At 69.1% G+C, this 56370-nt stretch carries 58 protein-coding genes and 1 riboswitch (1 of these 59 only partly in view); of the genes, 46 read left to right on the forward strand and 12 right to left on the reverse strand.

What is annotated here, in order from left to right; translation table 11 throughout:
• Positions 1-174: 174 nt before the first annotated feature.
• From FNM00_RS01185 to groL, 8 genes are all read left to right on the forward strand, one after another.
• Entirely contained in the window at positions 175-468 is a 294-nt protein-coding gene (locus tag FNM00_RS01185; RefSeq protein WP_143911185.1) for a DUF3263 domain-containing protein, read from the forward strand.
• A 38-nt stretch (positions 469-506) separates the two neighbouring features.
• Positions 507-1097 carry a LytR C-terminal domain-containing protein gene (locus FNM00_RS01190; protein ID WP_143911186.1) on the forward strand — a complete coding sequence of 197 codons (591 nt, stop codon included), beginning with the start codon at positions 507-509 and terminating at the stop codon, positions 1095-1097.
• Between the two features lie 101 nt (positions 1098-1198).
• Complete coding sequence (gene otsB / locus FNM00_RS01195; RefSeq protein ID WP_143911187.1) at positions 1199-2017, forward strand: trehalose-phosphatase; 819 nt, start codon at positions 1199-1201, stop codon at positions 2015-2017.
• A gap of 77 nt (positions 2018-2094) precedes the next feature.
• Positions 2095-2207, forward strand: a riboswitch (SAM riboswitch).
• Between the two features lie 8 nt (positions 2208-2215).
• The gene (gene thrC / locus FNM00_RS01200) at positions 2216-3478 is read left to right on the forward strand and encodes a threonine synthase (protein ID WP_425456786.1); all 1263 of its coding nucleotides are present in this window, start codon (positions 2216-2218) and stop codon (positions 3476-3478) included.
• 31 nt (positions 3479-3509) lie between these two features.
• Positions 3510-3788 carry a ubiquitin-like small modifier protein 1 gene (locus tag FNM00_RS01205; RefSeq protein WP_143911189.1) on the forward strand — a complete coding sequence of 93 codons (279 nt, stop codon included), beginning with the start codon at positions 3510-3512 and terminating at the stop codon, positions 3786-3788.
• A gap of 446 nt (positions 3789-4234) precedes the next feature.
• A complete protein-coding gene (locus FNM00_RS01210; RefSeq protein ID WP_143911190.1) occupies positions 4235-4438 on the forward strand; it encodes a cold-shock protein in 204 nt (67 codons plus the stop codon).
• Between the two features lie 48 nt (positions 4439-4486).
• Positions 4487-4672 carry a hypothetical protein gene (locus FNM00_RS01215; RefSeq protein ID WP_143911191.1) on the forward strand — a complete coding sequence of 62 codons (186 nt, stop codon included), beginning with the start codon at positions 4487-4489 and terminating at the stop codon, positions 4670-4672.
• 167 nt (positions 4673-4839) lie between these two features.
• The gene (gene groL, locus FNM00_RS01220; RefSeq protein WP_143911192.1) at positions 4840-6471 is read left to right on the forward strand and encodes a chaperonin GroEL; all 1632 of its coding nucleotides are present in this window, start codon (positions 4840-4842) and stop codon (positions 6469-6471) included.
• Positions 6472-6704: 233 nt separating this feature from the next.
• Here groL and FNM00_RS01225 read toward each other — a convergent pair whose 3' ends face one another.
• The gene (locus FNM00_RS01225; protein ID WP_342778528.1) at positions 6705-7271 is read right to left on the reverse strand and encodes an ROK family protein; all 567 of its coding nucleotides are present in this window, start codon (positions 7269-7271) and stop codon (positions 6705-6707) included.
• A 142-nt stretch (positions 7272-7413) separates the two neighbouring features.
• Between FNM00_RS01225 and FNM00_RS01230 the strand changes: the two genes are divergently transcribed.
• Together FNM00_RS01230 and FNM00_RS01235 are read left to right on the forward strand one after the other, a co-directional pair.
• Positions 7414-7854, forward strand: a complete 441-nt coding sequence (locus FNM00_RS01230) for a hypothetical protein (protein WP_143911194.1) — start codon at positions 7414-7416, stop codon at positions 7852-7854.
• A gap of 8 nt (positions 7855-7862) precedes the next feature.
• The gene (locus FNM00_RS01235) at positions 7863-8495 is read left to right on the forward strand and encodes a M23 family metallopeptidase (protein ID WP_143911195.1); all 633 of its coding nucleotides are present in this window, start codon (positions 7863-7865) and stop codon (positions 8493-8495) included.
• 15 nt (positions 8496-8510) lie between these two features.
• On the opposite strand, the gene FNM00_RS01240 is transcribed toward FNM00_RS01235, so the two are convergent.
• Both FNM00_RS01240 and FNM00_RS01245 read right to left on the reverse strand, forming a co-directional pair.
• The gene (locus FNM00_RS01240; RefSeq protein ID WP_143911196.1) at positions 8511-9386 is read right to left on the reverse strand and encodes a diacylglycerol/lipid kinase family protein; all 876 of its coding nucleotides are present in this window, start codon (positions 9384-9386) and stop codon (positions 8511-8513) included.
• Position 9387: 1 nt separating this feature from the next.
• On the reverse strand, positions 9388-11034 hold the full coding sequence (locus FNM00_RS01245) for an FAD-binding oxidoreductase (protein WP_143911197.1): 1647 nt from the start codon (positions 11032-11034) through the stop codon (positions 9388-9390).
• Between the two features lie 15 nt (positions 11035-11049).
• On the opposite strand from FNM00_RS01245, the gene FNM00_RS01250 reads away from it, so the two are divergent.
• From FNM00_RS01250 to FNM00_RS01305, 12 genes are all read left to right on the forward strand, one after another.
• Positions 11050-11703, forward strand: a complete 654-nt coding sequence (locus tag FNM00_RS01250) for a TetR/AcrR family transcriptional regulator (protein ID WP_143911198.1) — start codon at positions 11050-11052, stop codon at positions 11701-11703.
• Entirely contained in the window at positions 11700-13214 is a 1515-nt protein-coding gene (locus FNM00_RS01255) for a glycerol-3-phosphate dehydrogenase/oxidase (protein ID WP_143911199.1), read from the forward strand. The genes FNM00_RS01250 and FNM00_RS01255 overlap by 4 nt, the downstream gene beginning before the upstream one ends.
• Positions 13215-13226: 12 nt before the next feature.
• Positions 13227-13940, forward strand: coding sequence for an acyltransferase (locus tag FNM00_RS01260; protein WP_143911200.1), 714 nt, complete (start codon positions 13227-13229; stop codon positions 13938-13940).
• A 205-nt stretch (positions 13941-14145) separates the two neighbouring features.
• Entirely contained in the window at positions 14146-15057 is a 912-nt protein-coding gene (locus tag FNM00_RS01265; RefSeq protein WP_143911201.1) for a MetQ/NlpA family ABC transporter substrate-binding protein, read from the forward strand.
• Positions 15058-15066: 9 nt separating this feature from the next.
• Complete coding sequence (locus FNM00_RS01270) at positions 15067-16089, forward strand: methionine ABC transporter ATP-binding protein (RefSeq protein WP_143911202.1); 1023 nt, start codon at positions 15067-15069, stop codon at positions 16087-16089.
• The gene (locus tag FNM00_RS01275) at positions 16089-16748 is read left to right on the forward strand and encodes a methionine ABC transporter permease (RefSeq protein WP_143911203.1); all 660 of its coding nucleotides are present in this window, start codon (positions 16089-16091) and stop codon (positions 16746-16748) included. The genes FNM00_RS01270 and FNM00_RS01275 overlap by 1 nt, the downstream gene beginning before the upstream one ends.
• A 40-nt stretch (positions 16749-16788) precedes the next feature.
• Entirely contained in the window at positions 16789-17166 is a 378-nt protein-coding gene (locus FNM00_RS01280) for a hypothetical protein (RefSeq protein WP_143911204.1), read from the forward strand.
• Positions 17167-17232: 66 nt separating this feature from the next.
• Positions 17233-18825, forward strand: coding sequence for an AMP-binding protein (locus FNM00_RS01285; protein WP_143911205.1), 1593 nt, complete (start codon positions 17233-17235; stop codon positions 18823-18825).
• A gap of 53 nt (positions 18826-18878) precedes the next feature.
• Complete coding sequence (locus FNM00_RS01290) at positions 18879-19331, forward strand: type II toxin-antitoxin system PemK/MazF family toxin (protein WP_246065021.1); 453 nt, start codon at positions 18879-18881, stop codon at positions 19329-19331.
• Between the two features lie 45 nt (positions 19332-19376).
• The gene (locus FNM00_RS01295; RefSeq protein ID WP_143911207.1) at positions 19377-20387 is read left to right on the forward strand and encodes a YihY/virulence factor BrkB family protein; all 1011 of its coding nucleotides are present in this window, start codon (positions 19377-19379) and stop codon (positions 20385-20387) included.
• 42 nt (positions 20388-20429) lie between these two features.
• Positions 20430-20822: a cold-shock protein gene (locus tag FNM00_RS01300; RefSeq protein WP_143911208.1), complete on the forward strand. Its 393-nt coding sequence runs from the start codon at positions 20430-20432 to the stop codon at positions 20820-20822.
• Between the two features lie 42 nt (positions 20823-20864).
• The gene (locus FNM00_RS01305; protein WP_143911209.1) at positions 20865-21596 is read left to right on the forward strand and encodes a DUF3027 domain-containing protein; all 732 of its coding nucleotides are present in this window, start codon (positions 20865-20867) and stop codon (positions 21594-21596) included.
• A gap of 136 nt (positions 21597-21732) precedes the next feature.
• On the opposite strand, the gene FNM00_RS01310 is transcribed toward FNM00_RS01305, so the two are convergent.
• On the reverse strand, positions 21733-22095 hold the full coding sequence (locus tag FNM00_RS01310) for a DUF2530 domain-containing protein (protein WP_246065022.1): 363 nt from the start codon (positions 22093-22095) through the stop codon (positions 21733-21735).
• A 38-nt stretch (positions 22096-22133) separates the two neighbouring features.
• Between FNM00_RS01310 and FNM00_RS18955 the strand changes: the two genes are divergently transcribed.
• The 5 genes from FNM00_RS18955 to FNM00_RS01330 are packed head-to-tail and all read left to right on the forward strand — an operon-like array spanning position 22134 to position 27354.
• A complete protein-coding gene (locus tag FNM00_RS18955; RefSeq protein ID WP_221933535.1) occupies positions 22134-23030 on the forward strand; it encodes an esterase-like activity of phytase family protein in 897 nt (298 codons plus the stop codon).
• Complete coding sequence (locus FNM00_RS18960; RefSeq protein ID WP_221933536.1) at positions 23027-23935, forward strand: DMT family transporter; 909 nt, start codon at positions 23027-23029, stop codon at positions 23933-23935. Before FNM00_RS18955 ends, FNM00_RS18960 begins: the two co-directional genes overlap by 4 nt.
• 45 nt (positions 23936-23980) lie before the next feature.
• Positions 23981-25417, forward strand: coding sequence for an NCS2 family permease (locus FNM00_RS01320; protein ID WP_143911210.1), 1437 nt, complete (start codon positions 23981-23983; stop codon positions 25415-25417).
• A gap of 29 nt (positions 25418-25446) precedes the next feature.
• Positions 25447-25965 carry a gamma carbonic anhydrase family protein gene (locus FNM00_RS01325; RefSeq protein ID WP_143911211.1) on the forward strand — a complete coding sequence of 173 codons (519 nt, stop codon included), beginning with the start codon at positions 25447-25449 and terminating at the stop codon, positions 25963-25965.
• A 54-nt stretch (positions 25966-26019) separates the two neighbouring features.
• On the forward strand, positions 26020-27354 hold the full coding sequence (locus FNM00_RS01330; protein ID WP_143911212.1) for an APC family permease: 1335 nt from the start codon (positions 26020-26022) through the stop codon (positions 27352-27354).
• Here the strand turns inward: FNM00_RS01330 and serC are convergent.
• Positions 27338-28453: a phosphoserine transaminase gene (gene serC, locus FNM00_RS01335; protein ID WP_143911486.1), complete on the reverse strand. Its 1116-nt coding sequence runs from the start codon at positions 28451-28453 to the stop codon at positions 27338-27340. The two genes, FNM00_RS01330 and serC, sit on opposite strands and share 17 nt — an antisense overlap.
• A 103-nt stretch (positions 28454-28556) precedes the next feature.
• Between serC and FNM00_RS01340 the strand changes: the two genes are divergently transcribed.
• On the forward strand, positions 28557-30353 hold the full coding sequence (locus tag FNM00_RS01340; RefSeq protein ID WP_143911213.1) for a methylmalonyl-CoA mutase subunit beta: 1797 nt from the start codon (positions 28557-28559) through the stop codon (positions 30351-30353).
• A 50-nt stretch (positions 30354-30403) separates the two neighbouring features.
• Positions 30404-32533 carry a methylmalonyl-CoA mutase gene (gene scpA, locus FNM00_RS01345; protein ID WP_240190562.1) on the forward strand — a complete coding sequence of 710 codons (2130 nt, stop codon included), beginning with the start codon at positions 30404-30406 and terminating at the stop codon, positions 32531-32533.
• A 27-nt stretch (positions 32534-32560) separates the two neighbouring features.
• Here scpA and FNM00_RS01350 read toward each other — a convergent pair whose 3' ends face one another.
• Positions 32561-33319: a class I SAM-dependent methyltransferase gene (locus FNM00_RS01350; RefSeq protein ID WP_143911215.1), complete on the reverse strand. Its 759-nt coding sequence runs from the start codon at positions 33317-33319 to the stop codon at positions 32561-32563.
• A 43-nt stretch (positions 33320-33362) separates the two neighbouring features.
• A complete protein-coding gene (locus tag FNM00_RS01355) occupies positions 33363-33617 on the reverse strand; it encodes a hypothetical protein (protein WP_143911216.1) in 255 nt (84 codons plus the stop codon).
• Positions 33618-33733: 116 nt separating this feature from the next.
• Here FNM00_RS01355 and meaB point away from each other — a divergent pair, with 116 nt between their 5' ends.
• Both meaB and FNM00_RS01365 read left to right on the forward strand, forming a co-directional pair.
• On the forward strand, positions 33734-34705 hold the full coding sequence (gene meaB, locus FNM00_RS01360; RefSeq protein ID WP_221933537.1) for a methylmalonyl Co-A mutase-associated GTPase MeaB: 972 nt from the start codon (positions 33734-33736) through the stop codon (positions 34703-34705).
• Between the two features lie 17 nt (positions 34706-34722).
• Entirely contained in the window at positions 34723-35703 is a 981-nt protein-coding gene (locus tag FNM00_RS01365; RefSeq protein WP_143911218.1) for a M28 family metallopeptidase, read from the forward strand.
• Here the strand turns inward: FNM00_RS01365 and FNM00_RS01370 are convergent.
• Both FNM00_RS01370 and FNM00_RS01375 read right to left on the reverse strand, forming a co-directional pair.
• On the reverse strand, positions 35695-37107 hold the full coding sequence (locus FNM00_RS01370) for a CapA family protein (RefSeq protein WP_143911219.1): 1413 nt from the start codon (positions 37105-37107) through the stop codon (positions 35695-35697). The two genes, FNM00_RS01365 and FNM00_RS01370, sit on opposite strands and share 9 nt — an antisense overlap.
• Before the next feature lie 311 nt (positions 37108-37418).
• Positions 37419-38525 (reverse strand): citrate synthase 2, encoded by a 1107-nt coding sequence (locus FNM00_RS01375; RefSeq protein ID WP_143911220.1) that lies wholly within the window; start codon positions 38523-38525, stop codon positions 37419-37421.
• A 37-nt stretch (positions 38526-38562) separates the two neighbouring features.
• Between FNM00_RS01375 and pdxH the strand changes: the two genes are divergently transcribed.
• The 7 genes from pdxH to hemB all read left to right on the forward strand — a co-directional run bounded on the left by pdxH (position 38563) and on the right by hemB (position 46242).
• Entirely contained in the window at positions 38563-39201 is a 639-nt protein-coding gene (pdxH, locus tag FNM00_RS01380; protein WP_143911221.1) for a pyridoxamine 5'-phosphate oxidase, read from the forward strand.
• A 24-nt stretch (positions 39202-39225) separates the two neighbouring features.
• Positions 39226-40497, forward strand: a complete 1272-nt coding sequence (locus tag FNM00_RS01385) for an MFS transporter (protein ID WP_221933538.1) — start codon at positions 39226-39228, stop codon at positions 40495-40497.
• Positions 40498-40610: 113 nt separating this feature from the next.
• The gene (locus tag FNM00_RS01390) at positions 40611-41312 is read left to right on the forward strand and encodes a redox-sensing transcriptional repressor Rex (RefSeq protein WP_342778529.1); all 702 of its coding nucleotides are present in this window, start codon (positions 40611-40613) and stop codon (positions 41310-41312) included.
• A gap of 76 nt (positions 41313-41388) precedes the next feature.
• Positions 41389-42687, forward strand: a complete 1299-nt coding sequence (locus FNM00_RS01395) for a glutamyl-tRNA reductase (protein ID WP_143911223.1) — start codon at positions 41389-41391, stop codon at positions 42685-42687.
• Positions 42684-43610: a hydroxymethylbilane synthase gene (gene hemC / locus FNM00_RS01400; RefSeq protein ID WP_143911224.1), complete on the forward strand. Its 927-nt coding sequence runs from the start codon at positions 42684-42686 to the stop codon at positions 43608-43610. Before FNM00_RS01395 ends, hemC begins: the two co-directional genes overlap by 4 nt.
• 62 nt (positions 43611-43672) lie before the next feature.
• Entirely contained in the window at positions 43673-45268 is a 1596-nt protein-coding gene (locus FNM00_RS01405; RefSeq protein ID WP_143911488.1) for a bifunctional uroporphyrinogen-III C-methyltransferase/uroporphyrinogen-III synthase, read from the forward strand.
• Positions 45268-46242, forward strand: a complete 975-nt coding sequence (hemB, locus tag FNM00_RS01410; RefSeq protein WP_143911225.1) for a porphobilinogen synthase — start codon at positions 45268-45270, stop codon at positions 46240-46242. The genes FNM00_RS01405 and hemB overlap by 1 nt, the downstream gene beginning before the upstream one ends.
• Before the next feature lie 161 nt (positions 46243-46403).
• Here hemB and FNM00_RS01415 read toward each other — a convergent pair whose 3' ends face one another.
• Positions 46404-47693 (reverse strand): lytic transglycosylase domain-containing protein, encoded by a 1290-nt coding sequence (locus FNM00_RS01415; RefSeq protein WP_143911226.1) that lies wholly within the window; start codon positions 47691-47693, stop codon positions 46404-46406.
• Positions 47694-47862: 169 nt separating this feature from the next.
• On the opposite strand from FNM00_RS01415, the gene hemL reads away from it, so the two are divergent.
• The 6 genes from hemL to ccsB all read left to right on the forward strand — a co-directional run bounded on the left by hemL (position 47863) and on the right by ccsB (position 53774).
• The gene (hemL, locus tag FNM00_RS01420; protein ID WP_246065023.1) at positions 47863-49179 is read left to right on the forward strand and encodes a glutamate-1-semialdehyde 2,1-aminomutase; all 1317 of its coding nucleotides are present in this window, start codon (positions 47863-47865) and stop codon (positions 49177-49179) included.
• Positions 49180-49204: 25 nt separating this feature from the next.
• Positions 49205-49855 carry a histidine phosphatase family protein gene (locus FNM00_RS01425; protein WP_143911228.1) on the forward strand — a complete coding sequence of 217 codons (651 nt, stop codon included), beginning with the start codon at positions 49205-49207 and terminating at the stop codon, positions 49853-49855.
• Entirely contained in the window at positions 49855-50421 is a 567-nt protein-coding gene (locus FNM00_RS01430) for a TlpA family protein disulfide reductase (protein WP_143911229.1), read from the forward strand. Before FNM00_RS01425 ends, FNM00_RS01430 begins: the two co-directional genes overlap by 1 nt.
• Positions 50418-51164, forward strand: a complete 747-nt coding sequence (locus tag FNM00_RS01435) for a cytochrome c biogenesis CcdA family protein (RefSeq protein ID WP_143911230.1) — start codon at positions 50418-50420, stop codon at positions 51162-51164. Before FNM00_RS01430 ends, FNM00_RS01435 begins: the two co-directional genes overlap by 4 nt.
• A gap of 76 nt (positions 51165-51240) precedes the next feature.
• A complete protein-coding gene (gene resB / locus FNM00_RS01440; protein ID WP_143911231.1) occupies positions 51241-52845 on the forward strand; it encodes a cytochrome c biogenesis protein ResB in 1605 nt (534 codons plus the stop codon).
• Positions 52842-53774 (forward strand): c-type cytochrome biogenesis protein CcsB, encoded by a 933-nt coding sequence (ccsB, locus tag FNM00_RS01445; protein ID WP_143911232.1) that lies wholly within the window; start codon positions 52842-52844, stop codon positions 53772-53774. The genes resB and ccsB overlap by 4 nt, the downstream gene beginning before the upstream one ends.
• A 234-nt stretch (positions 53775-54008) precedes the next feature.
• Here the strand turns inward: ccsB and FNM00_RS01450 are convergent, their stop codons facing one another.
• Complete coding sequence (locus FNM00_RS01450; protein ID WP_143911233.1) at positions 54009-54272, reverse strand: PLD nuclease N-terminal domain-containing protein; 264 nt, start codon at positions 54270-54272, stop codon at positions 54009-54011.
• 38 nt (positions 54273-54310) lie between these two features.
• Between FNM00_RS01450 and FNM00_RS01455 the strand changes: the two genes are divergently transcribed.
• Complete coding sequence (locus tag FNM00_RS01455) at positions 54311-54577, forward strand: DUF4229 domain-containing protein (protein ID WP_143911234.1); 267 nt, start codon at positions 54311-54313, stop codon at positions 54575-54577.
• On the forward strand, positions 54558-55640 hold the full coding sequence (locus FNM00_RS01460) for a PLP-dependent cysteine synthase family protein (RefSeq protein ID WP_143911235.1): 1083 nt from the start codon (positions 54558-54560) through the stop codon (positions 55638-55640). Before FNM00_RS01455 ends, FNM00_RS01460 begins: the two co-directional genes overlap by 20 nt.
• Before the next feature lie 114 nt (positions 55641-55754).
• Here the strand turns inward: FNM00_RS01460 and FNM00_RS01465 are convergent, their stop codons facing one another.
• Positions 55755-56370, reverse strand: the 3' portion of a protein-coding gene (locus tag FNM00_RS01465) for a 1,4-dihydroxy-2-naphthoate polyprenyltransferase (RefSeq protein WP_143911236.1). Its footprint extends 275 nt past the window's final position; 616 of the gene's 891 nt are visible here — the last part of the coding sequence; the start codon falls outside the window, past its right edge; its stop codon occupies positions 55755-55757.

Raw genomic sequence — 56370 nt, forward strand, 5'->3', positions numbered from 1 at the left:
GGGGGGGTGGGGGTCGGACCCCCCCCCGGGGGCGCCCTCGGGTGGGGTCCCCCCCCCCGCCACCCGAGGGGCGTGCGGAACAACTCACCTCCCACGCGTCAGGATGATCTCCGTGCTTCGGCGAGGTTCCCGGGTATATGACATCGATGTGATTCATGTCGTAGGATCGATCTCATGAGCGCTGTGGAGAAGGTCCATCACCCGGGTGAGCCGGGCAGCTCCCTCACTGATCGCGACCGGGAGGTGCTCGAGCTCGAGCGTTACTGGTGGCAGTACGCGGGCGCCAAGGAACAGGCGATCCGCGAGAAGTTCGACATGTCGGCGACACGCTACTACCAGATGTTGAACGCGCTCATCGATACCGAGGAGGCGCTCGCCTTCGACCCGCTGCTGGTCAAGCGGTTGCGCCGGCTGCGCGCTGAGCGTCAGCGGCGGCGTTCGGCCCGGCGCCTCGGCTTCGACGTCTGACCGGTCGTGAGCCAGCGCTTCCGTCGGCCGGTCTCACGATGAGCGAATCGGAACCGGAAACCCCCGCGCCCTCGGGTCCTCAGCATCGTCATGCGGCGCGTTCACGGCTGCTGTCCATCGTCGCGATGACGGTCCTGGCCGTCGCCACCGGCGTGCTGGTCGCCTTCGCGCTGCAGGGCGGCGGAGGGGACGACGACCGTGTCCAGCCCCCGAATCTCGCTGATGCGGCGGCCTCGGAGCCCACGCCTGAACCCGAGCCGGAGCCGACCGAGGACGCCGAGCCGGAACCGGAACCGGAACCCGAGCCAGAACCGGAACCCGAGCCGGAACCCGAGCCGGATCCCGAGCCGGTACCGCCGGCGCGCACCCTGGGCGTCATGGTGCTCAATGCGACGAATGTCACCGGCCTTGCCGCTCGTACAACGGGCCAGGTCTCGGGTGCGGGATGGAACGTGGTCGGGTCGGGCAATGCCCGCGGCAGCTATCCCGCCGACACGATCTATTACCCCGCCGGCGGGTACGACCAGGCGCAGCTCCTCGCCGCCGACCTCGGTGTCGGGAGGCTCATGCCGAACCTCCCGGACATGCCGAGCAATCGACTGACGGTGGTCCTGAGCTCGGCTCGCTGACGTCCCGGCATACTTCTCGGCATGACCGAGCGAAGCGAGGGAGCAGTGGGGTTGTCATGCCGGTGCATGCCTATCGTTGTGGTTCTCTGGCAGGCGGCGGCATGACCGAGCGAAGCGAGGGGACGATGGGGCTGGATCTGCCCGCGGCAGTGACCGATGAGCCGGGTTCGGTCCTGCTCGGGCTCGACTTCGACGGCACGCTGGCGCCGATCGTCGACGATCCGACGAGAGCCGACATCCATCCTGAGTCGCTGACGGCCTTGCGCCGGCTCGGTCGGCTGCTCGGACAGGTGGCGATCATCACGGGCCGACCTCTGGACCAGGTGCGCCGACTCGGGCGGTTCGAGGACGGATCGGGTCTGGAGCACCTGGTGATCTGCGGCCAGTATGGAGCCGAGCGCTGGGACGCGTCGACGAACGAGATCACGCGTCCGCCGCGACCGGAGTCGATCGTGGAACTCGAGCGTCGGCTGCCCGGATGGCTGGCCGCGCACGCGGCGCAGGCTGTGCGGATCGAGGACAAGGGACTGGCCCTCGCTCTGCACACCCGAGGGGTGGCGCCGGGGCTCCTCGACGATCTCGCCCCGGATCTCGCCGAGCTGGCCTCCGAGCTGGGGCTCATGGTGGAGCCGGGACGCCAGGTGATCGAGCTGCGCACGCCGGGCACCGACAAGGGCGAAGCGCTCGCCGCCCTGGCTGCCGGAGGCTCGTTCGCGAGCGTGGTCTATATCGGCGACGATCTGGGCGATCTGCCGGCTTTCGATGCGGTGGACACGCTGCGTGCGGAGGGTCTCTTCGGTCTGCTGGCCGTCTCGGCGTCGACCGAGCAGCAGGCTCTCGTGCCGCGTGCGGATCTCGTCCTCGACGGTCCGGACGGGGTCGCCGAGTGGCTCACCGCATTGGCCGACGCGATCGATTGATCTCACGATATGGGCGCTCGTCTCTATATATGAGATTCGCGTTTCGCGTCGCCGGTCCCGCTCATTAGGCTGCTCACAACTCATCGAGAGGGGCAGAGGGATACGGCCCGACGAAGCCCCAGCAACCAGCCGATCATGCGGCCAGGTGCTACGTCCGTCCTCGCCGAGAGCCGGCCAGGAGAGATGAAGGAGTGCTTCGTGAGCCTGACCCTGGAATCCACCACCCTGCGTGCCGGCGCGTTCGGCAACGCCACCTGTCTGAAGTGCCGGGAATGCGGCACGACCCGGGAGCTGGGTCCGTACTACGCGTGCTTCGAGTGCTTCGGCCCGCTCGAGGTCGGTTACGAGTTCGGCACGGTGACGCGTGAGCAGATCGAGGACGGGCCCAGCAATATCTGGCGATACAAGGCGTTGCTGCCGGTGCCGGAGGACATCGAGTCCAGCCCCAATCTCGAGCCCGGTTTCACCCGGCTGCTCGATGCGCGCAATCTCGCTGGAGAGCTGGGGCTGACGAAGCTCTGGGTCAAGGACGACAGCACCAATCCCACCAACTCCTTCAAGGACCGGGTCGTGGCCTGCGCGCTGAGCGCCGCCCGTGAGCTCGGCAGCCGCGTCTTCGCCTGCCCGTCGACCGGCAACCTCGCCAATGCGGTCGCGGCCGCGGGCGCCCGGGCCGGTATCCCGACCGTCGTGTTCATCCCGAGCAACCTGGAGACCCCGAAGCAGGTCAACTCCGCGGTGTTCACGGAGAATCTCGTGGCGGTCGACGGCACCTACGACGATGTCAACAAGCTCGCCAGTGAGATCGCCGGCGAGGACCCGGGTTGGGCCTTCGTGAATGTCAATGTCCGGCCGTTCTATGCCGAGGGCTCCAAGACGCTGGGCTATGAGATCGCCGAGCAGCTCGGCTGGCGGCTCCCCGATCAGGTCGTGATCCCGGTCGCCTCAGGCTCGCAGCTGACCAAGGTGCACAAGGCCTTCACCGAGCTGATCGAGCTGGGTCTCGTCGAGGACAAGCCCTACACGATCTTCGGCGCGCAGGCGGAGGGCTGCTCGCCGGTGGCGACCGCCTTCGCCGACGGGGTGGACGCGATCCGCCCGGTCAAGCCCGACACGATCGCCAAGTCGCTCGCCATCGGCAATCCGGCCGACGGTATTTACGTGCTCGACATCGCCCGGCAGACCGGCGGCAGCGTCGAGCAGGTGAGCGACGATCAGATCCGTGAGGCGATCGTGCTGCTCGCGCGCACCGAGGGGATCTTCACCGAGACGGCCGGCGGCACCACCGTGGCGGTGCTGAAGAAGCTCGTGGAGACGGGGCAGTTGGACCCGGAGGCCGAGACCGTCGTCATCAACACCGGTCACGGGCTCAAGACGCTCGATGCCGTCAGCGATGCGGTGGGCCCGCGGGCCACGATCGCCCCGACCTACGACGCCTTCACCGCTGCCGGCATCGCCTGAGACCGCACACCCCGTATCCGAGGAGTTCCGCATGACCGTGTCCGTTCGTATCCCCACCATCCTGCGCACCTACACCGGTGACGAGTCCCAGGTGAACGCCGACGGCGCCACGCTCGCCGAGGTGCTGGAGTCGCTGGAGACGTCGTACCCGGGGATCAAGGCGCGCATCGTCGACGAGGACGGCAAGCTGCGTCGCTTCGTCAATGTGTACGTCGCCGAGGAGGATGTCCGCTTCGCGGACGGCCTCGACACCCCCACCCCCGACACCACCCAGATCTCCATCATCCCCGCTGTAGCCGGAGGCTGTTGAGCTGTCGTAAGGCGAACGAGGGGCGAAGCCCCGCTGTAGCGGGAGGCTGTTGAGCTGTCGTAAGGCGAATGAGGGGCGAAGTCCCGCTGTAGCGGGAGGCTGTTGAGCTGTCGCAAGGCGAATGAGGGGCGAAGCCCCGCTGTTGCCCGAGGCTGCGTTCTCGGTGGTTGAGTAGCACGAGGGGCGTAGCCGCGCTGGAGCGAAACCACCCACCCAAGCGTGGTCTCGATACGCTGCTCGTTCCTCCCCCGCAAGCGGGAGGTTCCTCGCCGCTACTCGGGAACCGGAACGGGGTGTAGCGAGCTGGTCTCGATGCGGTCAGCACCGCCCTGTGTCCGCCCAGCGAGAACGAACATATGGGGCATGGCGCGTGGCGAGGGCACGGCGTTACGCTGAATCGCACGGGGTCCAGACGGGGCCCAGAGCTACAGCAAGGTGGGAAGCTCATGGTGCAGGGCACCGTCAAGTGGTTCAATCCCGAGAAGGGATACGGCTTCATCGAGGTCGATGGACACGATGACGTGTTCGTCCACTGGTCGAAGATCGCCGTCGAGGGATTCAAGACTCTCGACGACGGCCAGTCCGTGGAGTTCGAGGTCATCGACGGGCCCAAGGGCCGTGAGGCCCAGGGCGTCTCGCCGACCGTCTGATTCTGCGGCGCACCGGACGTCGGGGCGACAGGCCACTAGGCTGTCCGCATGGACGACGAGTGGATCGGTATCGGCGCGATCGTCGGGCTGTTGCTCGGGTCGGTCGGATTCCTCGCCTTGGACAGCCCCTGGTGGCTGCTGATCGGTCCGGTGGTCGGATTGGCCATCGTCCTCATCTTCGGTCCTCGCCGTTCGGTCGATGACACGCAGGACCACGAACACGACTCTCGCTGACCTGCGTTGCGCCACGTTGATTAGCACTCGTATAGTGAGAGTGCTAGTTATGGATCGGTCCGATGAGGCCGGTTGTGGCGTCGAGAAGGGTTCGGCGTCGACGCCGGTCGTCCGTCGCGGGCATCGCCCGGTCTGCCCTATCAACCTGTGTGGGAGATACGCACACCATGGCTAAGTCCATTGCATTCAACGAGGAAGCGCGCCGCGGCCTCGAGCGGGGCATGAACCAGCTCGCCGACGCCGTCAAGGTGACGCTTGGCCCCAAGGGCCGCAACGTCGTGCTGGAGAAGAAGTGGGGCGCCCCCACGATCACCAACGACGGTGTGTCCATCGCCAAGGAGATCGAGCTCGAGGACGCGTACGAGAAGATCGGCGCCGAGCTCGTCAAGGAAGTTGCCAAGAAGACCGACGATGTCGCCGGTGACGGCACCACGACGGCCACCGTGCTCGCCCAGGCGCTCGTGCGCGAGGGTCTGCGCAATGTGGCCGCCGGTGCCAACCCGATGAGCCTCAAGAAGGGCATCGAGACCGCCGTCGAGGCCATCATCGAGCAGTTGCACGATATGGCCAAGGACATCGAGACGACCGAGCAGATCGCCTCGACCGCCTCGATCTCCGCCGCTGATTCCACTGTCGGCACGATCATCGCCGAGGCGATGGACAAGGTCGGCAAGGAAGGCGTCATCACCGTCGAGGAGAGCAACACCTTCGGCCTCGAGCTCGAGCTCACCGAGGGCATGCGCTTCGACAAGGGTCACCTGTCGGGCTACTTCGTCACCGATCCTGAGCGTCAGGAGACGGTGCTGGAGGATCCCTACATCCTCATCGTCAACAGCAAGATCAGCTCCGTGAAGGACATGGTTCCGGTCCTGGAGAAGGTTATGCAGTCGGGCAAGCCGCTCGCGATCATCGCCGAGGACGTCGAGGGCGAGGCCCTGGCCACCCTCGTGGTCAACAAGATGCGCGGCACGTTCAAGTCGGTCGCCATCAAGGCCCCCGGCTTCGGCGACCGCCGCAAGGCCATGCTCGCCGATATCGCCATCCTCACCGGTGGCGAGGTCATCAGCGAGGAGGTCGGTCTCAAGCTGGAGAACGCCGACCTGAGCCTGCTCGGCACCGCTCGCAAGATCGTCACCACCAAGGACGAGACCACCATCGTCGAGGGTGGCGGCGACCAGGAGCAGATCAACGGCCGGGTGGCCCAGATCAAGGCCGAGATCGAGAACAGCGACTCGGACTACGACCGTGAGAAGCTCCAGGAGCGTCTCGCCAAGCTGGCCGGCGGCGTGGCCGTCATCAAGGTCGGCGCGGCCACCGAGGTCGAGCTCAAGGAGCGCAAGCACCGCATCGAGGACGCCGTTCGCAATGCGAAGGCGGCCGTCGAGGAGGGCATCGTCGCCGGTGGCGGCGTGGCGCTCGTCCAGGCCACGGCCGCAGCATTCGAGAAGCTGTCGCTCGAGGGCGACGAGTCGACCGGTGCCGCGATCGTGCGCTCGGCTGCCTCGGCTCCGCTGAAGCAGATCGCGATCAACGCCGGCCTCGAAGGTGGCGTCGTGGCGGAGAAGGTGGCGGGCCTATCGGCCGGTCACGGTCTCAACGCGGCCACCGGCGAGTACGTCGACATGATCGCCGAGGGCATCCTCGACCCGGCCAAGGTCACGCGCTCGGCGCTGCAGAACGCGGCCAGCATCGCGGCCCTGTTCCTCACCACCGAGGCCGTCGTCGCCGACAAGCCGGAGCCCGTTCCGGCCGGCGGTGGCGCCCCGGACATGGGTGACATGGGCGGCATGGGCTTCTGATCCCGCCGTTCCACCACGAAGGCCCCCGGCATCGCCGGGGGCCTTCGTCGTTCCCGGCGTCTGGACTCCACACCGCCACCAGGCGGTAGCGGTAGCTGGTCAGCGTTACGCATCCGGTGGCGGTAGTCCAGCAACGTCATCGAGGCCGGATAGCGTTGCTGGGATACCTCCACCGGGGAGATAGCGTTGCTGAGATACCGCCACCGGGGAGGCGAGCCGGCTCCGGTGCGCCGTCAGACGTCGAGGGCGTCGAGCGCGGCGAGGACCGCTCCAGCCGCACACGACTGGTCGCCGAGCGTGGCGCGGGCGACGTGCGTGCGCTGAGCGATGGGTTCGAGCGCGTGTCGCCGCAGGCCGTCGCGCAGCCCATCGAGGAGCAGCTCACCCGCCTCGGCCAGGTCGCCGCCGACGACGATCAGCTCCGGGCCGACGATCTGCGCGAGCGTCGCGGCGGCCCGGCCGAGGTGACGGCCGGCGTCCTCGATGAGGCGGCGCGCGCCGAGGTCGCCGTCGAGGGCTCGTGACACGAACTCGTGGACGGTGAGATCGGTCGCGAAGGTGCTGAACTGCTCGACGAGCGAGGCGCCCCCGGCGTAGGCCTCGAGGCAGCCGCGGCTGCCGCACCGGCACAGCGGTCCGTCCTCGTCCATCGTCAGGTGGCCGAGCTCTCCGGCGGTGCCGAGGCCGCCGTGGAAGACCTGGCCGTCGAGTACGAGACCGGCGCCGATGCCCGAGGACACCTTGAGGTAGGCCATCGTCCGCACCTCGCCCCCCGCCGTGCGTGAACTCCGCGAGGGCACCGAGATCGGTCTGCGCCCGGAGCGCGTGAACCTTAGGCTGACGAAATGGCAGCACGTCGTCCGCCTCGTTGGGTGTCCTGGTTCGTGTTGGTCTTCTGGGTCTGGTTGGGTTTCGCTGGCATCGTCGCGGCAGTGCTGGGCGATGGACCGTTCGACGTCTCACTGGTTCTCGTGGTTGCCGTCGTGGCGATTCCTGCGAGGCCGGTCTGAGCAGGGGCCGCAGATCGCGATGATGTTCGCCCTGCTCGGCCAGGTGGCGATCCAGGGGGTCCTCATCGATCCTCCCCTCCGGCGGTGGCTCCTCGGCGGGATGTTCGTGCTGGTGATGTTCTCCCTGTTCTCGGAACTCCGCCGCCAAAGGGGTCGGCCCATCGCGATCGATCGATGGATCGATACGCATGTCTCGCCGCGTCAGCTGACCTATGCGACCTTCGCCTTCGTGGCGATCGGGACCGTCGCGATCGGGGTGTGGGCGTTCATCGCCTATGGTGCCGTCATGGCGTCCCCAACGGTCTTCATGCTGGCGATGCTCGCGATCGCCTTCTGGGTCGCGTTGCGTCAGCTGGCGCGCCAGGGCGACTAGTGGGTCGCATGTCCGAGTCCGTCGATCTGGCCTACCCCTTCACCGGGCGTTGGCTCGTCCAGAACAGCCCGGCGAACCGGTTTCCCAGCCACGGCACCCATCTCTTCGCCACGGCCTATGCCATCGATTTCGTGCCGATGACGGACGCCGACCGAACCGCACCGATCACGTTCGGCTCCCTCGTGAGGCCGGAGCCCGCCGAGGGCTTCCCTGGCTTCGGGCGACCGATCTTGTCTCCCCTGGAGGGCGTCGTCGTCGCCGCCCACGACAGCGAGCCCGACCATCGCGCCTACCGTGGACTGCCGTCGATCCGTTACGCCCTGACCCAGCGGAGGCGCGCAGGGACGGGGTGGGTGGCGCTCGCCGGGAATCATGTCTTGATCGAGGGTCGCGGCATCGTCGTCGCGCTGTGTCATCTGCAACAGGGCAGCAGCGAGGTGTCGGTCGGCCAACGGGTGCGGTCCGGCGATGTGCTCGGCCGCTGCGGAAACTCCGGCAACAGCACCGAACCCCATGTCCACGTCCAGGCTATCGACAGCCGCGATATCGATCGTGCGAAGGCCGTGCCTCTCACCTTCGACGGGGAGCTGCCGGCCAATGGCGAGATCGTCCACGTGAGCGTGCCCGACGAGCGAGGTTGAGAGACGACGGCCGGGTCAGGGGACGAGGATGCGCAGGGCGCCGGGGCGGCAGCGCAGGGTCACCTCGCGGTCGGCGAGCTCGTCGCCATCGGCGCCGAAGGGCACATCGCGCTCCGCCCGGATCAGCACCTCTCGGGCGGTCCGCACCGTGACCTCGGGCCGGTCGACGTGTGCGCCGTGCTTCGCCTCCCTCATGAACGATGCGAGGCGCAGCAGTGAGGCGCTGCCATCGACGGTCAGCAGATGGATCAGGCCGTCGTCCAGGGTCGCGCTCGGAACGATGTGCAGGCCATGCCCATAGCGCCCTGAGTTGCCGGCGACCACCATCATCAGGTGCTCCGCGGTCGTCACGCCGTCGAGTGTCAGCTCGAAGGAGGCCGGCCGCCAGCGCAGGGCTGCCAGCACGGGCGCGAGCCGGTACAGCAGCAGCGCCGGCACGCGACGATGACGGTTGATGATGCGGGTCGACAGGGCGTCGATGCCCGCGTACACATTGCCCGGCACGATCACGCCATCGGCATCGAGCACGTCGATCGCCCGGATGTGCCCGTCGAGCAGCACCCGCGCGAGCGCCTCCGGCGCGTGGGGGAGTCCGAGGCCGAGCGCAAGATCATTGCCACGTCCGGCCGGCACGATGCCGAGCACACCGTCGCCGGCCACCACCCCGCCGGCGACGTCACGGACCAGCCCGTCCCCGCCGACCGCCACCACGGTGCGTCCCTCCACGGACAACTGCTCGGCACGCTCCCTGGCCTGATCGGCGCTGCGTGTCGGCTCCATCGCGACGTCGGCGCCACCCGCCCGCAAGGCCACGGCGACAGGCTCCCACCGTTCCACGCTGGCGCCAGCGGACCCCGAGATCGGGTTCAGCAATGCGGTGAAGGCGGTCATCTCAGTGTCCGGCTCGCGGCAACAGGATCCCCGGGTTCACGACACCCGAGGGGTCGAGGGTCTGCTTGATCGCCTGGAGCGCCTCGACCGCGAGCGTCCCGAGCTGCTCGGTGTAGACGCCCTGATGATCCACGCCGATCCCGTGGTGATGGCTCGGCGCCGCCCCGATGCGCAGGAGCGTCTCGTTCACGGCGGTCTTGGCGACGGCCCACTGGGCCACCGGGTCCTCGGTCTGCGCCGCCGCCACCGTGAAGTAGAGCGAGGCCCCGGTCTCGTAGACGTGGGAGATGTGGCACATGGGGATGCAGGGCGTGCCCTGGTCGCCGAGCGCGGTGGTGAGTGCCGTGTTCACCGCATCGCGGACCTCGGTGAGGCGCGACCAGAAGGTCGCCGTCTCGAGGGTCTCGATCAGGACGCCGTTCTCCAACAGCGGATCGCGTAGATAGGGGGCATTGAAGCGACCCTCGCGCCACGCCTCACCCGGAGCGGTCCCGAGCTCTTCGCCGCCGAGATCGCGCAGGATCGTCGTGACGGCCTCTCGGCGTGCGGCGACATCGGCCGCCGTGCCCTCGAAGCCCACGATCGCCAGGCAGCCGCCGGGATTCTCCTCCAGCGACTCGTTCGGGTCGGCGAGATTGACCAGCGTCTCGATCTCATCGGAGAGCCGGAGCACCGTCGGGCGAGGCCCGTCCTGTGCGAGCCGCCGCAGCGCCGCGGCCCCGGCGCCGAAGTCCGCGAACCGCCAGCCCTCGAAGACTCGTGTCTCGGGCAGGGGCCGCACGCGCACCCGCACCCGCGTGATGACACCGAAGGCGCCTTCGGAGCCCAGGATGATCTGCCGCCAGTCCGGGCCCGCTGCGGACCGGGGAGCGTTGCCGATCTCGATGGTTCCGCGCGGTGTGACGAGGGTGAGCCCGACGACCATCTCGTCGAAGCGGCCGTAACCCGCCGACGACTGGCCGGCCGACCGCGCCGCCGCGTAGCCGCCGATGGTGGCCCCGGCGTAGGACTGTGGGAAGTGCCCGATCGTGAAGCCGTGCTCGGCCGCGAGCTCCTCGGCGCGCGGGCCGCGCGTGCCGGCCTCGAAGGTGAGGATCCGGGACTCCGCGTCGACATCGAGGAGTCGATCGAGAGCCGCGAGATCGAGGGCGATCACGCCGGCGAAGCCGCCACGCTCGGCGGTCAGCCCGCCTACCACGGACGTGCCGCCGCCGAAGGGGACGACGGCGACCCGCTGTTCGCCGCACCAGCGCAGTACCGACTCCACCCCGGCCTCGTCCGCGGGGCGAACGACGGCGTCGGGGGCATCGACGAGGGCATTGCCGCGCAGCCGTAGGAGATCCGGCGTCGACCAGCCGTTCGCGTGTGCCGTGCGATCGTCGTGCTCGGTGCTCACCGACCCGTCCCCGACGGCTTCGCGGAGGGTGTCGAGCAACTCTGCGGTGAGACCGGTGTCCGGGAGGACCAGTTCGCCGAGAGGCGTCGGAGGCCGCTCGGACGTGGTGATGCCCACCAGGCCGAGGGCTCCGGTGATCCGCTCGCTCAGCGTGACGAAGTGCGAGGGATCGCCCCACCGATACGGGTGGAAGTCCACGACGGGGAGGTCGGTCTCGTCGACGGGACGAGGTCCGGGGGTGACGTCGGTCATGCTAGTATTAAACACATGACCGCAGATCGTTTCAACTCCTCGGAGTCGGCCCTGCACCTGGTGCGGTCCCGTCCCGCTGCTGAGACGGCCGCCTCGATCGACTCGCACCGCATCCTCGACGCCGCGCTCGAGTTGATCGTCGAGGAGGGTCTCCCACGGACGACGATGACCGCCATCGCCCGACGGGCAGGGGTGGCCCGCGCAACCCTCTACCGGCGCTGGGAGAACGTCACGAGCATCGCGGCCGATGTGTCCACCCGTGAATGGAACCGGCTGACCGAGCGCGCCGCCGACCGGTCGGTGGGCTCCACGCGTGAGCGGGTGGTGGCGACCGTCGTCGGCATCGTCGGAGAGATGCGCTCCCACCCGCTGTTGCGCGCCATCGTGGAGGAATCGCCGGAGTTCCTCACGCCTTACCAGGTACGCCGCCCCGGCCAGGTGTCCGCCTTCCATCTCGCGATCATCGAGGACGCACTGCGCCAGGGCGCCGCCGACGGATCGGTGCGGTCCGGCGACCCGGCCGTGCAGGCTCAGGCGGTGCTGCTGATGAGCTGGTCCTTCGTCATCACCGCGCCCGCGATCCTCGAGGTGCCCGATGCGGTCGGCCCGCAGCTGGACGCCTTGGACGCTGAGCTCGCCCTCGCCCTCGACCGGTACCTCGCCCCATGACCACGGCCCGATCCTCATCGCTCAATGCGGCCCGGCGTTCGCGCGAGCTGGATGAGGTCGCCGGGGGAACGGTCGACCTCGTCGTCATCGGCGGCGGCGTGACCGGTGCGGGTGTGGCGCTCGACGCCGCCACGCGAGGGCTCTCGGTCGTGCTGCTCGAGGCCCACGACCTCGCCTTCGGCACCAGCCGCTGGAGCTCCAAGCTCGTGCACGGAGGCCTGCGCTATCTCGGCACCGGCAATGTCGATGTCGCCTATGAGAGCGCGATCGAACGGCATCACCTGATGACCACGATCGCCCCGCATCTCATCCGGCCGCTGCCGAATGTCTTCCCCGAGCTCCCGTCGATGGACCGGAAGCACGCGGCCCTGGTGCGGGCCGGGCACTGGGGAGGCGATGCGTTGCGTCGAGCGGCCCGGACCTCCGCCTCGCTGCTGCCACGACCCGATCGCATCGACGCGGAGGCGGTCGAGCGCTACGCGCCCTCCGTGCGTCGTGAGGGGCTGCGCGGTGGGCTGCGCTTCTGGGACGGCCAACTCGTCGACGACGCGCGCCTCGTCGTCGCGATCGCCCGCACCGCCGCGTACTACGGCGCCCGTGTGCTGACCCGGTGCCGTGTCCTCTCGGCGTCGGGCACGGGGGTACGGGTGCGCGACGAACTGAACGGATCGGAGTTCGATCTCTCGGCGCGGGCGGTCGTCAACGCCGCTGGGGTGTGGGCCGGCACCCTGGCCGACGACATCTCGCTGCGACCGAGCCGCGGCACCCACCTGGTGATGTCGCAGCGGACCTTCGGTGGACTCTCCGCCTCGCTCATGGTGCCGATCCCGGGATCGACGACGCGATTCGTCTTCGCGCTGCCGGCGCCCCTCGGCCGGGTCTACGTGGGGTTGACCGACGAGGACGCTCCGGGCCCGATCCCGGATGTGCCCCGCGCGTCCGACGACGAGATCGACTTCCTGCTCGACACCATCGGCTTGGCGCTGGAGCGTCCCGTGACCCGCGACGACCTGCTCGGCACGTTCTCGGGGCTGCGTCCGCTGCTCGACGCGGGAGAAGCGAGCAGCGCCGACGTCTCCCGGCGCCATGTCGTCCAGCGGGGCTCCGATGGCGTGACCACGGTCGTCGGCGGCAAGCTGACCACCTACCGCCGGATGGCCCAGGACGCGGTCGACCTCGCGGCCCGACCTGCCGGGCTCTCGGCAGGTCCGTGCGTCACTCGCCGCGTTCCCCTCGTCGGTGCGGGGCCGGAGCGCGATCCGCGTGCCTCGGATGAGCTCCTGCGTCGCTTCGGCAGCGAGGCCGGGGCCGTCCTCGACTCGTCTCCCGGTCTCGACGAGCCGATCGCCGAGGGTCTCGACGTGAGCCGGGCCGAGCTGCGCTTCGCGGTCCGTCACGAGGGAGCGTCGACCGTCGACGACCTACTCGACCGGCGCACCCGGATCGGGCTGGTGGCGGCCGATCGTGCCCGTGCGGAGGACGCGGCGCGCGAGGCGCTCGACGAGAGCTGAGATGATGCCGCGGTGGACGACTCGCTGACCGCCGACCACCGCGAGCGCCTCCGGGCGGCGGGCGTGGAGGCCTCCCGGGTGGACTCGCTCGTCGTGCGCCGGGTCGCCGACGGGCTGCCGCCGTGGTGGCACGATCTCGACAATGCGCTCTACCTCGCGCCTGGGGCCAGATTGCCCGAATCGGTGCTCAGCCAGCTCATGCTGATTCCGATGCGCCGGGCCCTGGTGGTGGTCGGCGGGCCGATGGACCATCTCGTCTCCCTGCTGCTCGGCGGGGACGACGCCACCGTCTTCCTCGACGAGCGCGTCGTCCTGACGGCGGGGGAGGTGTACTGCGGGGCGGGTTCGTCGATCGTGCTGCACGGACCGGTGCTCGCGACCCGCTGCGCGGTGATCGACGCGCGCAACGGCGGCAGCATCGTGGCCGCCGGTGACCAGCTGTGGGCCTCGAATGTCTACCTGGCGACGGATGACATGCACCGGCTGGCCGATCGTGCGACCGGCGAGCGGCTCAACCCCTTCGGAGCATCGATCCGTCTCGGCGAGCACGTGTGGCTGTGCCGCGACGCGGTGGTGAGTGGTCACGTCGAGATCGGCGAGGGCGCGTGCGTGGCGATGCGCGCGGTAGTGCGCAACCAGAAGGTGCCGGCGCACAGCGTCGTCGGCGGCGTCCCCGCGCGGGTGCTGCGCGATGACGTGCGCTGGGACTACGACGACGTACCCTGAGCGAGCCTGCCGCGGGCGGTGTGTGATCCCGCAGATGATCGCTTTGGGTGTGGGATAGCTCACCGCCGGCGGAGCGGCCGTCTCATTAGATGAGATCGGTAGGCCGACCCGGCGCGGCATTCGTACGGTCGATGTCTGGCCGCACCACGAGTGCGGCCATCTTCTCCACCCCCGCCGGCCACGAGCCGGGTACGAAAGGACGTCCATGTCGGACCAGAACCTCATCGAAGCGCCCAAGAAGCGCACCGGCCTCATCATCGCGATCGTCGTGGTGGTCCTCGCCCTCATCGCGGCCGGTGTCTTCGCCCTGACCCGCGGCGGTGACGAGGACACGGTGCGGATCGGCGTCGTTGGCGCGAGCGACCCGTACTGGGAGACCTACAAGGAGGCCGCCGCCGACGAGGGCATCGACGTCGAGATCGTCGACTTCGCCGAGTACACGCAGCCCAACCCCGCTCTGGCGGCCGGCGACCTGGATCTCAACCAGTTCCAGCACATCGTCTACCTCGCCGACTACAACGTGAACAACGACGAGGACCTCGTGCCGATCGGCACCACAGCGATCTACCCCCTCGGCCTGTACTCGCTGGAGTACGGCGACGTCGAGGAGATCCCCGACGGCGAGACCGTCGCCGTGCCCAATGACGCCACCAACCAGGCCCGCGCCCTGGTGCTCCTGCAGTCCGCCGGCCTCATCGAGCTGACCGACGGCGGCACGGCCTTCTCCGACCTCGCCGATGTCGACACCGCCGCCTCGCGGGTCGAGGTGACGGCGCTCAACGCCGAGATCACCGCAGCCTCGCTGCAGGACGTCGCCGCTGCCGTCATCAACAACGACTTCGTCGAGAACGCCGGCCTGAGCTTCGACGACGCGATCTACGAGGACAGCGCCGACGACCCGGACGCGCTCCCGTACGTCAACATCTTCGTCGCACGCGCCGAGGACGAGGACAACGAGACCTATGCCAAGCTCGTCGAGATCTACCAGGACAGCCAGGATGTGCTCGACGGCGTCCAGGACGTCTCGGGTGGCACCGCGGAGTTCGTCAAGACGCCGATCGACGAGCTCAAGTCGACGCTGGCCGATGCCGAGCAGGACGTCCGCGACAACCAGTAAGGTCGCCACGTGGCCCTCATCGAGTTGCGGGATGTCGCCAAGGCGTACCCGCCCAGGCGCCGAGGAGGTGACCCCGTCCATGCGGTGGACGGGGTCACCCTCGACGTGGCCGAAGGAGAGATCCTCGGCATCGTCGGATACTCCGGCGCCGGCAAGTCCACCCTCGCTCGGCTGATCAACGCCCTCGAGCCGGCCACCTCCGGCTCGGTGGTGGTCGCCGGACAGGACCTCACCACCCTCCGCGAGAGCGAGCTGCAGAAGGTCCGCCGCACGATCGGCATGATCTTCCAGCAGTTCAACCTGTTCCACTCGCGCACGGTCTGGGGCAATATCGCCTATCCGCTCAAGGTCGCGGGGATCTCGGCGACCGAACAGCAGGAGCGGATCTCCGAGCTGTTGCACTTCGTCGGCCTGGCCGACAAAGCGCACCAGTATCCCGAGCAGCTGTCCGGCGGCCAGAAGCAGCGTGTCGGCGTGGCCCGCGCGCTCGCCTCGTCCCCGCGCATCCTGCTGGCCGATGAGGCCACCAGCGCACTCGACCCGGAGACCACCCAAGGCGTCGTCGATCTGCTGCGCCGCGTCAATGCCGAGTTCGGCATCACGATCGTCGTCATCACGCACGAGATGGAGGTCGTCAAGAACCTCGCCGACCGGGTCGCGGTGATGGAGGACGGCAAGGTCGTCGAGTCCGGCACCACGTTCGACCTCTTCGCTCGCCCCGCGCACGAGGTCACCCGCCGCTTCGTCAACACGGTGGTCGACGACATGCCTCCGGCGAGTGTCGTGGAGGAACTGCGCAAGCGGCACCCCGGACGCCTCGTGACGCTCGGATTCCGCGAGGACTCGGCTTCCCAGTCGCAGGTCTTCGGGGCCTTCGGCGAGGCGGGCGTCGGTTTCGAGCTGGTCTACGGCGGGATGGAAGAGGTGCAGGGCAAGACCTTCGGCAACCTCACCGTCGAGCTCACCGGAGGCCGCGTCGATGAGGCCGTTCGTGTCGTGTCCGGGCTCGTCGAGGTCAGGGAGGTGCGCTGATGGATCGCGTGATCGAGCTGCGCGGGCTGATCGGCACCGCCACCATCGAGACGATCGTCCTCTCGGCGGTCGGCCTGACGATCGGCGGACTGCTGGGCCTCACGATCGGCACGGCACTGTATGTGACGCGCAGGGGCGGCCTGATGGCCAACACCCCGGTCAACGTCGTCCTGAACGTGCTGGTCAACTTCTTCCGCCCCATTCCCTTCATCCTGCTGGCGATCGGTCTGCAGGGCCTCGTCCGCGAGCTGTTCGGCACCGGCATCGGCAATACCGCCGCGATGCCGATCGTGGTCTTCGCGGCGACCTTCGGCATCGCCCGCATCGTCGAACAGAACCTCGTCTCGGTGTCCCCGGGCGTGTTGGAGGCGGCCCGTTCGATGGGGGCGAGTCGGTTGCGGGTGATCTTCACGGTCCTGCTGCCCGAGGCCTTCGGGCCGCTGATCCTCGGCTTCACCTTCGCCTTCATCGCGATCGTCGACATGATCGCGGTCGTCGGCGTGATCGGCGCCGGCGGCCTCGGCAACTTCGCCCTGCAGTACGGCTACCGGCAGTTCAACCCCTGGGTGACCTGGACGGCCATCCTCATCGTCATCGTGATCGTGCAGATCGGGCAGTTCGCGGGCAATGCCGCCGCCCGCAAGGTGCTGCGTCGCTGAGTGTCCCGGCGGGCCCGGTTGACGTGGTTCAATGGCGCACGTGAACGAGCCGATCCCTGCCCAGCCGGACATGCCGCAGATCTCCATCGGCGATATCGGTGTATCGCCACAGAGCGTCTTCCTGCCCACCGGCGCCTTCCCGATCGCGGGCACCACGTGGCAGATCGCCGACTACTCACGCAGCGAGGAGAGAATCCCGGCGTGGGCGATCGTCTGCGCCATCGTCTTCTTCCTGTTCTGCCTGCTGGGGCTGTTGTTCCTCCTCGTCAAGGAACGCACGACGACCGGCTATGTCCAGGTCACGGTCTCGGGGCCCGGGTTCGCGCACACCGCCACGATCCCGGCCGGCTCGCCGCAGACCGCGCCGATGGTGACCCAGCAGGTCAACTGGGCGAGAGGGCTGGCCGCGCGGACCTGATCGGTGCCATAGCGCGGAGTGACGACCCCCTCTACCCGGGGGTAACTTGTTGTTACACTCCCAGGCATGAACGATCTGGCCTACACGGCGAAGGTGGCTCACCGCATCGGCCTGCTGGGATTGGGTAATCCGCTGCGGCTCGCGAGGGCCGGCATGCATCTGGTCAAGTGGGGGCCGGCACTACCGTCCGGCCTGAACGCGGCCGCCGCCCGGTTCCCTGAGCAGACCGCGATCATCGACGACGCGGGGGAGATCACGTACCGCGACCTCGTCGCCGAGGTCAACCGCGTGACCGCCGCGCTCAAGGAGCGTGGCCTCCAGCCGGGCGACTCCATCGCGATCCTGTCGCGCAACCACCGGTGGATGGTCATCGCACTCGTGGCGATCATGCAGCTCGGTGGGCGCATCCTGTTGCTGAATACGATGGCCAGCCGCTCCCAGCTCACCGACCTCGCCGAGCGCGAGGGGGCCGAGCTGATGATCGTCGACCAGGAGTTCCTCGAGGTCCTCGCCGACGTGCCGCGCGAGAAGATCGTCCTCGGCTGGGCCGATGCCGACGCCCCCGAGGATCTCACCACGCTGAGCGACCTCGCCGACGGCCAGCCGGCCGACGGTCACCGCAAGCCCGCCAAGCACGGCCAGATCGTCATCTTCACCTCGGGCACCACTGGCCTGCCCAAGGGCGCCCGGCGCGAGGAGCCCAAGGACCTCAAGCCGCTGCTCGCCTTCTTCGGCTCCATCCCGTATCGCGCGAACTCCACTGTGGTGGTCGCGGCGCCGCTGTTCCACTCGTGGGGACTGTTGAACTTCAGCTTCGGGCTGACCACCGCGCCCACCTACGTCCTGCGACGCAAGTTCGTGCCTGAACGGGTCATCGAGGACATCGACCGTTACCGCGCGAAGGTGCTCGTCGTGGTCCCGCTCATGATGCAGCGGATGGTCGACGCCGACCCGGACGTCATCGCGCGCACCGACGTATCCAGCCTCGAGATCACCGCCACCAGCGGCAGTGCGCTCGCCGGCGACCTCGCCCTGCACTTCATGGACACCTTCACCGACTCGATCTACAACTTCTACGGCGCCACTGAGACCGGCTGGGTCACCATCGCCTCGCCGAAAGACCTGCGCACTGCCCCGGGAACCGCCGGCAGCATCCCGTGGCGCACCACCGTCAAGATCCTCGACTCCGACGGCCGCGAGGTGCCACAAGGGGAGACCGGGGTCATCCACGTCGGCAACGACATGCCCTTCGGCGGCTATACCGACGGGAACACCAAGACCTTCGCCGACGGGCTCATGAACACCGGCGACCTCGGCTACTTCGACGAGAACGAGCTGCTCTTCGTCGCCGGACGCGACGACGACATGATCATCTCCGGTGGCGAGAACGTCTTCCCCCGCGAGCTCGAGGACGCCCTCATCGAGCATGAGGCCGTGCGCGATGTCGTCGTCACCGGCGTCGACGACGAGAAGTGGGGTCAGCGGCTCGCCGCCTTCGTCGTCCTACACGACGGCTCGGAGGCCTCGGAGCCGGACCTGGTCGAGTACGCGCGGGCGCAGGTCGCCAAGTTCGCGGTGCCCAAGAACGTGGTCTTCCTCGACGAGCTGCCTCGCAACCCCACCGGCAAGGTCATGAAGCGCGAGCTGCCGAGGATCTAGCGTCACGGGTGAGCCTGCGTGCACGCGCCCGGGCGTGTCGATACGGTGTCTGCGTGGTGATCCGAGCGCTCGTCGACACGTTGCTCGCGCGCCGGCAACGCCGCACGCGCGCCGCCGGGGGGCTCCGTGTCGAGTACGCGCCGCGCCGCGACGGCCGCCCGGACCCGGGCGAGATCGTATGGACCTGGGTGCCCTATGAGGACGATCCCACCCAGGGCAAGGACCGTCCCGTGCTCATCATCGGCCGCGACGGGGCCGACCGGCTCTACGGCCTCCAGCTCACCTCCAAGGACCACGACCGCGATGCGGCCCAGGAGGCCCGCGCGGGACGGCTCTGGGTCGACATCGGAGCCGGGGACTGGGACCGGGAGCGCCGCCCCAGCGAGGTCCGGATCAATCGGCTCCTCGAGATCGATCCTCGTTCGGTCCGGCGCGAGGGCGCCGTCCTCGATCGGGCACGCTTCGACACCGTGATCGCCGCCGCGCGACCTTATCTGCGGACATGAGCGAGCGAGCATGAGCGAGCGCCAGCGAGTGAACGGTCGAGGTGTATGAGCGTCATCGACACCGTCGACCGGTTTCAACGCCGGCATCGCGTCCTCGGCTTCCCCCTGGCCGTGATCTACAAGTTCTTCGACGACCAGGGGCCGTATCTCGCGGCGATCATCACCTACTACGCCTTCATCGCGATCTTCCCGGTGCTGCTCATCGCCACCTCGGTCCTCGGATTCTTCCTGCAGAACGACCCGGATCTGCAGCAGCAGCTACTCGACACCGTGCTGGCGCAGTTCCCCATCGTCGGTGACCAGCTCGGCCGCCCGGACGGCTTCTCGGGGAGCACCTCGGCGATCGTGGTGGGTGTGCTCGCGGCCACCTACGGCGCCATGGGTCTCGGCCTGTCGGTGCAGAATGCCGGCAATGTCGCCTGGGCCGTGCCGCGCAACTCGCGCCCCAATCCGATCCTCCTGCGCCTGCGCTCCCTCATCATCATGGCGATCGCCGGCTTCGGGATCCTGATGGTCGCGATCGGGACGTCTCTTCTGCAGGATCCCTCCGCCATCGGGCTGAGCTCCGTACCGGACTTGGGGATCCTCATCCGCTTGATCGGCTTCATCATGACCGGGGCGATGTTCATCGCGCTGTTCCTGCTCATCAGCCTCGGCCGCGCGACCTTCGGATCCGTGTTGCCCGGGGCCGTCTTCTGCGCGCTGTCCTGGCAGGGGCTGCAATACGGCGGCGACGTCTATGTCCGGCACATCATCGTCCGGGCGAGCGCGATGAACCAGACCTTCGCGCTCGTGCTCGGGCTCATCGCCTTCCTGTTCATCGCCGCGCTGATCGTCATCATCGGGCTGGAGATCAACGTCGTCCTGCGCCGGCGGCTCTATCCGCGCGCCCTGTTGACGCCGTTCACGGACAATGTCCGGCTCGGGCCGGGCGACATCCGCGCCTATACGAGCTATGCGCGGATGCAGCGGCACAAGGGCTTCGAGACCATCAACGTGGAGTTCTCGCCAGAGGAGGAGCCCGCGCAGGGCTCGGAAGGGGAGTCCTCCCACTAGACTGGAGATTCCTGGCCCGACACGAACGAAGGACGAGAAGGTATGCCGACCGGCAAGGTGAAGTGGTACGACGCCGACAAGGGATTCGGCTTCCTCAGCCGCGACGGCGGCGAGGACGTCTACGTACGTGCCGACGCGCTTCCCGAGGGCGTGGAGTCGCTCAAGTCCGGCACGCGCGTCGAGTTCGGCATCGTCCAGGGCCGTCGCGGCGATCAGGCCCTCCAGGTGCGGCTGCTGGACCCGGTGACCTCGGTACGCCGGTCGCAGGCGCAGGCCCGGCGCAAGCCGCCGGAGGACATGGTCGTCATCGTCGAGGACCTCATCGGTCTGCTCGACAGCCTGGGCGAGGGGTACCGGCACAATCGCCACCCCGAGGGCAAGCAGGCCAAGGTCACCGCGCAGCTACTGCGACGCCTCGCCGACGAACTCGACTGACCCGCCCTGGAGTCTGAGCCCTCCATCAGGAAGAATTGAACGGTGAGCATCTCGACGAGCGATATCGCGCGCACCGCCCTGGACGAGTCGGTCGACGACGGCTCGGTAGGGGACCATCTCGGCGCGACCGACGAGGCGACCGGACTGCTCACGGAGCGCTTCGCGTGCACCCTCCCGGGCTACATCGGGTGGTACTGGGCCGTCAGCCTCTCGACGGTGCCGGACTCGTCCCCGACGGTCAACGACATCGTGCTGCTGCCCGGTGACGACGCGATAGTGGCCCCGGCCTGGACCCCTTACCGCGACCGGATCCAGCCCGGTGACCTGAGCCCCGGCGATGTCCTGCCCCCGGAGGAGGACGACATCCGTCTCGCCCCGGCCTGGTTCGTCGGCGATGGCGACGGCGAGGGCGTGGTCGATCGACACTTCGCCCGCGAGATCGGGCTGGGTCGCGAGTGGGTGCTGTCGTTGGAGGGCCGCGAGGAGGCCGCCGACCGCTGGTACGGCGGCGAGCACGGTCCGGACACCCCCATGGCCGAGCAGGCACCGGGTCGTTGCGGCAGCTGCGGCTTCCTCATCAGCCTGAGTGGCGACCTGGCCGATCGCTTCGGTGTCTGCGGCAATGGCACGGCCAATGCCGACGGGCGCGTCGTGGCGTTGACGCACGGCTGCGGTGCCCACTCCGGATCGCGACCCAAGCGATCGACGTCCGCGACCGCGCTGCCCGACCCGGTCGTCGACACCATCAAGGTCGACGAGCTCGAGGGCTTCTAAGCCACGCCCCCGGTGAGTGACGCACCTCTGCACGATTCGGGCGGTGGGCTACGCACCTCTCAGCTCGCCCGAGACGTGCGTAAGTCACCGCCCCTCGGTCGACCCGATGGCGACCCCGAGCACGTCTCCGCGGCGGTCACTTGCGGCGGCGGCCTCCGGCAGGCGGACGCTGACGAGCCGCGGCGAGCGCGTTGCGCCGACGGCGGCAGTACTCGATGCCGATCAGTCCGAGTCCGAATCCGGCGAGCGCCGCCCAGAGCCACCACTGCGTGCCATTCTCGCGCAGCGTGCCCCAGAACGGGATGAGGGCGACCGCCGCGACGGCCCACAGGATCGTGCCCACGGTCATCGTCCGGACACCGTCGACGTCCATCGGCTGCACCTCGGCCACCCGGTGCGTCGTCTTGCCGATCTCGATCTCGGTGATGTCCGGGTGCCCCAGGTTGTGGCGACGGGCGGCACGATCCGTGTCCGGCGCTGGATCACTCTCAGGGCTCACACCCCCACCCTACCCAGCGGTGGGGGATGATGGACGCGATGAACCCACGTCGTCGCCGGATGCTGATTCCGGGATTGCTGATCGCCCTGCTCGTGGTGGCGGCGATCGCCTCGTTCACCGGTCGCGCGGAAGGCGCGGAGGAGCGGCCTGTCAGCCGGATGAGCGATCCGCGGATCACGGAGTCCAGCGGACTGGCGGTGAGCCGCGCGCACGACGACCTCGCCTACACCATCAACGACTCGGGTCACGACCCCGTCGTCTACGCGGTGCGGATCAGCACCGGCGAGACCGTCGGCGTCACCCGTCTCGACGCGCACATGACCGACCCGGAGGCGCTCGCGCTCCACGACGGCACACTCTGGGTCGCCGATACCGGCGACAACGCCGCCGTACGCGACGAGATCGCGCTCCTGGCGCTGCCGGAGCCGGGACCAGGCGATCGGTCGGTGACTCCCGACCGCTATCGCGTCACACTCGACAGCCCCGCCGATATCGAGGCACTGCTGGTCGATGGCGCGGGAGTGCCGCACCTGGTCACCAAGGTCATCGGGTCAGGCGCCGTCTATCGACTCGACGATCTCTCCACGGAGAGCCCGGTGGCAGCCGCACGTCTCGACATCACAGCGCCGCCTCTGGTCACCGATGCCGCGTTCGCCCCCGACGGCTCTTCCGTCGTGCTGCTGACCTATCTGGGCGTGCACGTCCTCGACGCCGATTCCTGGCGGACGCGGGCGACCCTGCCGCTCCCTCCGCTCGAACAGGCCGAGACCATCGCCTACACCGACCCGTTCCATGTGCTGGTGGGCAGCGAGGGCGAGAACAGCCCGCTGTACCGGGTGGTTCTCCCCGCGGTCGCGTCCCGGGAACTGGCCGCCGTACCCGGACTCGGGCTCCTGGTCCTGCTGGTCGCGAGGCTCAGCGACCAGATGCGGTGAATCCCTACCTCGCCGTGCTGCTGGCGGCGGTGTGCTTCGGTACGACAGGAACCGCCTTGGCGCTCGGGCCCGACGATGCGACCTCCTTCTCCGCGGGTGTGGCCCGGGTGGTCCTCGGCGGTGGCGTACTCGGAATCGTGGCATGGGCGACCAGCCGCGGGACACGCCTTCCCCGGTCGCCGCGCTCGAGCGCGCTGATGGTGGTCGGTGCGGCCGGCGTCCTGGCCTACCAGCCGGCCTTCTTCCTCGGAACCACGAGCAACGGCGTCGCGATCGGCACGGTCGTCGCCCTCGGCAGCGCCCCGGTCATGACTGGAGCACTGGAGTGGCTCCTCACCGCCCGTCCGCCCTCGCCCGTCTGGTTCGCGGCCACGCTCATCGCCACCGTGGGAGTCGTGCTCCTGTCGGGAGTCCTCGACACCGCCGCCGGAGTCTCCGCGCTCGGGCTCGCGGGATCCCTCGGCGCGGGACTGAGCTACGCGGTCTACACCTTGTCGGGCAAGGCGCTCATCGACGGGGGTCTCACACCGCGAGCCTCGATGGGCACCATCTTCGGCGCGGCCGCCGTCCTCGGGCTGCCGCTGCTGGCCTTCGCCCACACGAGCTGGATCGCCACCGGCGGCGGCGTGGCGACGATCCTCTGGCTCGGGCTCGTGACCACGGTCGTCGCCTATCTGCTGTTCGGTCATGGTCTCCGGGCGCTGCGGGCGTCGACCGTCTCGACCCTCACACTCGCCGAGCCCCTGACCGCGACCGTGCTCGGCCTCCTGGTGCTCCGCGAGAAGATGAACCTCTCCGCCGCGCTCGGGCTTGCGGTGATCGCGGTGGGCATCGGCGTGCTCGGCTTCGGCGGACGCGCCGGGGGACGCGACGAGCCGACCCCACGGCGAGCCCCGCGCCGGTGACCGGGACAATGGTCCGGTTGTCATCCTTCGCACCATAGGAGAGCCATGACCGGCGTCCTGGACCGTTACTTCAAGATCTCCGAGCGCGGCTCGACCATCCCGCGCGAGCTGCGCGGCGGTCTCGTCACGTTCCTGACGATGGCCTACATCGTGGTCCTCAACCCGATCATCCTCGGCGGTGTCGCCGATGCGGAGGGCAACTACCTCGGCGGCGACTCCGAAGGCGCCAATATGGCCGCCATCGCAGCAGCCACCGCCCTCATCGCCGGCCTCATGTCGATCATCATGGGACTCGTCGCGAACTTCCCGCTCGCCCTCGCCGCCGGCCTCGGCCTCAACGCCTTCGTGGCCTACGCGGTCGCCACCGAGATGACCTGGGCCGATGCGATGGGCCTCGTCGTCATCGAAGGCATCATCATCCTGGTCCTGGTGCTCACTGGCTTCCGTAAGGCGGTCTTCGACGCCGTGCCACGGCAGATCAAGACGGCGATCGCCGTCGGCATCGGCCTGTTCATCACGCTCGTCGGCCTAGTGAACGCGGGCTTCGTCCGCACCACCGGACAGGGATCGCCGCCGGTCGGACTCGGCATCGACGGGGTGCTGCACGGCTGGCCCGTGCTCGTCTTCTGCATCGGCCTGATCGTCATGATCGGCCTCTACGCCAACGGTGTACGCGGCGCGATCCTCATCGGCATCATCGTCACCACAGTGCTCGCCGGCATCGTGCAGGCCGTCACCGACACCCCGGGCTCGAATGGGGATCCCTTCAGCACCGGCTGGAACCTGAACGTCCCGGGCATCCCCGACTCGATCGCGGCGGTCCCTGACCTTTCCCTGCTCGGCGAGTTCAACCTCCTGGGCTCGTTCGACAAGGTCGGTGTCGTCGCGGTCATCCTGCTGATCTTCAGCCTGCTGCTCGCCGACTTCTTCGACACCATGGGCACCATGACGGCGGTCGGCACCGAGGCCGGACTGAACGACGAGGACGGCGCGCCCATCAACACGCAGCGCATTCTGGTGATCGACTCCATCGCCGCGGCCGCCGGTGGCGCCGCGAGCGTCTCCAGCAACACCTCGTACGTCGAGTCGACCGCGGGTGTCGGCGACGGCGCGCGCACCGGGCTCGCCAGCGTCACCACGGGCGTGCTCTTCCTGTTCTCGATGATCTTCACGCCGCTGGTGGGCGCCATCCCCAATGAGGCGGCCGTCGCGGCACTCGTGCTGGTGGGCTTCCTGATGATGACCCAGGTCACCGGCATCGACTGGGACGACATCGAGATCGCCATCCCGGCCTTCCTCACGATCGTGCTCATGCCGTTCACCTACTCCATCACGGTCGGCATCGGCGCGGGCTTCCTCGCTTTCGTGTTCTTGAAGCTGGTGCGCGGCAAGTTCCGCGAGGTGCACGTGCTGATGTGGATCATCGCGATCCTGTTCCTCGCCTACTTCCTTCTCGGCCCGCTCGGCGATCTGCTCCTGTGATCGCCCGGGCGGCGCGATAGCGTGCTGCCATGTTGATCGCACTGGGAGACAAGAAGCCTCAGGTCGCCGATTCGGCCTTCGTCGCGCCGAACGCCACGCTGGCCGGGTCGGTCATGGTCGAGGAGGGGGCGAGCGTCTGGTACGGCGCGGTCCTGAGAGCCGACAACGAGCCGATCACGATCGGGAAGAACGCCAACGTGCAGGACAACTGCGCGTTCCACGTGGACGTCGACAAGCCCGTCACCCTGGGCGAGGGGGTCTCGGTCGGCCACGGTGCGATCATCCACGGCGCCACGGTCGGTGACTTCGTGCTGGTGGGCATGGGCTCGATCATCATGAACGGCGCGGTGATCGGCGAGGAGTCGCTCATCGCTGCGGGAGCCCTGGTGCCCGAGGGCATGGAGGTGCCGCCACGCTCCCTCGTGATCGGTGCCCCCGCGAAGGTCCGCCGCGAGCTGAGCGATGCGGAGGTCGAGCGGCTCCACCTCAACGCCGCGGTCTATGAGAACCACCGCGACCTGCATCGAGACGGCACCGTCCTCGACTGACTGGTCCGAACTCGCTGGGGTGCGGCGGCGTCATCGGCAGCGCAGCATGTCCATATGGCTTCCACCGACGACGCACCGGCGTCCTCCGGCGAACCGAAGACCCGACTGAGACGGGGCATCACACCGCTGTTGTTGTTCGTCTTCATCCTCGGGGACGTGCTCGGAGCCGGCGTCTATGCCCTGATGGGAGAACTGGCCGCCGATGCCGGCGGCGTCATCTGGTTGCCGATCCTGATCGCCCTGGTCATGGCGCTGCTGACGGCCGCCTCTTATGCGGAGCTGGTGACCAAGTACCCGAAGGCGGGCGGCGCGGCGATCTTCGCGCAGCGTGCCTTCGGCAACCGATTGGTCTCGTTCCTCGTCGGGTACTGCATGCTCGCGGCCGGGGTGGTCAGCGTGGCCGGTCTGGCCGTGGCCTTCGCCGGCGACTATCTCGGCACCTTCGTGTCCGTGCCGGTGGCGGTCGCGGCGCCGCTGTTCCTCGCCCTCGTCGCGCTGCTCAATGCTCGCGGCATCAAGGAATCGGTGCGCTCGAATCTGGCGATGACCGCCGTCGAGTTCGGCGGACTCGTCCTGGTCATCGTGCTCGTGGGCATCGCGGTCGGTCGCGGCGGGGGAGAGGTCTCGCGCGTTACCGAGTTTCCGGAGGGAGACGGGATGGTCGGTGCGGTCCTCGCAGCCGCCATCATCGCCTTCTACAGCTTCGTCGGCTTCGAGACCTCGGCCAATGTCGCCGAGGAGGTGCAGGACGTCTCGCGGGTGTATCCCAAGGCCCTCTTCGGCGCCCTCGCAGTGACCGGCGCCGTCTACGTGCTGGTTGCCCTCGCTTCCAGCACGATGCTGCCGTCCGACGAGCTGTCCGGATCGAGCGGGCCCCTGCTGGAGGTGGTGCGGGCGACGGGCATCGGACTCCCGGCGTGGGTCTTCAGCCTGATCGCCCTGGTCGCCGTCGCCAACGGCGCACTGCTGACGTCGATCATGAGCTCGCGACTGACCTATGGCATGGCGGAGGAGGGCCTGCTTCCGGCGGCGCTGGCGAGGGTACTGCCGCACCGGCGGACCCCCTGGGTGGCGATCGTGGTCACCACGGCGATGTCGATGGTCCTGGCGGCATTCGGCACCTTGGCCACGTTGGCGGAGACGGTGGTCCTGTTCCTGCTGTTCGTGTTCATCTCGACGAATCTCGCCGTACTCGTCCTACGCAAGGACTCGGTGCCGCACCGCCACTTTCACGTCCCCCGCGCGATCCCGGTGCTGGCACTGGTCAGCTGCGCGGTGCTGCTGACCCAGCAGACCTGGCACGTGTGGCTGCTGGGTCTCGTGCTCGTCCTCGTGGGCGTGTGCGCGTACGTGCTCCAGCGAGCGGTCTCCTCTACCGGTGCTCGATGACGTAGTCGATGCAGCGGGTCAGCGCGGTGACGTCGTCGGGATCGATCGCGGGGAACATCGCCACACGGAGCTGGTTACGGTTCAGCCCGCGATAGCCGGCCACATCGACGATGCCGTTCTCGCGGAGCGCTGCCACCACCTCGGCCGCCGGGATCTCCTCGGAGAGGTCGACGGTGCCGACGACGAGCGAGCGCTCCGCCGGGTCCGGTACGAAGGGCGCGGTGTGCTCGCCGGCCTCGGCCCAGGCGTAGAGGCGGCGGCTGGACTCCCGGGTGCGTGCGACGGCCGCGTCGAGGCCACCGAGGCCGTTCAGCCATCGCACCTGCTGGTCGAGCAGGAACAGCGTCGCGATGGCGGGGGTGTTGTAGGTCTGGTTCTTGCGCGAGTTGTCGATGGCGACGGGCAGATCGACGAAGCCCGGGATGTGGCGCCCCTCGGCCTTGATCCGCTCGGCTCGCTCGATCGCGGCGGGGCTCATGATCGCGATCCACAGGCCGCCATCGGAGGCGAAGGACTTCTGCGGGGCGAAGTAGTAGACATCGGTCTGCGCGATATCGACGGGCAGGCCCCCGGCGCCGGACGTCGCGTCGACGACGACGAGTGCCTCCGGGCCGGCTCCGTCAGGACGCAGGACCGGGACCATGACGCCCGTCGAGGTCTCATTGTGGGCCCAGGCGTAGACATCCACCCCGGTCTGAGCCGTGAGCGCCGGATGCGTGTACGGCTCGGACTCCGCGATCACCGGGTCCTCGAGGAAAGGCGCCCGGGCGACGGCGGTGGCGAACTTGCGGGTGAACTCCCCGTGGACGAGGTGCAGGCTCCGGCGCTCGATGAGGCCGAACATCGCCGCGTCGAAGAAGGCGTGTGAGCCGCCGACCCCGAGCACCACCTCGTATCCCTCGGGAAGGCCGAAGAGGGAGGCGAGTCCCTCGCGGACCCGGCCGACGAGGTCTTTGACGGGAGCGGCGCGATGGGAGGTCCCGAGCAGCGACGTGCCGGTGGCGGCGAGTGCCGCGAGGGCCTCCTCACGGACCTTGGAGGGACCGGAGCCGAAGCGTCCGTCGGCGGGCAGCAGTTCGGCGGGAAGGGGATCTGACATCGGCACGTCTCGGACTCTACCGCCGGTTCGCGGGACGGTCCTCGTACAGGGTGACCGGGACCTCACTGATCATCGCTCCCGCGCGGTTCCGTACGATGCCGCCATGGCACCCGACTCCACGATCCGCCTGGCCGAGGGCGTGCACCACGACCTCGCCGAGTGGGAGAAAGCCACCGCGGCTGTGCTGCGCAAGAAGGGCAAGCTCGCCGAGGAGGCCCCCGACTCCGATGTCTGGGATCTGCTCGCGACGCGCACGCTCGACGGCATCAGCGTCACGCCGCTCGGCACTCCTGCGCTCACCGATGACCTCCCCTATGCCGGTCTGCCCGGCCAGTCGCCGTTCACCCGCGGCGCGGCGGCCGCCCGCACCGAGCTCGACGGCTGGGACGTGCGGGGCTGGTTCATCGATCCGGACACCGATGCCGAGCGGGTGAGCGCCGAGCTGGAGAACGGCGCCAACTCGCTCTGGCTCGCGGTGGGCCCTGAGGGCATCGAGGTCGATCGCCTCGCCGCTCTCCTGGAGCCCGTGTTCGTCGACCTCGCCCCGGTGGTGCTGGACGCACCGACCGACCCGCGCGGTGCGGCGGCGGCGCTCCTGGAGGTCGTCGAGGACAAGGCGGTGCAAGCCCACGCCGGCACCAACCTGGGGGCGGACCCGTTGGGCGCTCTCGTGCGAGGACGCGGCGACACCGGCCTCGATGTCGTGGTCGATCTCGCCCGGCTGGCCAAGGAACGCGGTGTCCGCGGCGCCGTGGTGGATGCCACGGCGGTCCACGAGCTCGGCGCCTCCGATGTGCAGGAGCTCGCCTACGCGCTGTTCGCCGGGGTCACCTATCTGCGCGCTCTCACCGACGCCGGGTTGAGCGCCAACGAGTCCGCGGAGCAGCTGGAGTTCCGCCTCGCCGCGACCGACGAGCAGTTCGCCACCATCGCCAAGTTCCGCGCCGCCCGCCGACTGTGGGATCGGGTGGGCCAGCTCAGCGAGGTCACCGAGCCGGCCCGAGCCCAGCGTCAGCACGCCGTCACCTCGCGACCGATGATGTGCCGTTACGACTCGTACACCAATATGCTGCGCACCACCGTGGCCACCTTCGCGGCCGGTGTCGGCGGGGCAGATGCCGTGACGACCCTGCCCTTCGACGAGCCGCTCGGCCTGCCGACGCCGTTCAGCCGGCGCATCGCGCGCAACACCTCCGCTCTGCTCGTCAGCGAGTCCCATGTGGCGGCTGTGACGGATCCGGCCGGCGGTGCTCACGCGGTCGAGAAGCTGACCGACGACATCGCCCGCGCGGCGTGGGAGTTGTTCGGTGACCTGGACGCCGCTGACGGCGTGGACGCCGCTGTGGACCTCCTGCGTTCGCGGATCGACGAGACGGTGGCCGATCGGGCCCTCGCGATCGCCCGGCGCAAGCGTCCGATCACCGGGGTCAGCGAGTTCCCGAATCTCGCCGAGACGCTCCCGGACCGTGCTCCCTATCCCGTCGCCCCGGAGGTCTTCCGTTACGCCGGGGAGTACGAGGAGATGCGCGACGAGCCGTCCGAGCAGCCGGTCTTCCTCGCCACGATGGGTCCGATCGCCCAGCACACGGCCCGGGCGAGCTTCGTCATCAACCTGCTGGCCGCCGGTGGGATCCACCACGGCATCGCGGGCGCGACCGATGGTGTCGACACGGTCGTCGCGGCCTATCGCGAGGCGGGACAGCCCGCGGTCGTGTGCCTCGCCGGCACCGACAAGGCCTACGCTGAATGGGGCACCGATCTCGTGGCGGCGCTGCGTCAGAACGGTGCCCGTCATGTCATCGTGGCCGGCAAGAACGAGGTCGGTGCCGATGACGCAGCGGCGATGGGCGTCGATGCCCTCGCCTTCCTCCGCCGCACCCGGGAGGTGCTGTCCGCATGACCATCCCCTCCAGTTTCTCCGGTCTGCCGTTCGATCCCGAGCAGCCGTCGATGCCCGATGCCGGGGCCTACGCCCGGGCCACCGACGGCGCCGAGCCGTGGACCGCACCCGAGGGCATCGACGTCAAGCGCCTCTACACACCCGAGGACCTCGCCGGAGTCGACGCTCTCGACACGTACCCCGGTCTGACGCCCTTCCTGCGCGGCCCGTACCCGGCGATGTACACGACGCAGCCCTGGACGATCCGCCAGTACGCCGGCTTCTCGACCGCCGAGGAGTCGAACGCCTTCTACCGCCGCAACCTCGCGGCCGGCCAGAAGGGCCTGTCGGTCGCCTTCGACCTCGCGACCCACCGCGGCTACGACTCGGACAATCCACGGGTCGTCGGCGATGTCGGCATGGCGGGCGTCGCGATCGACTCGATCTACGACACGCGCAAGCTCTTCGAGGGCATCCCGCTGGACCAGATGAGCGTCTCGATGACGATGAACGGCGCGGTGCTGCCCGTCATGGCGCTCTACATCGTGGCCGCTGAGGAGCAGGGCGTCGCGCCTGAGCAGCTGGCCGGGACCATCCAGAACGACATCCTCAAAGAGTTCATGGTCCGCAACACCTACATCTACCCACCGGCGCCGTCGATGCGGATCATCTCGGACATCTTCGCCTATACGGCCGCCAAGATGCCGCGGTTCAACTCGATCTCGATCTCCGGGTACCACATCCAGGAGGCCGGGGCGACCAACGACCTGGAGCTCGCCTACACGCTGGCCGACGGCGTCGAGTACATCCGCGCCGGCCTCGATGTCGGCCTGGACATCGACGCCTTCGCGCCCCGGCTGAGCTTCTTCTGGGCGATCGGCATGAACTTCTACATGGAGATCGCCAAGATGCGCGCCGCGCGCGCGATCTGGGCGAAGCTCGTCGGTCAGTTCGATCCGAAGAACGCCAAGAGCCTCAGCCTGCGTACCCACTCGCAGACCTCCGGCTGGAGCCTCACGGCGCAGGATGTCTTCAACAACGTCCAGCGCACCGCGATCGAGGCGATGGCCGCGACGCAGGGGCATACGCAGAGCCTGCACACCAACGCCCTCGACGAGGCCATCGCGCTGCCGACCGATTTCAGCGCCCGCATCGCCCGTAACACCCAGCTGCTGCTGCAGCAGGAGTCGGGCACCACCGACATCATCGACCCGTGGGGCGGCTCGTACTACGTCGAGCGGCTCACGCACGACCTCGCCGCCCGCGCCTGGGCGCACATCGAGGAGGTCGAGGCCGCCGGCGGCATGGCCAAGGCGATCGAGGAGGGCATCCCCAAGATGCGCGTCGAGGAGGCCGCGGCGCGCACGCAGGCCCGCATCGACTCCGGCCAGCAGGCGGTCATCGGCGTCAACACCTATCGCGTGCCCGATGACGAGCCGGTCGAGGTGCTCAAGGTCGACAACAAGTCGGTGCTCCAGCAACAGCTCGCCAAGCTCGACCGGCTGCGCGCCGAGCGCAGCGAGGACGACGTGCGCCGCACGCTCGAGGCGCTCACCAACTCCGCCGAGCGCGGTGCGGGTCGCGACGGCTCGCTGGACGGCAACCTCCTGGCCCTCGCGGTCGATGCTGCACGCGCCAAGGCCACCGTCGGCGAGATCAGCGACGCGCTGGAGAAGGTCTACGGGCGCCACCAGGCGGTCATCCGTACCATCTCGGGTGTGTACCGCAGCGAGTCCGGAGGATCCGGTGACGTCCAGCGCGTGCTGGAGGCCACCGATGAGTTCGAACAGGCCGAGGGCCGCCGTCCGCGCATCCTGGTCGCCAAGATGGGCCAGGACGGCCACGACCGCGGCCAGAAGGTCATCGTCTCGGCCTTCGCCGACATGGGCTTCGATGTCGACGTGGGCCCGCTGTTCTCGACCCCCGAGGAGGTCGCGCAGCAGGCGGTCGACGCCGATGTGCACATCGTCGGGGTGTCCTCGCTGGCGGCCGGCCACCTGACCCTGCTTCCCGCGCTCAAGGCGGCGCTGGCGGAGCTGGGCCGCGAGGACATCATGGTGGTCATCGGCGGCGTCATCCCGCCCGATGACGTCCCGGCACTCCGCGAGATGGGTGCGGCCGAGGTGTTCCTGCCGGGCACGGTCATCGCCGAGTCGGCGTTGTCGCTGCTCGACAAGCTCCGCACCCAGCCGCAGAACTGATCGGGCGCGGCATCGCCCGGCGCCCGATCAGGGCGAACGGCGCCTGAATCGGTCGGCGGTGTCGGCGATCTTCTGGCGCAGCGCGTCCAGTCCCGTGAGAGGTTCGGCCGCGACGCGCTTGTTGGTGCCCTCGCGATTGTCGCCCTTCTCGAGGATCACCAGATTGTGGAAGCAGTGGAGGCCCTTGATCGTCAGATCGGTGGGCGTCGGCCGGTAGTGCTGGTCCAAGTACTCCTCGTAGTTGAGGCCGTCGACGAGATCCTTGACCAGTGCCATCGTGGTGGAGGGGTCGTGGCGATCCCGGCTGCCTCCCCAAGCGGGCCAGTAGGACGTCTGGGTGTCCTCGATCGCGTAGAGACCGTCGAGGGGGAGACGCTCGAACAGCAGCGCGAAGGTCTCGCGGATGTGCTCGGGACGATGGCTGCCGTCGTCGATGACGACCTTGATATCGGGGAAGTCGGCGAAGATCCGGTCGAGCACCTCGGGGTCGACCTGACTGCCCTGGTAGACGTGGACGCGGTCGCCGGTGACGAAGGACTTGTCCTCGATGTCGAGGCCGATGATCTGAGCCCGGGGGAAGAAGTCGCGCCACATGCGCAGGGAGGCGCCGCCCTCGCCGGACTGGGCGTACCCGCCGATGCCGATCTCGAGCAGCGTGAAGGTCTCCTCCCGCAGATGCTCCAGGAAGCGTTCGTAGTGCGGGGTGTAGCGATGCATACCCCATTTGTCCGTGCCGTGGGTGGTGGCCAGCTCGGTCAGACTCGGCCCCGGTTCGGAAGCGCGCATGTCGACACCCTAGACGGCCGGACCCGAACGTGCCGGGAGATCATCAGCCGGCATCGGGGAAGACGCGGCGGGCGATCGCCTGGACATCGCGGTCGAGGGCGTCGATCTTGGCGCTCAGCCGGGTCTCCATCGCTCCCATGTCGGCGCGTAGGCCGGTGGCCAGTCCGCTCATCTCGGCGCGCACGCCGCCGATTTCGGCGGGGATGAGGCGGGTCACCATCACGCCGAAGAGCGTGAGCGTGCCGAAGAACGCCGTGATGAAGGTGGCGATCAACGTCCAGGTCTGGGCTTCGGTCATGGCGTCCTCCTCGACTACCAGTGTGACTGACGTGCCGGAGTCTGCCAATGAGGTGGTGATCAGGGAAGCGGCATCGGTGGGCGCCTGTGGACAATCGGCAGCCTAGACTCGGGCGCGTGGTCGACATCGCTGCTCTCGCCGAAGGTGTCCGCTCCGGTCAGCGGGGGGCGGTGGCACGCGCGATCACCCTCGTCGAGTCGCGGCGGGCCGATCATCGAGCCGCCGCGCGGGAACTGCTGACCGAGATCGCCCCGGAGGCCGGGGGAGCCGTACGCGTCGGGATCTCCGGTGTCCCGGGGGTCGGCAAGTCCACCTTCATCGAGGCCCTCGGTCGCCACCTGACCGGACGCGACCTGAAGGTCGGAGTGCTGGCCGTCGATCCCTCCAGCGTCCGCACGGGCGGCTCGGTCCTGGGGGACAAGACGCGCATGGCCTCGCTCGCGACCGATCCGAAGGCCTATATCCGTCCCTCGCCGAGCGCGGGCACCCTGGGTGGCGTCGCGCGGGCCACGAGCCAGGCGATGACGATCCTGGAAGTCGCCGGTTACGACGTGGTCCTCGTCGAGACCGTCGGCGTCGGTCAGTCGGAGATCACCGTGGCGGGCATGGTCGACACCTTCCTCTTCCTGACGATCGCCCGCACCGGCGATCAGCTCCAGGGGATCAAGAAGGGAATCCTGGAGATCGCCGATGTCATCGCGGTCAACAAGGCCGACGGCGAGCGGGCGAAGGAGGCCGAGGTGACCGCCCGCGAACTCTCGGGAGCCCTGCGTCTCGTCTATGCGGGCACCCAGGGATGGGTGCCGCCCGTGCTGACCTGCTCGGCCCTCGAGATGACCGGTATCGACACGGTCTGGAGCCGGATCATCCGGCATCGCGAGTTCATGGGATCCAAGGGACTTGCCGAGAAGCGGGCTCAGCAGCAGCTGGACTTCACCTGGGCGCTCGTCCGTGACGAGATCGACCAGCGCCTGCGCACCGATGAGAATGTCGCGGCCGTCCGTGAGTCCCTGCGCGAGCGGGTCCTGGCGGGTGAGCTGCCCGCCGTTGCCGCGGCCGACGAGATCCTCCGCGCCTACGACAGCTGAGCATGATGGACTGAGGTATGGACCGCTCACCGCGACCGCTCCTCGTGAGGTCGCTGTCCTGTGTGCTGGTGCTCGGGCTCGTGCTGCTCGGTGCGTGCACCGGATCGGACACCGACGAGGCGCCCTCACCGAGCGAGCAGACCACCGCATCGCCTGAGCCCACGACGCCCGCCCCGCCTCCGGAGGCCGACGCGGAGCGCATCCTGGCCGATATCAGCCATCTCGCCGAGACGATCGGCCCTCGGCACGGCACATCAGAGGCCTATGGCGAGGCGGCGGACTGGGTGGAGGAGCGACTGACCGGGCTCGGCTATGAGGTGAGCCGCCAGCAGGTCGACGCCCCCGCGGGCACCACCTGGGGCGTCGACGTCCCCGCCGGGGACTCGCCCAATGTCATCGCCGATCGCCCGGGAGCATCCCCGACCGACCCCCACGTGGTGGTCGGAGCCCATCTCGACACCATCCCCGTCGCGCCGGGTGCTGAGGACAATGCCTCGGGGGTGGCGGTCATGCTGGAGCTGGCGCGAGTCGTGGCCGAGGCCGAGGTGCCGGTGCGCTTCGTGGCCTTCGGCGCCGAGGAGCCGCGCGGGCCGGGGGACGCCCTCCACCATTTCGGGTCGCAGCAGTATGTGGCGGCACTCGGTGACGACGAGCGAGCGGCGATCACGGCGATGGTCGCGCTCGACCGGGTCGGCGTGCCGGGGCCGGAGGTGCCGATCTGCTCCGGCGACTCCCCGAACGGCACCATCGAGGTCCGCGACCAGCTCGCGGCCGCGGCGACCGACGGCGGCGTGCCCCATACGGTGTGCGGGGGCAACACGACGAGCGATCACTGGTCCTTCGACAAGGCGGGGATCCCCGCCGCGCGGCTCGGATCGATCCCGTACGCGGGTTATCACTCGCCTCAGGACACCGTGGAGGTCGTGGACCCGGCGCAGGCCGGGCGGGTGGCGGCCATCATGCGCGGGTGGCTGCTGGAGAACGTGGCGTCACCGTAGGCCCGCATCGTAGGGAGGGGCGCTTGCCTGGCGGGCGAGCTCCAGGATCGCTGTGGCCCGTTCCCCGTCAACCAGCCGTGGCGTGAAGGCGTCGTCGATGACGTAGGGCAGCGGTCGCACATCCAGGACCTGTTCGGCGGTGGCGATGATCTCCACGAGGACGCCTGCCTGTGTCTCCTGCATGAAGTCCATGTCGAACACCAGGTTGCCGAGCGAGTGCACGACCGTGGCCTCCCCGTGCTGCTCCCAGCCCTGCACCCAGTGCGGGTGGCCGCCGACTACCACGTCGGCGCCTGCGTCGGTGAACGCACGGGCCATGTCGTGCTGACTCTGCTCGGGCACGTTGGTGTACTGCGTGCCCCAGTGCGGCACGACGACGACCAGGTCCACCTGACCGTCGAGGGCGGAGATGTCCGTCGTGGCTCGTTCGAGGGCGCTGCCGTCGATCTGTGGGCCGGTGCGAGGAGGGGCGTCGATCCGGTTCGTACCCGGAGCCGCCTCTGTCGCTGCTGGTGTCTCGCCGATCGAGTCTGTGGCGTAGAAGCCAACCCGTAGGCCGGCTGCGTCGACGATCGCCGGCTCGCGGGCACTGGTGAGATTCTCCCCGGCGCCGACGACGGAGAAACCCGCATCGCGCAAGAGCCGGAAAGTGGTCAGCATCGGCTCCGTGCCGTAGTCGCCGATGTGGTTGTTGGCGAGTCCGATCACATCCACCCCGGCGGATCGCAGCCCGTCCAGCACCCCCGGGTCGGCCCCGAAGGAGTCCGTCCCCTGCTGGGGCGGGCCGTCGGTCGAGAGCGTCGACTCGAGATTGACGAAGGTGGCATCGGCGGCCGCCAGCGAATCACCGACGCCCGTCCACACGGCCTCCAGGTCGCCCCGTTCGGAGATGGCCTCGCCGACGCGTCGTCCCAGCATCACATCGCCACCGACCATCACGCTGGCGCTCGGCCTCTGGTTCCGTTCGCCGTTCGCCACGATGGGGTAGTCGTCGTGGCGGAGCGGGTCGCGGCCGTCGACACGGGCGAGGTCGACGGTCGGCCGTACGCGGTCGGCGGGCACGAGGGCGACGACGGAGGGATCGGCGACGACCTCGTCGAGCGCCGCGTCGGCGGTCGCCATCTGCTCCCCGCCCACGGCGTCGACCTCGGCATGCAGGAGGCGAAGCGGTTGGTCGTCTCCTCCGATCTGCGACCAGGACATCACCTCACCGGCTGCCAGGCGTCGTGCGGTCTCCTCGTCGAGGTCGACGGCGGGCCGGGCCAGCGAGATCGCGATAGCCAGGTCGACCGAGGGACTCGGCGTCGGCTCCGGCGGCGAGTCGTCCTCCCTCGAGAGACATGCGGTAAGCACGCCGGCGAGCGCGAGGATGGTGACGGGCGCTGCTAGGAGCCGCGGTCTCATCCATCGAGGCTAAGAGATTCCGCCAGTAGGCACCACGTGCTGCGCCGCTCCGTGGCCGCGTCGCCGAGGTGGCGTCACCCGCAGGGCGACCCCGGGTGTGGTTTCGATGTGCTGTGGGGTACCTCGCCGGACGGAGTCCTTCGGGCGATGGCAGAGCGTTTCCACGGCACGGCAGCCGACGAGCCGCGTCTCGGTATGTGGTCACTTCGCGGAGGTACTAGTCATTAAGGACTAGTCCGGGCTACTGTAAGTCTCAGAACAGCAGAAAGGCCCGGCCATCTCGGGGGGATGGCCGGGCCTTTGCTGTGGGATCAGGCGGTCGCCCAGGCCGGGTTCCAGCCCGCCACCTCGTCGGCACGACGCTCGGCCGGCCCGGTGTAGATCGACGACGGACGGATCAGCCGGCCCGTGCGCTTCTGCTCGAGGATGTGCGCGCTCCAGCCGGCAGTGCGGGCCGAGGTGAACATCGCGGTGAACATGTGCGGCGGGATCTGGGCGAAGTCGAGGACGATCGCCGCCCAGAACTCGACATTGGTCTCCAGCACCCGGTCCGGACGTCGCTCGCGCAGCTCCGCCAGCGCGGCCTGCTCGAGAGCCTCGGCGACCTCGGCGCGCGGGGCGTTCAGCTCCTTGGCGGTACGGCGCAGTGTGCGGGCACGGGGATCCTCGGCCCGGTAGACGCGGTGGCCGAAGCCCATCAACCGCTCGCCGCCGTCCAGCAGCCGCTTGACGTAGGCGCGGGCGTCGCCGGTCCTCTCGACCTCCTCGATCATGCCGAGGACTCGCGAGGGGGCACCGCCGTGCAGCGGGCCGGACATCGCACCGACGGCGCCCGACAGGGCCGCCGCGGCATCCGCGCCGGTGGAGGCGATGACCCGCGCGGTGAAGGTCGAGGCGTTCATGCCGTGCTCGGCCGCCGACACCCAGTACGCATCGATCGCCTTGGCGTGGTCAGGGTTCACCTCGCCGCGCCAACGGGTCAGGAAGCGTTCGGTGATGGTGTCGCACTGATCGATCTGTGCCTGCGGCACCATCGGCTGGCCGACACCGCGCGCCGCCTGAGCGACATAGGAGAGCACCATCACCGCCGTGCGCGCGAGATCGGCCCGGGCCTGCTCGTCGCTGATGTCGTAGAGCTGTCCCATGCCCCACTGGGGCGCGGTCAGGGCGATCGCGCTCTGGACATCGGCGCGGATATCGCCGGAGTGGACCGGGATGGGGAAGGGCTCCGCGGGCGGGAGGCCGGGCTCGTAGGCGCCGTCGACCAGGAGTCCCCAGATCTTCTCGAAGGGTACGCGGCCGACGAGATCATCGATATCGACGCCGCGGTACCGAAGCGCCGATCCTTCCTTGTCGGGCTCCGCGATCTCGCTCTCGAACGCGATGACACCCTCTAGTCCGTGATGCACTTCAGTCATGTCTGCATTGTGCCTTGCATGTGCCTACGGTGTGGACATGGACTCCGCTGACTTCACCGCGCTGCGGCACGAGTACGAGGCCGCCGGGTTGAGCGAGCAGGACGCCGGCGACGACCCGGTCGCCCTCTTCGAACGCTGGCTCGCGGACGCGATCGGGGCCGGTCTCGATGAGCCGAATGCGATGGTGCTCGCCACCGCGACCCCGGAGGGCATGCCCTCGGTACGTACCGTTTTGCTCAAGCAGCTCGACGAGCGCGGGCTCGCGTTCTTCACGAGCTACACCTCGCGCAAGGGCCGCGAGCTCGCGGCCAATCCCCGAGCCGCCGTCGTCATGCCCTGGCACCCGCTGCAGCGGCAGATCCGTGTCGAGGGGGCGGTCGAGCGCATCGATCCGGCGGCGTCCGATGCCTACTTCGCCGCCCGGCCCCTCGGCAGTCGTCTCGCGGCGATCGCCTCGCCCCAGTCCGAGCCGGTCGGTGACCGCGACGAGCTCGAGCGCCGCTATGCGCAGGTGGAACGAGCCGGAGCGGAGGTCGAGCGTCCCGAGTCGTGGGGCGGCTATCGGATCGGCTGGGAGACGGTGGAGTTCTGGCAGGGTCGGCGCAATCGCTTCCACGACCGCGTGCGGTTCCGTCGTGAGGACGGACGGTGGTCCAGGGATCGCCTAGCGCCCTGACCGTCGCGTGGCAAGATCGATCGGGTGTCCGCTCGCTCGGTCCTGCCCGACCTCACCCCGCTTCGCGTGTCACCGGCGTACCGGCGGCTCTGGACGGGGCAGACCATCTCGGCGTTCGGTCAGCAGATGGCCCTCGTGGCGATCTCCTTCGAGGCGTACCACCTGACCGGCGAGTCCTTCGCGGTCGGGCTCATCGGCCTGTTCGGGCTCCTGCCCCTCGTCCTCGGTGGTCTCTACGGCGGAACGCTCGTCGATGCCTTCGACCGCCGGAAGGTGGCGCTCGTCTCGGCGCTCGGGCTCTGGGCCTGCTCGCTCGCGCTCGTGGCGCACGTCCTGGCCGGTTGGGAACGGGTCGAGGTGCTCTACGCGATCGTCGCGGTGCAGTCGGCGATGTTCGCGGTCAACAACCCGGCGCGCGCGGCGATGCTGCCGCGCCTCCTGCCGATGAAGGTCCTCCCCGCCGCCAACGCCCTCGGCATGGCCTCTTTCACGCTGAGTTTCACAGTGGGTTCGCTGCTGGGCGGCAGCCTGATCGCGGCCGGCGGCGTCCGCTCGGTCTACATCGTCGACGCGGTGCTGTTCACGGCGGCGATCTACTCGATCCTGCGGCTGCCCTCGCTGCCCCCGGGTGAGCGCGCACCCGTTCCCGGGTTCCGCTCGGTGATCGACGGTCTCGGGTTCCTGCGCCAGGCGCCGAACCTGCGGACCTCGTTCGTGCTCGACATGTGCGCGATGGTGCTCGCGCAGCCCCGCGCCGCCTTCCCGGCGCTCGCCGCGACGGTCTACCTCGCCGGAGGCAGAGGAGCGGACGGTGCCTGGGTGCTGGGCCTGCTCCAGGCGGCTCCCGCGATCGGGTCCTTCCTCGCCTTCTGCGTCTCGGGATGGATCAGCCGGGTGCATCGTCACGGAGTCGCCATCGTCGTCGCGGTCCTGGCGTACGGAGTCGCGGTGGCGCTCGCCGGTGTGACCGCCATCGGACTGCCGGGCGCGTTGTGGCTCGGGGTCACGCTGCTTGCGCTCTCCGGATCGGCCGACATGGTCAGCGCCGCGTATCGCTCGACGATGCTGCAGACGGCGGCGCCCGATGAGATGCGCGGACGGATGCAAGGCGTGTTCACGGTCGTGGTCGCGGGCGGGCCGCGTCTCGGCGACTTCCTGATGGGCTCGCTCGCGAGCATCTTCGGCGAAGGCCGGGCCATGGTGATCGGCGGTGTGCTCTGCGTGGCGGGCGTGGGACTCGCGGTGCTCAGCGCGCGTCGATTCCTCGCCTACGACGCTCGGCACCCCATGCCGTGATCAGCGCGGCATTCGCTCGATTTTGTGAACGCCTTCACCAACTCGTAGACTGTCGAAGCGCCTTCTGACCGGCCTTCCACTGGTCGCATCGAGTCGATCGGCGCAGGAGTACCGTGACCATTCTTCCGCGTAGATCCCGGCTGACGGGTGCCTCGAGCAGCGACCGAGGCCTCCCCAACGCTACCGTCGCTCGGCTGCCGCTGTACCTGCGGGCGCTGACCCAACTGCGATCCCAGGGGTCACAGACCTGTTCGTCCGATCAGCTCGCCGAGTCCACCGGCGTCTCCTCGGCGAATGTCCGCAAGGACCTCTCCCACCTGGGATCGCACGGCACCCGGGGAGTCGGCTACGACGTCGACCATCTGCGCGCCGAGATCGCTCAGGCCATCGGGCAGACCCAGGACTGGAATGTCGTCCTCGTCGGTGCCGGCAACCTGGGTACGGCCCTCGCGGCCTATCCCGGCTTCACCTCGCGTGGCAGCCGCATCGTCGCTGTCGTCGACGCCGACCCGGCACGGGTCGGCGAGCAGGTCGGGGATCTCTCCATCGAGTCGATCGACCAGCTCGAGACGATCATCACCGAGCGGTCGGTGTCCATCGCGATCGTCGCGACACCGGGCCAGGCCGCCCAGGATGTCGCCGACCAGCTCGTCGGCGCGGGCGTCACGAGCATCCTCAATCTCGCGCCCGTGGCCCTCAGGGTGCCCGAGGGCGTGGACGTCCGCCAGGTCGATGTCGCGGCCGAGCTGCAGATCCTCGCCTACCACGAGCAGCGCAAGGGCCACCCGCGCGAGGAAGCGGAGGTATCCCGATGAGCGAGCGCAGCGAGCGAACGATGAGGCTTCTCATGCCGGTATCGGCCTATCGTGTTCTTCTTCAGGCGGTGGCGGCATGAGCGTTCTGGTCGTGGGGATGTCCCACAAGTCGGCGCCGGTGGACCTGCTGGAGCGGGTAGCGCTGGACACCGACTCCTCGGTCAAACTGTCGCATCGGGTGCTCGAGAACGAGTATGTGAGCGAGTCCGCGATCATCTCGACCTGCAACCGGGTCGAGGTCTACGTCGAAGCTGAGCGCTTCCACGGCGCCGTCGACGAGGTCTCGCGTCTGCTGGCCGAGCACTCGGGGCTGACGCGCGAGGAGCTCGTCCGCCATGTCTACGTGCACTACGACGAGGCTGCCGTCGCGCACCTGTTCGGTGTGGCGTCCGGCATGGACTCGATGATCCTCGGCGAGAGCCAGATCCTCGGGCAGGTGCGCGACGCCCTCTCCTCGGGCCAGGCCGAGTCCACGGTCGGGTCGGCGCTCAACACGCTCTTCCAGCAGGCATTGCGGATCGGCAAGCGCGGTCACGCCGAGACCGGTATCGACCGGCTCGCGCCGTCGATCGTCACCGCCGGGTTCGACGCCGCGGGCGATATCGTCACCGCGCCGTCCTCGCGGATCCTCGTCGCGGGCGCCGGCACCATGGCGAGTCTCGCGGTGCGCACGCTCGTCGACCGCGGCGTGGAGCCGCAGCGCATCTGGGTCGCCAATCGCACCTTCCAGCGGGCCTTCGAGCTCGTCGCCGCCTACGGAGTCAGTGCGGTGCGCTGGGAGGCGCTCGATGTCGAGCTCTCCGCGGCCGATGTCCTCATCACCTGCACCGGTGCCGCCGGAACGGTCTTCGATCGCGAGCGCATCGGCGCGGCGGCGGGGGACCGCCCGATGAGCGTCATCGACCTCGCGCTGCCGCGCGATGTCGCCGGAGACGTGCGCACGCTGCCCTCCGTCGAGGTCGTCGACCTGGAGGTGCTGGCCGCCCAGGCGGCCAATGCCGAGCTCGCCGACGACGTCCGCCAGGTGCAGGGCATCGTCGCCGACGAGGTCCGCAGCTTCCTGGCCGCCAAGAACGCCTCGAAGGTGACCCCCACCGTCGTCGCTCTGCGGGGCATGGCGACGGAGGTCGTCGCGGCCGAGACCGAGCGCGTGCTGGCGAGGCTCGGCGACGATGTCGACGACGACACCCGTCGCGAGGTCGGCCAGGCGCTGCGCCGTGTGGCCGAGAAGCTCATCCACGCCCCCACGGTGCGCGTCAAGGAGCTGGTCGACGGCCCGGAGGGCCTGACCTACGCCGACGCGCTGGCCGATCTCTTCGCCCTCGACCAGACCACCGTCCGAGCGGTGACCGCGGTGGGAGGTGAGCCCTCGTGACGACCCTGCGGCTAGGGACCCGCGGCAGCCAGCTGGCCGTGACCCAGTCCTCGCACATCGCCGATCGGCTGCGCGCCGAGACCGGTGCCGATGTCGAGCTGGTGACGATCAGCACGCTGGGCGACCGCTCCAGCGCGCCGCTCAGCACCTTCGGCGGTCAAGGCGTCTTCGTCGCCGCCGTGCGCGACGCGCTGGCCTCGGGCGAGGTGGATCTCGCGGTGCACTCGCTCAAGGACCTCCCGACCTATGCCGATCCGCGACTCACGCTGGCGGCCATCCCGCAACGCGAGGATCCGCGCGATGCGCTCGTGGCGCGCGATGGCCTGACCCTCGCGGAGCTCCCGGCCGGCTCGCTCGTCGGCACGGGGTCACCGCGCCGTGTGAGTCAGCTCAACGCCCTCGGTCTCGGTCTGCGGATCACCGGCCTGCGCGGCAATGTCGACACGCGCATCGGCAAGATGACCTCCGGTGAGCTCGACGGCGTCGTGCTGGCCCGGGCGGGGCTCGCCCGCCTCGGCCGCACTGATGAGATCACCGAGGCCATCGACCCGATCCAGATGCTCCCGGCGCCCGGACAAGGGGCGCTCGCCTGCGAGTGCCGCGCCGACGATGCCGACACCCATCGCCTTCTCAGCGTTCTCGACGACCCGGACACCCGGGCCGCCGTCAGTGCTGAGCGCAGCCTCCTCGCCACCTTGGAGGCAGGCTGCAGCGCTCCGGTCGGAGCGCTCGCCGAGATCGTCAACGAGGGCGAGGAGCTGTGGCTCCGCGCCGTCGTCGGCGATATCTCGGGATCCCCATCCATCCGCCTGTCCGCCAGCGGACCTCCCTCCGAGGCCGTGGCGATCGGTGAACGTCTCGCTGCCGAGATGCTCGCTGAGGGCGCCGACCGACTGGTCCAGGCCAGTACCCCAGCCCCATGACCGCCCGGCAGACCACGACTCCACAGTCAAGAAAAGGGAAGACCTTGACCACCACCACCGCCATGGAAGCGCCCGTGACGCCCGTATCGACCGCCCCGGCCCTCGGCCAGGTGAGTTTCGTCGGAGCCGGACCGGGCGATGCCAGCCTCCTGACGGTGCGGGCCACCGAGCTGCTCGCGACGGCCGATGTCGTCATCACCGAGACGCCCGAGCAGGCCCTGCTCGTCACCACCGACGCCGAGACCATCGACGCGGGTCGCGACAACGACGGCAATGAGTTGACCGCCGCCGCCCGTTCGAAGCTCGTCGTCAAGCACGCCAAGGCTGGTAAGCACGTCGTCCGACTGATGGTGGGTGACCCGTTCACCTACGCCACCGGTCCGGAGGAGGCGCTCGCTTGCCACAAGGCGGGTATCGGCTTCGAGATCGTGCCGGGGGTCTCCTCGGTGTCGGCCGTCCCCGCCTACGCTGGCGTCCCGCTGACCAGCAAGCAGCACCGCGAGTACACCGTGGTGAGCGTCGGCGATGCCTCCATCGACTGGAGCGAGCATGCCGACGACGACACCCTGGTGCTCTTGTCGGCCGTGGCACGGATCGGAGAGGTCGCCAAGGCGCTCATCGCGGCCGGTCGCCCCGAGACCACGCCGGTAGCGATGACCCGCGTCGGCACCACCACCGAGCAGACCACGGTGGTGTCCACCCTCAAGACGATCGCCGCCGATGCCAAGGCCGCCAAGATGACCTCACCGGCGATCACGGTCGTGGGCGATATCGTCGGCATGCGCGAGGCGCTCTCGTGGTTCGAGACCAAGCCGCTGTACGGCTGGCGGATCCTCGTGCCCCGCACCAAGGAGCAGTCCGCCGGACTGGCGCAGCGTCTGCGCGGCTTCGGGGCGGTCTCCGAGGAGGTGCCGACCATCTCGGTCGAGCCGCCGCGCAACCCGCAGCAGATGGACAAGGCCGTGCGCGGTCTCGTCGAGGGGCGCTACGAGTGGATCGCGTTCACCAGCGTCAACGCGGTCAAGGCGGTGCGTGAGAAGTTCGACGAGTACGGACTCGACGCCCGGGCTTTCTCCGGTCTGAAGATCGCCGCGGTGGGGGAGAAGACCGCCGAGGCCATCGCCCAGTGGGGGATCCGCGCCGATCTCATCCCGAGCGGTGAGCAGTCCGCGCGCGGTCTGCTCGAGGACTGGCCGCCCTATGACGACCTCCTCGATCCGATCAACCGGGTCTTCCTGCCGCGGGCCGATATCGCGACCGAGACCCTCGTCGCCGGGCTCATCGACCTCGGCTGGGAGGTCGACGATGTGACGGCCTACCGCACCGTCCGGGCAGCGCCGCCGCCGGCGCCCACCCGCGAGGCGATCAAGTCGGGCAAGTTCGACGCCGTGATGTTCACGTCGAGCTCGACCGTCCGCAACCTCGTGGGCATCGCCGGCAAGCCGCATCAGTCGACGATCATCGCCTGCATCGGCCCGGCCACAGCGAAGACCGCCGAGGAGCATGGTCTGCGGGTCGATGTCCTCGCCGAGAAGCCTTCGGTCGAGGTGCTCGCCGACGCGCTCGCCGAGTTCGGTGCCCAGCGCCGGGACGCCTTCATCGAGGCCGGTGACCCGGTGACCAAGCCCTCGCAGCGCACCAAGCGTCGCAAGAGCTGATGTTCCCCGCGGATCGGCCGCGCCGGCTGCGCAGCACGCCCGCGATGCGGGCGCTGGTGCGCGAGACCCGAGTCGACACATCGCAGCTGGTGCTGCCGATGTTCGTCGCCGAGGGGCTCGACGCGCCGCGTTCCATCGCGAGCATGCCCGGAGTCGTGCAGCACACCCGCGACTCGGCCAAGGCGGCCTATGCCGAAGCCGCGGAACTCGGTCTCGGCGGCGTCATGCTGTTCGGAGTCCCCGAGCACAAGGACGCGGTCGGCTCGGGTGCGGTCGATCCGGCGGGCATCCTCAACCTCGCCATCGCCGATGCGCGGGCCGAGGTCGGCGATGCGACCCTCGTGATGGCCGATCTGTGTCTCGACGAGTTCACCGATCACGGCCACTGCGGCGTGCTGGACGCGCAGGGACGGGTCGACAACGACGCCACGCTCGAGATCTACGCGCACATGGGTGTCGTGCAGGCCGAGGCCGGCGCGCATGTCGTGGGTCCCAGCGGCATGATGGACGGTCAGGTCGCGGCGATCCGCGAAGCGCTCGATGCCGCGGGCCATCTCGACACCGTGATCCTGGCGTACGCGGCGAAGTACGCCTCGGCCTTCTACGGGCCGTTCCGGGAAGCGGTCGACTCCTCGCTGCAGGGAGACCGGCGCACGTACCAGCAGGATCCTGCCAACGCCCGCGAGGCGGTGCGCGAAGCGCTGCTCGACCTCGCCGAGGGCGCCGACATCGTCATGGTCAAGCCGGCGCTGTCCTATCTGGACCTGATCGCCGACGTGCGGCGCGAGGCCGATGTCCCGGTCGCCGCCTACAACGTCTCCGGCGAGTACTCGATGGTCGAGGCCGCCGCCGCCCAGGGGTGGATCGACCGGGAGCGCGCGATCGACGAATCGGTGCTCTCGATCCGGCGCGCGGGTGCCGATATCGTCCTCACCTACTGGGCCGCCGAGATCGCCCGCCGCCTGCGCGGCTGACCGTTCCGGCGGCGGTGGGTCAGCGTCCTTCCGCGGCCGGCGGTGACCTACGCACCTCTCGTCGCGGTGGGCGGTGACATACGCACGTCTCAACCGGATTGAGACGTGCGTATGTCACCGCTTCCGCTCACGCCTCGGCGCGATGGGCTAGCGGCCGAGGATCAGTAGGGCTCGTAGCCGCGGCTGGTCATGCACTGCTGGTAGCGGCCCTCGTTGCCACGGGGGTCGGTCAGGCGAACGCTCTTGGCACGGCAGTCGGTCGAGTTCAACACCCAGTCGACTCCGCCTGCCAGCTTGGAGATGAGCCGGGTGACGGGCTTGACGACATCCTCGACGACCGGAACACCGTCGACGGTGTTGTCGACGCCGTCGGTGATGGGATCCGTGACATCGCTGACGGGACCGCGAGGTGCGGAGCCGCTCCCACCGCCTCCGCCAGGAGCCGGATTGGTCTCGGGCAGTGTCTCGAACCGCGGCGGCTCGCTGCCACCGTCGCCTCCGCCGGTGCCACCACCTCCGCCGCCGCTACCGCCGCCGGACCGCCGCTGCTCCTCCTCGACGCGCTTCTGCTCCGCGGCCCGCTGGGCGCGCTCGGTCGCCTGCTGACGTTCGGCCGGGGTCATCGTCTGGTCGCGCTCGAAGCTGGTCAGGACCGAGGACTTGGAGCTCCCGGTGGGCACGGTCGAGAAATTGCCCTTGCTGTAGGCATCGGAGATCTTGAGGACGAGATCGACGTACTCGTCGGAGTTGTTGTACCGCTTGACGGCCGCCTTGAGGTCGTCGCGCGCGGAGAGGTCGCCGTCCCCGGCGCAGAGATAGATCGCCGAGGCCGTGGCCGCGTCGTGGATGTTCTGGGGATTCTTGGTGCCGTCCTGGTCGGCGTCGATGCCGACGGCATCCCAGGTGGTGGGGATGAACTGCATCGGACCGATGGCGCGATCGAACTCGGTGTCCTTGTCGAGCTTGCCGTCATCGGTGTCGCGAATCAGCGCGGTGCCGTTCTTGCCGTTGAGCGGGATGCCGTAGATGCCCGGCTGCGCGTTGCCGTCGGAATCGAGGTTGTTGCCGTTGACGCGGCCGTGATCGGACTCGACCCTGCCGATGGCGGCCACGAGATGCCACGGGAGATTACAGGACGCGTCGGCCTGCTTGAGCAGGCCGGCAGCGCGCCGGTAGGCGTTCGCCGCCACCTGCGGAATGCCGTCGGAGGCGAGTGAGTCCAGGGTTCCTTCGGCGCCCGCCTTGGGGTCGATGCCCGCGGGAGCTTTCTCGACGCTGGCCGGCGACTCGAAGGGCGTATCGGGCACCTCCGGGATCGCGCCGTACTCACTGTCGGCGGTCGCCAGGCCCGGGCCGGCCACGGCGACGGCTGTCGCTCCGACCAGCAGACCAGCGGGAACGACGGCTGCGATGCGCTGCCAGCGCGGCAGTGTGCGCCATGAACTACTCACCAGGACTCCCTCCCCGGGCGTATGAGACCCGTCTCACACGGTAACCCGAAGTTGCGTGACACTCCACCCAACGAGGATGTGGACGCGAGGTTACGGCTCGCTGTGGTGGTCGTCACGGCCGCTCCGGGCCTGCGGTATCCACGCTTGTGCCAATTGGCACAATGGCGAGGTGCCCACTGAACGTTCCGCCGATCTGTTCCAGCGCGCCCGCCGCGTCTCTCCGGGCGGGGTGAACTCGCCGGTCCGCGCCTTCAAGGCCGTCGGTGGCACCCCGCGCTTCATGACCTCCGGAGAGGGTGCCTGGCTCACCGATGTCGACGGCAACCGCTACGTCGACTTCGTCGGCTCGTGGGGGCCGATGCTGCTGGGCCATGCGCATCCGCAGGTCATCGCCGCGGTGCAGGAGGCCGTGGCACGCGGGACCTCGTTCGGCACGCCCGCCGAACCGGAGGTCGCCCTCGCCGAGGAGATCGTCGAGCGGACCAGCGTCGAGTCCGTCCGCCTGGTCACCTCTGGCACCGAGGCCACCATGTCGGCGATACGACTCGCTCGCGGCGTCACCGGACGAGACCGCGTCGTGAAGTTCGCCGGCTGCTATCACGGGCACGTCGATCCGCTGCTGGCCGAGGCCGGATCGGGGGTCGTCACGCTCGGCATCCCCGGCACGCCCGGCGTCCCGGCGCATGTCACCGCGGACACCATCGTGCTGCCGTACAACGATGTCGACGCCGTGCAAGCGGCGTTCGCCGAGTTCGGCGGCCAGATCGCCTGCATCATCACCGAGGCGGCGCCGGGCAACATGGGCCTCGTGCCGCCGGCACCGGGCTTCAACGCGGCGCTGGCGCGCATCGCGTCCGAGCACGGTGCCCTGTTCATCAGCGACGAGGTCATGACCGGCTTCCGCGCGGCGCGCGCGGGCCACTGGGAGCTCGACGGCCAGCGTGAGGGATGGGCGCCCGACCTGGTCACCTTCGGCAAGGTCATGGGCGGCGGCTTCCCCTCCGCCGCCTTCGGCGGTCGTCGCGACCTGATGGAGTATCTCGCCCCGGCCGGCCCGGTCTACCAGGCCGGCACACTGGCCGGCAATCCCGTCGCCACCACGGCCGGCGTGACGACCCTGCGCCTGGCCACCCCCGAGCTCTACACCGATCTCCTCGCCACCTCGCTGCGAGTCCGCGAGCTCGTCGGGGAGGCCCTCGTCGGCGCCGGGGTGCCGCACGTCATCCAAGCGGCCGGAACCATGTTCAGCGTGATGTGGGGGGTCACCGATCCGGTGACCGACTTCGCCGGCGCTCAGCGCCAGGACACCGCGGCCTTCGCCGCCTTCTTCTCCAGCATGCTCGACCAGGGCGTCTACCTCCCCCCGAGCGCCTTCGAGACCTGGTTCGTCTCGGCGGCTCACGACGACGCCGCCCTGACTACACTGTCCGAGGCGTTGCCGGCGGCCGCCCGTGCCGCGGCCCGCGCGCTCGACGACCGCCCGTGACCGCGAGAACGAGGACGATCCGACCATGACCACCAGGACCACCGTTCACCTGATGCGCCACGGCGAGGTGCACAATCCCGCCGGCGTGCTGTACGGCCGGCTCGCCGGCTACAACCTCTCCGAGCTCGGCCACGAGATGGCCGAGACGGTGGCGGAGTCGCTCAAAGACCGTGACATCACCTATCTGGTGGCGTCACCGCTCGAGCGCGCCCAGCAGACGGCGCGCCCGATCGCGGAGATCCTCGATCTGCCGATCCACGATGACGAGCGGGTCATCGAGGCGTCCAACAAGTTCGAGGGCAAGACCTTCGGTGTCGGCGCGGGCGCCCTGAAGCGCCCCGGCAACTGGCTCTTGGTCTGGAACCCCGTACGGCCCTCCTGGGGCGAGCCGTACAAGCAGATCGCCAAGCGCATGGAGCTGGCGATCGACGACGCCCGCGAGGCGGCCCGCGGCCACGAGGCCGTCATCGTCGCGCACCAGCTGCCGATCTGGATCGCCCGGCGTGCCTATGAGCGTGCGCGCTTCGCCCACGACCCGCGTAAGCGCCAGTGTTCGCTCGCGAGCCTGACCTCGCTGACCTTCGAGGACGACCGCTTCGTGTCGCTGCACTACAGCGAGCCGGCGGGTCACCTGTTGCCGGACGTGCTCAAGGGCAAGTTCGTGGGCGGCGCCTGATGCGACACGCCCTGGCCGGTCTCGGAGTTGCCGCGATGCTCGTCCTCACTGCGTGCAGCGGCGTCGAGGAGGGCGGCGAAGGCGGCTACATCAGCGGTGACGGCACCGTCACCACCATCGACCCCGGCGACCGCCAGCCGGCACCCGCGCTGAGCGGCCTCGACCTCGAGGGCGAGGAGCTCTCCACCGAGGACTTCGCCGGGCAGACCATCGTCGTCAACCTCTGGGGATCCTGGTGCCCGCCGTGCCGCAAGGAGATGCCGATCCTCAAAGAGGTCGCCGAGAGCTATGAAGACTCCAGCGTCCAGTTCCTCGGACTGCTGACCCAGGACAAGCCCGCCTCGGCCCGCGCCTTCAACGACAAGATCGGCATCACCTATCCGAGCATCGTCGACGACAGCGGCGAGAATCAGCTCGCCTTCGCCGACTCACTGCCCTCGCAGGCGATCCCCACCACGTGGATCATCGACTCCGAGGGCCGAGTCGCCGTGCGCATCCTCGACCCCGAGCTGGGTGCGGGCACGCTGACCGATCTCATCGAGTACGTGCGGAAGAGCACGCAGTGACCGACTGGTTCGGCGATGCCGTCCTCTCCGGATCGCTGATCGTGGCGATTCCCGTGGCAGCCCTCGCCGGACTGGTCTCGTTCTTCTCACCCTGCGTCCTGCCGTTGTTGCCGGGCTACCTCTCCTATGTCTCGGGCGTGGGGGTGCAGGACCTGCGCACCAGCAAGCGCTGGCGTCTCGCCCTCGGCTCGGCCCTGTTCGTGCTCGGCTTCACCGCCGTGTTCGTCGCCGGCGGAGCGCTGTTCGGGGCGGCCGGTCAGCGGCTGCGCCCCTATGGCGACACCCTGACGATCGTGGCCGGGGCGGTCCTCATCGTCCTCGGTCTGATCTTCGTGGGAGCCATCCCGGGACTGCAGCGTCAATGGAGGATGCGTCAGGCGCCCAAGGTCGGTCTGCTGGCGGCGCCCCTGCTCGGAGTCGTGTTCGGCATCGGCTGGACGCCGTGCCTCGGGCCGACCCTCTCGGCCGTGCTCATCCTCGCGGGGAACGAGGGGACGGCGTCCCGCGGGGCGTTGCTGACCCTCGTCTACGGGCTCGGCCTCGGCCTGCCCTTCATCATCGCCGCGTTGTTCTTCGCGCGGTTCATGGGAGCGCTCGACGTGGTCAAACGACACCAGCGTGCGGTCTCCATCATCGGGGGAGTGTTGTTGATCGTCACCGGTCTGCTCATGGTCAGCGGTCTGTGGACCGAGCTGGTCTTCCACCTGCAGCAGTGGGCCGCCGACTTCGAGGTGGTCGTATGAGCGAGCGAAGCGAGCGAACGATGGGGCTTCTCATGCCGGGACCTGCTTATCGTCGTTCTTTCTGGCAGGTGGCGGCATGAGCGAGCGAACGAAGCGGCAGCAGCGGGCGTCGGAGCTGGCCCCCCGGGAGTTCCTGCGATGGATGTGGCGTCAGCTCACGTCGATGCGCACGGCCCTGTTCCTCCTCCTGCTGCTGGCCGTCGCGGCGATCCCCGGATCCTTCATCCCGCAGCGAGGCGTCGACGCCCGGGCCGTGCAGATCTTCTTCACCGATCATCCGACCCTCGCGCCGATCCTCGACGCGATCGGGATGTTCTCGGTCTACTCCTCGCCGTGGTTCAGCGCGATCTACCTGCTGCTGATGATCTCGCTCGTCGGCTGCATCATCCCGCGCATCGGCGTGTACGCGCGAGCGTTGCGGTCGCGACCCCCTCGCGCACCCCGTAACTTCGCGCGGATGCCGGCATCGGGCAGCTTCACCACGACGGCCTCGGTCGACGAGGTCATGCAGGCCGGCCGGTGCGTGCTCGGCCGGGCCCGGATCGATGTCGTCGACGACGATGCGGGCAGCGAACTGCGAGCCGAGAAGGGCTTCCTCCGCGAGCTCGGCAATCTCGTCTTCCACGTCAGCATCGTGGTCGTGCTGATCGGGGTCGCGATCGGCGCCCTCTGGGGCTATCGCGGCTCGGTGATCGTCACGGAGGGCAATGGCTTCTCCAACACGCTCAGCCAATACAACGAGTTCGATTCCGGCCCGCTGTTCGACCCCGAGGATCTCCCGCCCTTCAGCTTCCGGCTCGACCGGATGATCGCGGAGTTCCACGCCGACCCCGAGCAGCCGCAGTACGGCGCTCCCAAGATGTTCCGCGCCGATGTCACCTACACCGAGCGCCCCGGCGACGAGCCCACGCCCTACGAGATCTTCGTCAACCACCCGCTGTCGCTCGACGGCGGCGAGGTGTTCCTGCCCGGGCAGGGGTACGCCCCGGTCGTCCGGGTGACCGATGCCGACGGCGAGGTGGTCTTCGAGGACGCCGTGGTGTTCCTGCCCGAGGACGGGAGCTACCGGTCCTCCGGCGTCATCAAGGTACCCGATGCGCAGCCTACGCAACTGGGCTTCCAAGGCTTCTTCCTGCCCACCGCCGTGTCGACGGGGGAGGGCCAGGCCTCCGAGACGATCTACCCGGGAGCGGTCAACCCGCTGATCGGGCTGCGCATGTGGACCGGCGACCTCGGCCTCGACGACGGCGAACCGCAGTCGGTGTACGTCCTGGAGAAGGACGGCATGCAGGAGGTCCTCGACGAGGACGGCGAGCCGCTCAACATCAGCCTGAGCCCGGGACAGTCGCAGGCGCTGCCCGGTGGCGGCACGATCGAGTTCGTCGAGCTCCGCCGCTTCGCTCGCTTCCAGATCGCGTCGACACCCGGGGTGATGCTGCCCCTGGTGGGCGTGAGCGTCGGGGTGGTCGGGCTCATCGCCTCGCTCATGGTCCGTCCTCGCCGGACCTGGATCAGGGCGAAGGTCACGACCGGCGATGACGGCCGGTCGCTTACAGTGGTGGACGTCGCCGCGCTCGACCGCGTGCCGCGTGACGAGCTACCGGACGATCTCGACGAGTTCCTCGCCAGCCTGCGCGAGGAGCTCGGTGAGACGACATCCGCACAGGAGAACCGGACATGACCGTAGAGCAATTCGCCCAGATCTCGAACTACACGACCGTCGCCGCCACCTGCGTGCTGGGGCTCGCGCTCTTGGCCTATGTCGCCGAGTGGGCGTTCGCCCGCAAGGTCGAGGCGAATGCTCCGGCCATGGCGGGCTCCGCTGGCCCAGCCTCCCCGGTCGCCGAGGAGTCCGATGTCGAGCCGGTGACGGATCGCTTCTCCAGGATCGGTCTCGTGCTGACCGTCCTCGCGACGGCGCTCATGATCGTCAGCGTCGTCACTCGCGGGCTGGCGGCCGGGCGGGTGCCCTGGGGCAATATGTACGAGTTCGGTCTGATGGGTATCACGATCGCGCTGGTCATCTATCTCGTGCTGGTGTGGAAGTACCAGGTGCAGTGGGCCGGCGGCATCGTGGTGGCCTTCGGCCTGGTGGTGCTCGGCATGTCGCTGTCGACCTATGTCCCGGCCGGCCCGCTGGTGCCCGCCCTGGACTCGCACTGGTTCATCATCCACGTCGGTGCCGTGGTGCTTGCCGGAGCCTTCTTCCTGGTCGGTGCCGCCGCCTCGGTGCTGTACCTCATCCGCGCGAGGGCCGAGGCGAAGGGCACGGTCGGCCCGGTGCTCCGGCGCTTCCCGGCGGCGGCCGTGATGGACAAGATCGCCTACCGGGTCAACGCGATGGCCTTCCCGTTGTGGACCTTCGGTGCGCTCATCGCCGGGCCCATCTGGGCGCACTACGCCTGGGGACGTTACTGGGGCTGGGACCCCAAGGAGGTGTGGGCGTTCATCACCTGGGTGGTCTACGCCGGCTACCTGCACGCCCGGGCGACCGCCGGCTGGAAGGGACGCCGCGCGGCCTACTTCTGCCTCATCGGCTTCGTGACCTTCCTGTTCAGCTACTACGGCGTCAACCTCTTCGGCTCCGGCCTGCACTCCTACGCCAAGTAATCCCGGACGCCCCCGCCGAGATGTGGCCGGTTGTGGCCCGTTGGGCGACGATCGAACGGGCCACAACCGGCCACATCGTGGCGGCTTCGGCTGATCGTCTCGCTCGGTGAGATCGGCCCCGGGATACTCCCAGGACCGGTCCGGGACCGACGTGTGCCGGGGTGTGGCCCTGGAGAGCCTTCTCAGGGGCTACACCCCGGCGAAAGTCGTCCGACAGGGGAGGACAGGGGAGGCTCAGAGGCCGCGGAGGTAGTCCGGGTCGTCGTCGGGACCGCGGGGTCCACGGGGGCGCCAGTTGCGGGGTCCGGACGAGGGACGCTGGCGGGCCTGGCCGAAGAAGATCCAGAGCAGCGCTCCGGCGTACGGGAGCAGCACGATCACGGCCACCCAGGCGAGCTTGGGCAGGTGCTGGACGCGAGCCTTCGGGGCGGCCAGCAGGTCGAAGAGCGCGTAGACCAGCAGAACGACCCCGACCACGACCAGCAGCGCCTTGCCCATGGACCCGAGACTACTCGGACCCCCGTAGAGTTCGGGCCATGAAGGCATTCTGGTTGTACACCTTCGCGCGCCTCGGCGTCTTCATCAGCTGCTACCTGGCGACCTGGCTCATCGCGAGCCTGTGGATCGACGGATTGACATTCCTCAACCTGTGGGTCCTCATCGTCGCGCTGGTGGTCTCCTCGGTCATCTCGCTGTTCGCGCTGGCCCCGCTGCGCGACGCCCTCGCGGCCCGGTTGGAGTCGCGGGCGTCGTCGATCAACCAGCGCATCGAGGAGTCTCGGCGTGCCGAAGACGTCGACTGAGCTGCGCGACTGGATCGACACCGCGATCGGCCGGGTCGAGGCCGACGCGAACCGCAGCGCGGACACACATCTGCACACCTTCGCGCTCCCGACGCCCGGCATCGACCTCTACCTCAAGGACGAGTCCGTCCATCCCACGGGCAGCCTGAAGCACCGGCTCGCCCGCTCGCTCTTCCTCTACGCGCTGTGCAACGGCTGGCTGCGCCCGGACTCGACGATCATCGAGGCGTCCAGCGGCTCGACGGCCGTCAGCGAGGCGCACTTCGCGCGGCTCATCGGGCTGCCCTTCGTCGCGGTCATGCCGGCCACCACGAGCACCGAGAAGATCGCTCTGATCGAGTTCGAGGGCGGCCGCTGCCATCTCGTCGACGACCCTTCGACGGTCTACGACGAGGCGCGCCGGCTCGCGCGCGAGTGCGACGGGCACTATATGGACCAGTTCACCTATGCCGAGCGTGCCACCGACTGGCGCGGCAACAACAACATCGCCGAGTCGATCTACGCGCAGATGGCCGCCGAACCCCATCCGATCCCGTCCTGGGTCGTGGTCAGCGCGGGCACGGGCGGAACCTCGGCCACGATCGGCCGCTTCATCCGCTACCGCCGCCACGCCACCCGGCTGCTGGTCGCCGATCCGGAGAACTCGGCCTTCCTGGAGGGCTGGGACACCGACTCATCCGATGTCGTCACGGGTGTGCCGGGCCGTATCGAGGGGATCGGCCGGATGCGCGTCGAGCCGTCCTTCGTCGGCGGGGTCGTCGACGACATGATGCGAGTGCCCGATGCGGCCTCGATCGCCACGACGCGGTGGGTGTCCGCTCGCCTCGGCCGCCTGGTGGGCGGATCGACCGGCACGAACGTGTGGGCGGCGCTGCAGATCGCCGAGAGGATGCGAGCCGAGGGGGAGACCGGCTCGATCGTGACCCTGCTCTGCGACAGCGGGGAACGGTACACGCACACCTACTTCGACGATGCCTGGCTCGCTGACCGGGATATCGACATCGCCCCCTACGCCGCAGCATTGGACAGCTACACGGCGACCGGCACGCTCACGCTGCCGTGAGCCCTCGCCCGCGGTGGCGGTAGGTCATCAACCTTACGCCCGCGGTGGCGGTAGGCCACCAACGTCATGGAGCTGGTATGGGGTTGACAGGCTACCGCCGACCGCGCCCAGGAGTCAGAGCGAGCCGATGACCAGGCCCGCGGCCAGGCCGATGGCGTAGACGAGTTCGAGCAGGCCGGAGTCGCGTAGAACAGCGATCAGCTCGCGTCCGGTAGCCCCCGAGCCGATCACCCGCACCGCGCGGGCGGCCAGCGGTGCGCTGGCGAACGCGAGGAGCGCCCACCACGTCGTCACCACCGCGCACCACACGGCGGCGGCAGCCGCGATGACGATCAGCAGCGTGTAGAAGCGCCGCGACCCGCGGTCGCCGAGGACGACGGCGAGGGTGCGCTTGCCGACTTCCCGGTCGGTGGGGATGTCGCGCAGATTGTTGGCGACCAGGATCGCGCAGGCGAGCGCTCCGATGCCGATGGCCGCGGCGGTGCTCGCCTGATCGATCTGCTCGGTCTGCACATAGGCGGTGCCGATGACCGCGACGAGACCGAAGAACAGGAAGACGCTGACCTCGCCGAGCGCGCGGTAACCATAGGGATTCGAGCCGCCGGTGTACGTCCACGCGGCGGCGATGGCCGCGGCGCCGACGAGCAGCAGCCACCAGGTGGTCGTGGCAGCGAGGGCGATGCCGAGGACGCCGCCGAGCGCCAGGAAGCCGAGCGCTGCCGCCTTGACC

Origin of the sequence: Aeromicrobium piscarium, from assembly GCF_007421815.1 — a bacterium.
In the GTDB taxonomy this organism is placed as follows: domain Bacteria; phylum Actinomycetota; class Actinomycetes; order Propionibacteriales; family Nocardioidaceae; genus Aeromicrobium; species Aeromicrobium piscarium.

Coding starts and splice junctions, on each gene's coding strand:
- FNM00_RS01190 (WP_143911186.1), top strand. CDS start 507: ATGAGCGAATCGGAACCGGAAACCCCCGCGCCCTCGGGTCCTCAGCAT.
- serC (WP_143911486.1), bottom strand. CDS start 28,453: ATGTCAGATCCCCTTCCCGCCGAACTGCTGCCCGCCGACGGACGCTTC.
- FNM00_RS01350 (WP_143911215.1), bottom strand. CDS start 33,319: ATGCGCGCTTCCGAACCGGGGCCGAGTCTGACCGAGCTGGCCACCACC.
- FNM00_RS18955 (WP_221933535.1), top strand. CDS start 22,134: ATGAACCCACGTCGTCGCCGGATGCTGATTCCGGGATTGCTGATCGCC.
- FNM00_RS01365 (WP_143911218.1), top strand. CDS start 34,723: ATGGACCGCTCACCGCGACCGCTCCTCGTGAGGTCGCTGTCCTGTGTG.
- FNM00_RS01425 (WP_143911228.1), top strand. CDS start 49,205: ATGACCACCAGGACCACCGTTCACCTGATGCGCCACGGCGAGGTGCAC.
- FNM00_RS01205 (WP_143911189.1), top strand. CDS start 3,510: ATGACCGTGTCCGTTCGTATCCCCACCATCCTGCGCACCTACACCGGT.
- FNM00_RS01395 (WP_143911223.1), top strand. CDS start 41,389: ATGAGCGTTCTGGTCGTGGGGATGTCCCACAAGTCGGCGCCGGTGGAC.
- pdxH (WP_143911221.1), top strand. CDS start 38,563: ATGGACTCCGCTGACTTCACCGCGCTGCGGCACGAGTACGAGGCCGCC.
- FNM00_RS01245 (WP_143911197.1), bottom strand. CDS start 11,034: ATGACCGACGTCACCCCCGGACCTCGTCCCGTCGACGAGACCGACCTC.
- FNM00_RS01450 (WP_143911233.1), bottom strand. CDS start 54,272: ATGGGCAAGGCGCTGCTGGTCGTGGTCGGGGTCGTTCTGCTGGTCTAC.
- FNM00_RS01300 (WP_143911208.1), top strand. CDS start 20,430: ATGCCGACCGGCAAGGTGAAGTGGTACGACGCCGACAAGGGATTCGGC.
- FNM00_RS01235 (WP_143911195.1), top strand. CDS start 7,863: ATGTCCGAGTCCGTCGATCTGGCCTACCCCTTCACCGGGCGTTGGCTC.
- FNM00_RS01255 (WP_143911199.1), top strand. CDS start 11,700: ATGACCACGGCCCGATCCTCATCGCTCAATGCGGCCCGGCGTTCGCGC.
- scpA (WP_240190562.1), top strand. CDS start 30,404: ATGCCCGATGCCGGGGCCTACGCCCGGGCCACCGACGGCGCCGAGCCG.
- FNM00_RS01185 (WP_143911185.1), top strand. CDS start 175: ATGAGCGCTGTGGAGAAGGTCCATCACCCGGGTGAGCCGGGCAGCTCC.
- FNM00_RS01275 (WP_143911203.1), top strand. CDS start 16,089: ATGGATCGCGTGATCGAGCTGCGCGGGCTGATCGGCACCGCCACCATC.
- groL (WP_143911192.1), top strand. CDS start 4,840: ATGGCTAAGTCCATTGCATTCAACGAGGAAGCGCGCCGCGGCCTCGAG.
- FNM00_RS01285 (WP_143911205.1), top strand. CDS start 17,233: ATGAACGATCTGGCCTACACGGCGAAGGTGGCTCACCGCATCGGCCTG.
- FNM00_RS01370 (WP_143911219.1), bottom strand. CDS start 37,107: ATGAGACCGCGGCTCCTAGCAGCGCCCGTCACCATCCTCGCGCTCGCC.
- otsB (WP_143911187.1), top strand. CDS start 1,199: ATGACCGAGCGAAGCGAGGGGACGATGGGGCTGGATCTGCCCGCGGCA.
- FNM00_RS01320 (WP_143911210.1), top strand. CDS start 23,981: ATGACCGGCGTCCTGGACCGTTACTTCAAGATCTCCGAGCGCGGCTCG.
- FNM00_RS01215 (WP_143911191.1), top strand. CDS start 4,487: ATGGACGACGAGTGGATCGGTATCGGCGCGATCGTCGGGCTGTTGCTC.
- FNM00_RS01250 (WP_143911198.1), top strand. CDS start 11,050: ATGACCGCAGATCGTTTCAACTCCTCGGAGTCGGCCCTGCACCTGGTG.
- FNM00_RS01375 (WP_143911220.1), bottom strand. CDS start 38,525: ATGACTGAAGTGCATCACGGACTAGAGGGTGTCATCGCGTTCGAGAGC.
- FNM00_RS01325 (WP_143911211.1), top strand. CDS start 25,447: ATGTTGATCGCACTGGGAGACAAGAAGCCTCAGGTCGCCGATTCGGCC.
- FNM00_RS01405 (WP_143911488.1), top strand. CDS start 43,673: ATGGAAGCGCCCGTGACGCCCGTATCGACCGCCCCGGCCCTCGGCCAG.
- FNM00_RS01210 (WP_143911190.1), top strand. CDS start 4,235: ATGGTGCAGGGCACCGTCAAGTGGTTCAATCCCGAGAAGGGATACGGC.
- FNM00_RS01340 (WP_143911213.1), top strand. CDS start 28,557: ATGGCACCCGACTCCACGATCCGCCTGGCCGAGGGCGTGCACCACGAC.
- FNM00_RS01330 (WP_143911212.1), top strand. CDS start 26,020: ATGGCTTCCACCGACGACGCACCGGCGTCCTCCGGCGAACCGAAGACC.
- FNM00_RS01240 (WP_143911196.1), bottom strand. CDS start 9,386: ATGACCGCCTTCACCGCATTGCTGAACCCGATCTCGGGGTCCGCTGGC.
- FNM00_RS01295 (WP_143911207.1), top strand. CDS start 19,377: ATGAGCGTCATCGACACCGTCGACCGGTTTCAACGCCGGCATCGCGTC.
- FNM00_RS01430 (WP_143911229.1), top strand. CDS start 49,855: ATGCGACACGCCCTGGCCGGTCTCGGAGTTGCCGCGATGCTCGTCCTC.
- hemB (WP_143911225.1), top strand. CDS start 45,268: ATGTTCCCCGCGGATCGGCCGCGCCGGCTGCGCAGCACGCCCGCGATG.
- FNM00_RS01355 (WP_143911216.1), bottom strand. CDS start 33,617: ATGACCGAAGCCCAGACCTGGACGTTGATCGCCACCTTCATCACGGCG.
- resB (WP_143911231.1), top strand. CDS start 51,241: ATGAGCGAGCGAACGAAGCGGCAGCAGCGGGCGTCGGAGCTGGCCCCC.
- FNM00_RS01230 (WP_143911194.1), top strand. CDS start 7,414: ATGGACCGTTCGACGTCTCACTGGTTCTCGTGGTTGCCGTCGTGGCGA.
- FNM00_RS01455 (WP_143911234.1), top strand. CDS start 54,311: ATGAAGGCATTCTGGTTGTACACCTTCGCGCGCCTCGGCGTCTTCATC.
- ccsB (WP_143911232.1), top strand. CDS start 52,842: ATGACCGTAGAGCAATTCGCCCAGATCTCGAACTACACGACCGTCGCC.
- FNM00_RS01265 (WP_143911201.1), top strand. CDS start 14,146: ATGTCGGACCAGAACCTCATCGAAGCGCCCAAGAAGCGCACCGGCCTC.